The organism is Pseudarthrobacter sp. NIBRBAC000502770, assembly GCF_006517815.1.
In the GTDB taxonomy this organism is placed as follows: domain Bacteria; phylum Actinomycetota; class Actinomycetes; order Actinomycetales; family Micrococcaceae; genus Arthrobacter; species Arthrobacter niigatensis.
The window spans coordinates 1,763,915-1,818,892 of sequence record NZ_CP041198.1 but is presented as its reverse complement, the minus strand read 5'-3'; the positions used below and the strand labels follow the sequence as shown (position 1 = coordinate 1,818,892).

The 54,978-nt window shown below is 66.6% G+C and carries 55 protein-coding genes, 2 pseudogenes and 1 riboswitch (2 of these 58 only partly in view); of the genes and pseudogenes, 35 read left to right on the top strand and 22 right to left on the bottom strand.

Going from position 1 to position 54,978, the window contains the following annotated elements:
• A protein-coding gene (locus NIBR502770_RS08740) for a cation-transporting P-type ATPase (RefSeq protein WP_141181687.1) crosses the window boundary here: on the top strand, positions 1 to 705 show its final stretch. It extends 1,866 nt beyond the left edge of the window; the window shows 705 of its 2,571 coding nt (coding positions 1,867-2,571); the start codon falls outside the window, past its left edge; its stop codon occupies positions 703 to 705.
• 33 nt (positions 706 to 738) lie between these two features.
• On the top strand, positions 739 to 3,156 hold the full coding sequence (gene ppsA, locus NIBR502770_RS08735; RefSeq protein WP_141160282.1) for a phosphoenolpyruvate synthase: 2,418 nt from the start codon (positions 739 to 741) through the stop codon (positions 3,154 to 3,156).
• 50 nt (positions 3,157 to 3,206) lie between these two features.
• Here the strand turns inward: ppsA and NIBR502770_RS08730 are convergent, their stop codons facing one another.
• The 4 genes from NIBR502770_RS08730 to NIBR502770_RS08715 form a co-directional block, all read right to left on the bottom strand.
• Positions 3,207 to 3,629 (bottom strand): Hsp20/alpha crystallin family protein, encoded by a 423-nt coding sequence (locus NIBR502770_RS08730; RefSeq protein WP_141160283.1) that lies wholly within the window; start codon positions 3,627 to 3,629, stop codon positions 3,207 to 3,209.
• 13 nt (positions 3,630 to 3,642) lie between these two features.
• Complete coding sequence (locus NIBR502770_RS08725) at positions 3,643 to 6,117, bottom strand: HAD-IC family P-type ATPase (RefSeq protein ID WP_141160284.1); 2,475 nt, start codon at positions 6,115 to 6,117, stop codon at positions 3,643 to 3,645.
• Between the two features lie 69 nt (positions 6,118 to 6,186).
• On the bottom strand, positions 6,187 to 7,050 hold the full coding sequence (locus tag NIBR502770_RS08720; RefSeq protein ID WP_141160285.1) for a universal stress protein: 864 nt from the start codon (positions 7,048 to 7,050) through the stop codon (positions 6,187 to 6,189).
• 54 nt (positions 7,051 to 7,104) lie between these two features.
• A complete protein-coding gene (locus NIBR502770_RS08715) occupies positions 7,105 to 7,563 on the bottom strand; it encodes a pyridoxamine 5'-phosphate oxidase family protein (protein ID WP_141160286.1) in 459 nt (152 codons plus the stop codon).
• 242 nt (positions 7,564 to 7,805) lie between these two features.
• Here NIBR502770_RS08715 and NIBR502770_RS08710 point away from each other — a divergent pair, with 242 nt between their 5' ends.
• A complete protein-coding gene (locus NIBR502770_RS08710; protein WP_141181686.1) occupies positions 7,806 to 9,488 on the top strand; it encodes a GAF domain-containing sensor histidine kinase in 1,683 nt (560 codons plus the stop codon).
• Positions 9,489 to 9,503: 15 nt separating this feature from the next.
• Here the strand turns inward: NIBR502770_RS08710 and NIBR502770_RS08705 are convergent, their stop codons facing one another.
• Positions 9,504 to 10,178 carry a response regulator transcription factor gene (locus NIBR502770_RS08705; protein ID WP_168223144.1) on the bottom strand — a complete coding sequence of 225 codons (675 nt, stop codon included), beginning with the start codon at positions 10,176 to 10,178 and terminating at the stop codon, positions 9,504 to 9,506.
• Positions 10,179 to 10,423: 245 nt separating this feature from the next.
• On the opposite strand from NIBR502770_RS08705, the gene NIBR502770_RS08700 reads away from it, so the two are divergent.
• Entirely contained in the window at positions 10,424 to 10,924 is a 501-nt protein-coding gene (locus tag NIBR502770_RS08700; protein ID WP_246839673.1) for a universal stress protein, read from the top strand.
• 3 nt (positions 10,925 to 10,927) lie between these two features.
• On the opposite strand, the gene NIBR502770_RS08695 is transcribed toward NIBR502770_RS08700, so the two are convergent.
• The 7 genes from NIBR502770_RS08695 to NIBR502770_RS08665 all read right to left on the bottom strand — a co-directional run bounded on the left by NIBR502770_RS08695 (position 10,928) and on the right by NIBR502770_RS08665 (position 16,870).
• Entirely contained in the window at positions 10,928 to 11,245 is a 318-nt protein-coding gene (locus tag NIBR502770_RS08695; protein ID WP_141160287.1) for a DUF3040 domain-containing protein, read from the bottom strand.
• Positions 11,246 to 11,286: 41 nt separating this feature from the next.
• Positions 11,287 to 11,634 (bottom strand): SHOCT domain-containing protein, encoded by a 348-nt coding sequence (locus tag NIBR502770_RS08690; protein WP_246839674.1) that lies wholly within the window; start codon positions 11,632 to 11,634, stop codon positions 11,287 to 11,289.
• Positions 11,635 to 11,655: 21 nt separating this feature from the next.
• The gene (locus tag NIBR502770_RS08685; RefSeq protein WP_141160288.1) at positions 11,656 to 12,639 is read right to left on the bottom strand and encodes a polysaccharide deacetylase family protein; all 984 of its coding nucleotides are present in this window, start codon (positions 12,637 to 12,639) and stop codon (positions 11,656 to 11,658) included.
• A 43-nt stretch (positions 12,640 to 12,682) separates the two neighbouring features.
• Positions 12,683 to 13,150 (bottom strand): universal stress protein, encoded by a 468-nt coding sequence (locus NIBR502770_RS08680; protein ID WP_141181685.1) that lies wholly within the window; start codon positions 13,148 to 13,150, stop codon positions 12,683 to 12,685.
• Positions 13,151 to 13,224: 74 nt separating this feature from the next.
• Positions 13,225 to 14,667, bottom strand: coding sequence for a DUF4389 domain-containing protein (locus NIBR502770_RS08675; protein WP_141181684.1), 1,443 nt, complete (start codon positions 14,665 to 14,667; stop codon positions 13,225 to 13,227).
• A 42-nt stretch (positions 14,668 to 14,709) separates the two neighbouring features.
• Positions 14,710 to 15,576 carry a universal stress protein gene (locus NIBR502770_RS08670; protein ID WP_141181683.1) on the bottom strand — a complete coding sequence of 289 codons (867 nt, stop codon included), beginning with the start codon at positions 15,574 to 15,576 and terminating at the stop codon, positions 14,710 to 14,712.
• A gap of 94 nt (positions 15,577 to 15,670) precedes the next feature.
• Positions 15,671 to 16,870: an AI-2E family transporter gene (locus tag NIBR502770_RS08665; RefSeq protein WP_246857449.1), complete on the bottom strand. Its 1,200-nt coding sequence runs from the start codon at positions 16,868 to 16,870 to the stop codon at positions 15,671 to 15,673.
• A 57-nt stretch (positions 16,871 to 16,927) separates the two neighbouring features.
• Between NIBR502770_RS08665 and NIBR502770_RS08660 the strand changes: the two genes are divergently transcribed.
• The 4 genes from NIBR502770_RS08660 to NIBR502770_RS08645 are packed head-to-tail and all read left to right on the top strand — an operon-like array spanning position 16,928 to position 20,317.
• Positions 16,928 to 17,359: a hypothetical protein gene (locus tag NIBR502770_RS08660; RefSeq protein ID WP_141181682.1), complete on the top strand. Its 432-nt coding sequence runs from the start codon at positions 16,928 to 16,930 to the stop codon at positions 17,357 to 17,359.
• Between the two features lie 46 nt (positions 17,360 to 17,405).
• On the top strand, positions 17,406 to 17,930 hold the full coding sequence (locus tag NIBR502770_RS08655) for a DUF664 domain-containing protein (protein WP_141181681.1): 525 nt from the start codon (positions 17,406 to 17,408) through the stop codon (positions 17,928 to 17,930).
• Entirely contained in the window at positions 17,923 to 18,870 is a 948-nt protein-coding gene (locus NIBR502770_RS08650) for a ribonuclease Z (RefSeq protein ID WP_141181680.1), read from the top strand. The genes NIBR502770_RS08655 and NIBR502770_RS08650 overlap by 8 nt, the downstream gene beginning before the upstream one ends.
• On the top strand, positions 18,854 to 20,317 hold the full coding sequence (locus NIBR502770_RS08645) for a YdiU family protein (RefSeq protein ID WP_141181679.1): 1,464 nt from the start codon (positions 18,854 to 18,856) through the stop codon (positions 20,315 to 20,317). Before NIBR502770_RS08650 ends, NIBR502770_RS08645 begins: the two co-directional genes overlap by 17 nt.
• 107 nt (positions 20,318 to 20,424) lie before the next feature.
• Here NIBR502770_RS08645 and NIBR502770_RS08640 read toward each other — a convergent pair whose 3' ends face one another.
• Positions 20,425 to 21,264 (bottom strand): LysM peptidoglycan-binding domain-containing protein, encoded by an 840-nt coding sequence (locus tag NIBR502770_RS08640; RefSeq protein ID WP_141160296.1) that lies wholly within the window; start codon positions 21,262 to 21,264, stop codon positions 20,425 to 20,427.
• 3 nt (positions 21,265 to 21,267) lie between these two features.
• Positions 21,268 to 21,468: riboswitch (cyclic di-AMP (ydaO/yuaA leader) on the bottom strand.
• Between the two features lie 221 nt (positions 21,469 to 21,689).
• Here NIBR502770_RS08640 and NIBR502770_RS08635 point away from each other — a divergent pair.
• The 4 genes and pseudogenes from NIBR502770_RS08635 to NIBR502770_RS08620 all read left to right on the top strand — a co-directional run bounded on the left by NIBR502770_RS08635 (position 21,690) and on the right by NIBR502770_RS08620 (position 24,413).
• Positions 21,690 to 23,039: a lytic transglycosylase domain-containing protein gene (locus tag NIBR502770_RS08635; protein WP_141181678.1), complete on the top strand. Its 1,350-nt coding sequence runs from the start codon at positions 21,690 to 21,692 to the stop codon at positions 23,037 to 23,039.
• Between the two features lie 21 nt (positions 23,040 to 23,060).
• Positions 23,061 to 23,420: a TraR/DksA C4-type zinc finger protein gene (locus tag NIBR502770_RS08630; protein WP_141181677.1), complete on the top strand. Its 360-nt coding sequence runs from the start codon at positions 23,061 to 23,063 to the stop codon at positions 23,418 to 23,420.
• Positions 23,417 to 23,947: a DNA alkylation repair protein gene (locus NIBR502770_RS08625; RefSeq protein ID WP_141181676.1), complete on the top strand. Its 531-nt coding sequence runs from the start codon at positions 23,417 to 23,419 to the stop codon at positions 23,945 to 23,947. Before NIBR502770_RS08630 ends, NIBR502770_RS08625 begins: the two co-directional genes overlap by 4 nt.
• 20 nt (positions 23,948 to 23,967) lie before the next feature.
• Positions 23,968 to 24,413: pseudogene (locus tag NIBR502770_RS08620) on the top strand (DUF1810 domain-containing protein).
• Between the two features lie 56 nt (positions 24,414 to 24,469).
• Here NIBR502770_RS08620 and NIBR502770_RS08615 read toward each other — a convergent pair.
• A complete protein-coding gene (locus tag NIBR502770_RS08615) occupies positions 24,470 to 25,363 on the bottom strand; it encodes a glucose 1-dehydrogenase (RefSeq protein WP_141181675.1) in 894 nt (297 codons plus the stop codon).
• A 149-nt stretch (positions 25,364 to 25,512) separates the two neighbouring features.
• Positions 25,513 to 26,019, bottom strand: a complete 507-nt coding sequence (locus NIBR502770_RS08610) for a metallophosphoesterase (RefSeq protein WP_141160301.1) — start codon at positions 26,017 to 26,019, stop codon at positions 25,513 to 25,515.
• A gap of 74 nt (positions 26,020 to 26,093) precedes the next feature.
• On the opposite strand from NIBR502770_RS08610, the gene NIBR502770_RS08605 reads away from it, so the two are divergent.
• Together NIBR502770_RS08605 and NIBR502770_RS08600 are read left to right on the top strand one after the other, a co-directional pair.
• Entirely contained in the window at positions 26,094 to 26,285 is a 192-nt protein-coding gene (locus NIBR502770_RS08605; protein WP_141161570.1) for a DUF1918 domain-containing protein, read from the top strand.
• 32 nt (positions 26,286 to 26,317) lie between these two features.
• Complete coding sequence (locus tag NIBR502770_RS08600) at positions 26,318 to 26,848, top strand: NUDIX domain-containing protein (protein ID WP_141160302.1); 531 nt, start codon at positions 26,318 to 26,320, stop codon at positions 26,846 to 26,848.
• A gap of 29 nt (positions 26,849 to 26,877) precedes the next feature.
• Here the strand turns inward: NIBR502770_RS08600 and NIBR502770_RS08595 are convergent, their stop codons facing one another.
• Entirely contained in the window at positions 26,878 to 27,555 is a 678-nt protein-coding gene (locus NIBR502770_RS08595) for an endonuclease/exonuclease/phosphatase family protein (protein ID WP_141160303.1), read from the bottom strand.
• A 161-nt stretch (positions 27,556 to 27,716) separates the two neighbouring features.
• On the opposite strand from NIBR502770_RS08595, the pseudogene NIBR502770_RS08590 reads away from it, so the two are divergent.
• From NIBR502770_RS08590 to NIBR502770_RS08575, 4 genes and pseudogenes are all read left to right on the top strand, one after another.
• A pseudogene (locus NIBR502770_RS08590) lies at positions 27,717 to 28,519 on the top strand (thioesterase family protein).
• 76 nt (positions 28,520 to 28,595) lie between these two features.
• On the top strand, positions 28,596 to 29,135 hold the full coding sequence (locus NIBR502770_RS08585; RefSeq protein WP_141181674.1) for a PadR family transcriptional regulator: 540 nt from the start codon (positions 28,596 to 28,598) through the stop codon (positions 29,133 to 29,135).
• A gap of 5 nt (positions 29,136 to 29,140) precedes the next feature.
• Positions 29,141 to 30,853: an AarF/ABC1/UbiB kinase family protein gene (locus NIBR502770_RS08580; protein WP_141181673.1), complete on the top strand. Its 1,713-nt coding sequence runs from the start codon at positions 29,141 to 29,143 to the stop codon at positions 30,851 to 30,853.
• Between the two features lie 107 nt (positions 30,854 to 30,960).
• Complete coding sequence (locus tag NIBR502770_RS08575; protein WP_141181672.1) at positions 30,961 to 31,710, top strand: lipoate--protein ligase family protein; 750 nt, start codon at positions 30,961 to 30,963, stop codon at positions 31,708 to 31,710.
• Between the two features lie 25 nt (positions 31,711 to 31,735).
• On the opposite strand, the gene NIBR502770_RS08570 is transcribed toward NIBR502770_RS08575, so the two are convergent.
• Complete coding sequence (locus NIBR502770_RS08570; protein ID WP_043454512.1) at positions 31,736 to 31,993, bottom strand: mycoredoxin; 258 nt, start codon at positions 31,991 to 31,993, stop codon at positions 31,736 to 31,738.
• 134 nt (positions 31,994 to 32,127) lie between these two features.
• Here NIBR502770_RS08570 and NIBR502770_RS08565 point away from each other — a divergent pair, with 134 nt between their 5' ends.
• Positions 32,128 to 32,889 (top strand): SOS response-associated peptidase, encoded by a 762-nt coding sequence (locus NIBR502770_RS08565; protein ID WP_141160308.1) that lies wholly within the window; start codon positions 32,128 to 32,130, stop codon positions 32,887 to 32,889.
• A gap of 25 nt (positions 32,890 to 32,914) precedes the next feature.
• Here the strand turns inward: NIBR502770_RS08565 and NIBR502770_RS08560 are convergent, their stop codons facing one another.
• Entirely contained in the window at positions 32,915 to 33,337 is a 423-nt protein-coding gene (locus tag NIBR502770_RS08560) for a VOC family protein (RefSeq protein ID WP_141181671.1), read from the bottom strand.
• Between the two features lie 19 nt (positions 33,338 to 33,356).
• On the opposite strand from NIBR502770_RS08560, the gene NIBR502770_RS08555 reads away from it, so the two are divergent.
• Positions 33,357 to 33,677: a chorismate mutase gene (locus tag NIBR502770_RS08555; protein WP_168223142.1), complete on the top strand. Its 321-nt coding sequence runs from the start codon at positions 33,357 to 33,359 to the stop codon at positions 33,675 to 33,677.
• A gap of 6 nt (positions 33,678 to 33,683) precedes the next feature.
• On the opposite strand, the gene NIBR502770_RS08550 is transcribed toward NIBR502770_RS08555, so the two are convergent.
• Entirely contained in the window at positions 33,684 to 34,073 is a 390-nt protein-coding gene (locus tag NIBR502770_RS08550; protein WP_141181670.1) for a hypothetical protein, read from the bottom strand.
• A 131-nt stretch (positions 34,074 to 34,204) separates the two neighbouring features.
• Here NIBR502770_RS08550 and NIBR502770_RS08545 point away from each other — a divergent pair, with 131 nt between their 5' ends.
• The 6 genes from NIBR502770_RS08545 to pdxS all read left to right on the top strand — a co-directional run bounded on the left by NIBR502770_RS08545 (position 34,205) and on the right by pdxS (position 42,503).
• The gene (locus NIBR502770_RS08545; RefSeq protein ID WP_141160312.1) at positions 34,205 to 34,555 is read left to right on the top strand and encodes a DUF6504 family protein; all 351 of its coding nucleotides are present in this window, start codon (positions 34,205 to 34,207) and stop codon (positions 34,553 to 34,555) included.
• Positions 34,556 to 34,566: 11 nt separating this feature from the next.
• Positions 34,567 to 38,082, top strand: a complete 3,516-nt coding sequence (locus NIBR502770_RS08540) for a DNA polymerase III subunit alpha (protein ID WP_141181669.1) — start codon at positions 34,567 to 34,569, stop codon at positions 38,080 to 38,082.
• Between the two features lie 128 nt (positions 38,083 to 38,210).
• On the top strand, positions 38,211 to 40,220 hold the full coding sequence (gene thrS, locus NIBR502770_RS08535) for a threonine--tRNA ligase (protein ID WP_141181668.1): 2,010 nt from the start codon (positions 38,211 to 38,213) through the stop codon (positions 40,218 to 40,220).
• Positions 40,221 to 40,238: 18 nt separating this feature from the next.
• A complete protein-coding gene (locus NIBR502770_RS08530; RefSeq protein ID WP_141181667.1) occupies positions 40,239 to 40,826 on the top strand; it encodes an HIT domain-containing protein in 588 nt (195 codons plus the stop codon).
• On the top strand, positions 40,816 to 41,439 hold the full coding sequence (gene pgsA / locus NIBR502770_RS08525) for a phosphatidylinositol phosphate synthase (protein WP_141160316.1): 624 nt from the start codon (positions 40,816 to 40,818) through the stop codon (positions 41,437 to 41,439). The genes NIBR502770_RS08530 and pgsA overlap by 11 nt, the downstream gene beginning before the upstream one ends.
• A 137-nt stretch (positions 41,440 to 41,576) precedes the next feature.
• Positions 41,577 to 42,503 carry a pyridoxal 5'-phosphate synthase lyase subunit PdxS gene (gene pdxS / locus NIBR502770_RS08520; RefSeq protein ID WP_141181666.1) on the top strand — a complete coding sequence of 309 codons (927 nt, stop codon included), beginning with the start codon at positions 41,577 to 41,579 and terminating at the stop codon, positions 42,501 to 42,503.
• An 83-nt stretch (positions 42,504 to 42,586) separates the two neighbouring features.
• On the opposite strand, the gene NIBR502770_RS08515 is transcribed toward pdxS, so the two are convergent.
• Entirely contained in the window at positions 42,587 to 44,599 is a 2,013-nt protein-coding gene (locus NIBR502770_RS08515) for a M3 family metallopeptidase (RefSeq protein ID WP_141181665.1), read from the bottom strand.
• A 166-nt stretch (positions 44,600 to 44,765) separates the two neighbouring features.
• Here NIBR502770_RS08515 and NIBR502770_RS08510 point away from each other — a divergent pair, with 166 nt between their 5' ends.
• A complete protein-coding gene (locus tag NIBR502770_RS08510; protein WP_141181664.1) occupies positions 44,766 to 46,136 on the top strand; it encodes a hypothetical protein in 1,371 nt (456 codons plus the stop codon).
• A 16-nt stretch (positions 46,137 to 46,152) separates the two neighbouring features.
• Here NIBR502770_RS08510 and NIBR502770_RS08505 read toward each other — a convergent pair whose 3' ends face one another.
• Both NIBR502770_RS08505 and NIBR502770_RS08500 read right to left on the bottom strand, forming a co-directional pair.
• Positions 46,153 to 46,908 (bottom strand): type 1 glutamine amidotransferase, encoded by a 756-nt coding sequence (locus NIBR502770_RS08505; protein ID WP_141160320.1) that lies wholly within the window; start codon positions 46,906 to 46,908, stop codon positions 46,153 to 46,155.
• The gene (locus NIBR502770_RS08500) at positions 46,905 to 48,197 is read right to left on the bottom strand and encodes a Mur ligase family protein (protein WP_210411226.1); all 1,293 of its coding nucleotides are present in this window, start codon (positions 48,195 to 48,197) and stop codon (positions 46,905 to 46,907) included. Before NIBR502770_RS08500 ends, NIBR502770_RS08505 begins: the two co-directional genes overlap by 4 nt.
• Before the next feature lie 90 nt (positions 48,198 to 48,287).
• Here NIBR502770_RS08500 and pdxT point away from each other — a divergent pair, with 90 nt between their 5' ends.
• The 8 genes from pdxT to secF all read left to right on the top strand — a co-directional run.
• Entirely contained in the window at positions 48,288 to 48,998 is a 711-nt protein-coding gene (gene pdxT, locus NIBR502770_RS08495) for a pyridoxal 5'-phosphate synthase glutaminase subunit PdxT (RefSeq protein ID WP_141181663.1), read from the top strand.
• Positions 48,999 to 49,002: 4 nt separating this feature from the next.
• A complete protein-coding gene (locus NIBR502770_RS08490) occupies positions 49,003 to 49,758 on the top strand; it encodes a YebC/PmpR family DNA-binding transcriptional regulator (protein ID WP_141181662.1) in 756 nt (251 codons plus the stop codon).
• Positions 49,759 to 49,826: 68 nt separating this feature from the next.
• Positions 49,827 to 50,405, top strand: a complete 579-nt coding sequence (ruvC, locus tag NIBR502770_RS08485; protein WP_141181661.1) for a crossover junction endodeoxyribonuclease RuvC — start codon at positions 49,827 to 49,829, stop codon at positions 50,403 to 50,405.
• Positions 50,406 to 50,495: 90 nt separating this feature from the next.
• Complete coding sequence (gene ruvA / locus NIBR502770_RS08480) at positions 50,496 to 51,140, top strand: Holliday junction branch migration protein RuvA (protein ID WP_141181660.1); 645 nt, start codon at positions 50,496 to 50,498, stop codon at positions 51,138 to 51,140.
• A complete protein-coding gene (gene ruvB, locus NIBR502770_RS08475; protein WP_141160326.1) occupies positions 51,133 to 52,218 on the top strand; it encodes a Holliday junction branch migration DNA helicase RuvB in 1,086 nt (361 codons plus the stop codon). Before ruvA ends, ruvB begins: the two co-directional genes overlap by 8 nt.
• Positions 52,219 to 52,427: 209 nt before the next feature.
• Entirely contained in the window at positions 52,428 to 52,835 is a 408-nt protein-coding gene (gene yajC / locus NIBR502770_RS08470) for a preprotein translocase subunit YajC (RefSeq protein ID WP_141181659.1), read from the top strand.
• A gap of 99 nt (positions 52,836 to 52,934) precedes the next feature.
• Positions 52,935 to 54,689, top strand: a complete 1,755-nt coding sequence (secD, locus tag NIBR502770_RS08465) for a protein translocase subunit SecD (protein ID WP_141160328.1) — start codon at positions 52,935 to 52,937, stop codon at positions 54,687 to 54,689.
• Positions 54,689 to 54,978, top strand: partial view of a protein translocase subunit SecF gene (secF, locus tag NIBR502770_RS08460; RefSeq protein ID WP_141181658.1) — the 5' portion only. It continues 727 nt past the right edge of the window; 290 of the gene's 1,017 nt are visible here — the first part of the coding sequence; its start codon is at positions 54,689 to 54,691; its stop codon lies beyond the right edge, outside the window. Before secD ends, secF begins: the two co-directional genes overlap by 1 nt.

Sequence of the window (54,978 nt, the reverse complement as noted above, 5' to 3'; positions counted from 1 at the left end):
GCCATCGAACAAGGCCGGGCAACGTACGCCAACATCCACCGTTTCCTCACCTACCACCTCACCGACAACGTGGCCGAACTGACCCCCTTCGTCATCTGGGCGCTCTCCGGCGGCCACTTTCCGCTGGCCCTGGGTGTCCTCCAGATCCTCGCCCTGGACATCGGCACCGACCTGCTGCCGGCGCTCGCCCTGGGTGCCGAGCCGCCGGGGAGGCGCGTGCTGACCCGACCGCCCGAACGCCGGCACCTCATGGACCGGCGCCTGATCATCCGCGTGTTCTGCATCCTGGGCCCGGTGGAAGCGGCAGTCGAAATGGCCGTGTTCTCCGCTGTCCTGGCAGGCGGCGGCTGGACCCGGGGGCGGGACCCGCAGGTGCCCTTGCTGATGGCCGCTTCCGGGGCCGCCTTCACCGCCGTCGTCCTGGGACAACTCGCCAACGCCTTTGCCTGCCGGAGCGCAACGGTGCCCCCATGGAAACTGGGCTGGGGAACGAACCGGCTCCTGGTCTGGGCCGTGCTCGCAGAAGCTGCCATCCTGGGGGCGTGCCTGTACCTGCCGTCGCTCGCTGCGCTGCTGGGCCAGTCCCCGCCGCCCCCCGAAGGGCTCCTCCTCGCCCTCCTGGCAGCCCCCGCTGTCCTGCTGGCGGACTGGATGCACAAATCCGTCCGGGGGCGCCTGCGCCGCACCAAGGACCAAAGCCTCTGACTGCCCCCTGCTGCCCCCGGCAAGAATCGAGCCATGAGTGCCGCCGCAGAATCCTCCGTTACAGTCGCGAACGTCGTATGGATCGAGGACACCGGAATCGCGGACATCCCCTCCGTGGGAGGAAAGAACGCCTCCCTCGGGGAGCTCAGCCGGGCCCTCCAATCCGCAGGAGTCAGGGTTCCCGAAGGGTTCGCTACCACGGCGGCCGCCTACCGGGCATTCCTTGCTGCCAATAACCTGGAGCCCCGGATCAAGATGCACATGGAGGAACAGCGCGCCGGGACCCTCACGCTGCGCCAGGCGGGGGCCGCGATCCGTGAACTCTTCCTGCAGGCAACCTTCCCGGAAAGCATCGCCGCAGACATCCAGGAGCACTACCGGAACCTCTGCCAACGGGTCGGGCAGCCCGCGGTTTCCGTTGCGGTCCGCAGCAGCGCCACAGCGGAAGACCTGCCGGATGCCAGCTTTGCCGGGCAGCAGGAAACCTTCCTTAACGTGGCCGGCGAGCGCGGGGTGCTCGACGCGTGCCGGCGCTGCTACGCCTCGCTGTTTACGGACCGGGCCATCAGCTACCGCGAAATGAAGGGCTACGGCCACATGGACGTTGCCCTGTCCGTCGGCGTGCAACACATGGTCCGTTCGGACGTTGGCGCATCCGGCGTGATGTTCTCGCTCGATACCGAATCCGGATTCCCCGGCGTGGTGGTTATCAGTGCGGCCTGGGGACTGGGGGAGACAGTGGTGCAGGGGACCATCAACCCGGACAAGTACCAGGTCTTCAAGGGGCTCCTCGCAGACCAGCGCTTCAGCCCGGTCATCGAGAGGGAGATCGGGGCCAAAGAACGCAAGATGGTCTACAGCCAGGGCGGGGATGCCCGGACCCGGATGGTCGATACTACGGAGCGGGAGCAGCGCTCGCTGGTGCTGAATGACACGGAAGTGGTCCTGCTGGCCCGGTGGGCAGTGGCCGTAGAAGACCACTACGGCCGTGCGATGGATATGGAGTGGGCCAAGGACGGCGTGACCGGCGAACTCTTCATGGTGCAGGCCCGGCCGGAAACGGTGCAGGCGCGCCGGAGCACGTCCAGCTTCCGCACGTACCACCTGGCAAAGCCCGGCCGGGTCCTCGTCACAGGAGCAGCAATCGGCGACTCCATCGCCAAAGGCCGGGCATGCGTGGTCCAGGATGCAAAGGACATCGAGTCCTTTGTTGATGGCTCCGTGCTGGTCACCCGGATGACTGACCCGGACTGGGTGCCCATCATGAAGCGGGCCGCGGGCATCATCACCGACCACGGCGGTCCAACCAGCCACGCAGCGATCGTCAGCCGCGAATTGGGGGTGCCCGCCGTCGTGGGGTCCCGCAACGCCACCGAGGTGCTTTCCGACGGCGTCGAGGTCACCTTGTCCTGCGCGGAAGGCGAGGAGGGCCGCGTCTACGAGGGGCTGTTGGAGTTCTCCGTGGAAGACGTGGACATGCATGCACTGCCAGCCACCCGCACGGCCGTGATGATCAACATTGCGAGCCCGGCGGCAGCCTTCAAGTGGTGGCGTTTACCCGCCGCCGGCGTGGGCCTGGCCCGCATGGAGTTCATCATCAACAACCTGGTCCGCATCCACCCGATGGCACTGGTCCATCCCGAAAAAGTTGCGGATCCGGAAGAGGCCGCCCTGATACGGCAGCTCACCAGCGGCTACCCGGATCCGCAGGAGTACTTTATCGACGTGCTGGCAACCGGAATAGCCAAGATCGCGGCGCCCTTCCACCCCAAGCCGGTGATCGTCCGGCTCAGCGACTTCAAGAGCAACGAATACAGCCACCTCATTGGCGGCAGTGCTTTCGAGCGTGCAGAGGAAAATCCCATGCTGGGGTTCCGCGGCGCCTCACGCTACTACAGCAGCCACTACCGTGAAGGGTTCGCACTCGAGTGCAGGGCCCTCAAACGCGTGCGGGAACGGGCTGGATTCGGCAACGTCATTGTCATGGTTCCGTTCTGCCGCACCGTGCGCGAGGCGGACCAGGTCATCGAGGCGATGGAGGAGCAAGGGCTGGTCCGCGGCCAGGAAGGGCTCCAGCTCTACATGATGTGCGAAATCCCGTCCAACGTGGTCCTGGCCGGGGAATTCGCCAAGCGTTTTGACGGCTTCTCCATCGGGTCCAACGATCTCACCCAGCTGGTGCTGGGTGTGGACCGCGACTCCGAGGAGCTTGCTGGATTGTTCGATGAGCGGGACCCGGCAGTGATGTCCATGATTGCCCAGGCGATCAGCAAGGCCCACGCCGCCGGCATCAAAATCGGAATCTGCGGACAGGGGCCCAGCAACCATCCGGACCTGGCGGAGTTCCTGGTCAGGGAGGGAATCGACTCGGTGTCCCTGAATCCTGATACCTACGTCAGGACGCTGCCCGTCATTGCGGCAGCGGAGGCAGCCCTGGCCAAGGGGCAATAAACTGCCTGGCCCTCACAGGGCCAGGCACCGGCGTCGTAACCTGGCTGTTCCTAACCCCGGCTAATGGGGATCTTCGACGCCGCGGCTGCCTGTCCCTGGTCCGGCATTGGCGCCCGGACTTCAAGGACTCCATCCTTGTACGATGCCGTTATGTCGCCCTGCTGAACTCCACTTGGGAGGGGAATCCGCCGGACAAACGAACCGTAGCGGAACTCGGAACGGTAGCTGTCCTTGTCCTTGTGTTCCTTCTTTTCCTGCCGTTCGCCTTTGATCGTCAGGACGCCGTCGGTGACCGTCACGTCCACGTCCTTCTCCGGATCGACGCCGGGCAGTTCGGCGCGCACCACCAGCGTATTGCCGTCCACCATCTCTTCAACCCGGATGGCGGACGTCCCCACATCGCCTTCAAAAAGGCGTTCGATGACGTCCATGGGGGAGCGGCGGTTGTCGAACCATTTCATCAGGTCATTCATTGTTGTCTCCTGCTCAGGTGGATGCCGGTCCATCGCGTTGCCCGGCAGTTCCACCATCCCCTTCCCGGGAATCCGGTTCCAGAGCCAAAGGTCCCAGCCCTGTTCCGCGGGCAGGCGTGGACGGCCGGCGGGTGAAACGGCCAACAATTTCGATGGCCAGGCACCCGGCAACCGCAACCGCAACGGACACGGCAAGGAGTCCGGAGGGCGGCCACTCCACCCGGAAGAAGTCCTGCGTCAATGGGAGGCTGAACAACAGGACCAGTCCCGCGTACATCCCGGCGAGGATCAGCACCTTGGTCCAGTTGAGGGGGCGCGATGCCATCACCAGGATCCACGCCGCCACCAGTCCCAGGGTTATGGTGGCCGCAGACTGCGCGGACGCAAGGCTGTGTCCGCCCCATAACTGCCCATATGCGCTGACCGCCAGGACGCACAGGGCCGTGCAGGTTCCTGCCGGGACCGCGAAGGTCAGGGAACGCCGCAGGAACCCGGCGGCGTAGCGCTGGCCGCCTGGCTGCAGGGCCAGGAAGAACGCCGGCAGGCCGATGGTCAGGCCGTCCAGGGCGGAAAGCTGGCGCGGCAGGAACGGAAAGGCCAGTAACAGGATGCCGGTGACCACGGAGATGACCGTTGCGTAGACGGTCTTGCTCAGGAAGACCAGGGAGACGCGTTCGATGTTGCTGATGGCGCGGCGTCCCTCGTCCACTACAGCGGGCAGCCTTTCGAAACGCCCGTCGAGGAGGACCATACGTGCCACGGCCTTGGTCGCAGGCGACGCCGAGTCCATGGCGATTCCCAGGTCCGCCTCCTTGAGGGCCAGGACGTCGTTCACTCCGTCCCCGGTCATTGCCACGGTATGTCCCCGTCGCTTCAGGGCCTGGACCAGGTCCCGCTTCTGGGATGGCGTCACACTTCCGAAGAGGTCTTGGGACTCGACGACTTCCTCCAGCAGGAGCGGATCGCCGGGAAGCGTCCGTGCGTCGTAGGCAGTCCCGGTTCCAAAGCCCACCCCGCGGGCCAGCGCTGCCACCGTCCGGGGATCGTCACCGGAGATGATCTTGACGGTAACCCCCTGCCGGCGGAAGTAATCCAGCGTTGCCGCGGCGTCGGCACGAATGCTCTCACGGAAGGTGAGCAGCAGGACCGGCACCAGCTCCGGCGGCAGGTCAGTCCCTGCGGCATCCGGCGGCAGCGGTCCCGGGAGATGTGCCAGTGCCAGCGTCCTCAGCCCGGTGGATGCGAGGGCCACCGCCATGCCGTGCACCTTGCCGCAGCCAGGGGAGCCGAGCACCGAGTCGGGGGCTCCGAGGACCCACGTTCCGGGAGCGGCGGATTCCGGCGCGAACGTCACCGAACTCCACTTCCGGGCGGAGGAGAACGGGACTGAATCCTGCTCCGTGAGCGGAATCTCGGCAGGAAAGGCTGCCCCGATCGCCGCAGCGGTACTGCTCGCGTCCGGGCTTGCGCCAAACCATTCCACCGCCCGCCGCCACCCGGGTGGGCAGACGTCCCCGGTGTGGTGGACGGCATCGAAGACCATGGAGCCGGAGGACAGTGTGCCCGTTTTATCCAGGCAGAGGACGTCCACCCGTGCCAGTACTTCCACGGCGGCGAGTTCCTGGATCAGGACTTTCTGGCGGGCAAGCCGAAGCCCGCCCACGGCAAACGCCACGCTGGTCATCAGGAGGAGCCCCAGGGGAATCATGGCCATGATGCCGGCGACGGCTCCCACGACCGCCGGTACCCACCGTCCCGATCCCATCGCTCCGCCCCAACCGCCCTGGTCCTGCATCTGCGCATTAGTGAGCAGCAAGGCAACGGGCAGGAGCAGCCAGGTGATGACGGTGAAGACCTTCTCCAGGCTCCTGCGGATCTCCGACGTGACCAGGGAGAACCGCCGTGCCTCGGCGGCCAGCCGGTAAGCGGACGTTTCAGGTCCAACCCGGAGCACGGTGGCTTGCCCGTTTCCCGCGAGGATCAGTGAACCGGACAGCAGGACGGCCCCGTCCTGTTTGGGGACGGGCTCGGATTCGCCGGTCAGCAGGGACTCGTCAACTTCGAGCGGGCTGTTGCCGATGAGCAACAGGTCTGCCGTGACCTGGTCTCCGGCATTGAGCAAAACGAGGTCATCAGGAACCAGATCTTCCGAGGAGATGACTTCCCGGGCACCGTTCCGGACCACCATGTTCCTGGCTGCCTGCAATATGGCCAGCTGGTCGAGGGACCGCTTGGCCCGGTACTCCTGGATAATGCCGATCAGTGAGTTGCTGACTGCTGACAGGCCGAAGAGCGCGTCCCGCCACTGGCCCAAAACCAGCAGCAGGATGAAACACCCTCCCACCACCGCATTGAAGAGGGTGAACACATTCGCCTGGATGATCTCGCCGGCACTCCTGCTGGTTGCCGTCGGCACACTGTTGACGCGCCCGGCAGCGGTCCGCTCACCTACTTCGGCGGTGGAGAGCCCGTCCCGGGAACGGCGCATGTCCACTCCCGGGCGCGGTGGGCTGGGGTCCGCAGGTATCGGCATCGTGCGGCCAGGCGGCAGGCCCGGTCAGCCGTCGTGTTGCTTGTGCATCCGGGTGATCACGGTGGGGCACGGTGGTTGGGTGAGCACGGCATGCGCCGTGGACCCCAGGACGAACCTCCCGAAGGCACCTTTTCCGCGGCTTCCCAGGACCAGCAGCCGGGCGCCGGCGGCAGCGCGCAGCAGGGCGTCCGCCGGTTCCAGCACGGTTTCCATGACGGTGTGTACCGCGAGGTCCGGATAGTCCTGCCGGAGGCCGGCTTCTGTTTCGGACAGCACGATCCGTTCCTCCTCGACCACATGGGTGGCGAAGCTGCTCTGCGGGAGTCCTGCAGCGATCCACCGGTTGGGGCCGGTGAAAGCGTAGAGAATGGTCAGCTCCTCGCCCAGCGCGTCAGCTTCGGCGGCCGCAAACGCTACTGCCTGGGTTGCCTCCCGTGACCCGTCCACGCCGACCAGGATGCCGCGGCCCTCCGACTGGCCGTCGCCGATGACGGCCACGGGGCACTCGGCCGTTGCAGCCGCCTGGAGCGCCCGGTCCGTCAGGGCGCCGCGGTTGTGCCCGCTGGTCCCGATGACAAGCATGGAGGCATTCTTGGAATAATCACCCAGTGCAGCCCCCACGCCGCCTTCGAGGAGCTGCAGCGAGACCTCCAGGCCCGGTTGGGCGGCGGTGGCCTTTTCGCCGGCCTCCTTCAGCAGCCCAAGGCCGGATTCACGCAGGACTTCCAGGTACGGCAGGACTTCTGCTGCCATCCAACGGTCGTCAACAACGTTCACGACGGCGAGCGGGCAGTGGAGCCGGTTGGCCCGGGCAGCTGCCCACATCAGGGCAGCATTGGCCGCGGAAGTTTCTGAGATGCCGACGGCGATTGGCTTGGCAGGTGCCATGGGGACCATCCTTTGCTGGTTCTTCGTGAGTGGTGAGGGGTGGGGCTGCATGGCCTAGTCTGCGGCGGGCTCCCGGGGCGGCCACCAATGGGTTGGGGCGGAGATGACGAACCGGCGGCCGTTGATGTCCTCCGGCGTGATCCGGACCAGGACGTTTTTCCGGCCCGGCTGCCACGGGGACAGGCCCGCCTCCATGGCGTCCCTGATTTCCTCGTCGTCGGACACCACCATGGCATGGCCCTTCAGGATGACGCTCCAGGCGATGGTGCCGTACTGGTTCATTCCGTCCGCTTCGACGGCCACCGCCTTCCGGTCCGGAAGGGAGGCCAGCTTTGTTCCTTCGCCGGTACGGATGAGCAGCGTGCCGTTAGTGGGGACAAAGTTCACGGGGTAGTTTTCCACCCCGCCCCCGTCGGTGAAGGCGATCCTGCAAAGGGACGTGGATCGGAGGTACCGCCAGCAGTCGTGGACGCCGAGTTCCTTGATTTCCGGTTCTGTCGCTGCGCTGTTCATGGCCGTAGCCTAGGGCGGTGGGGCCGCCGCGGCTAGGGAAGAAGGTCCCGCCCAACGGGCCGGGGGCCGATACCAAGACTACTGAGGGTATTTTTCGCCCTGCTCTCCTACCATTGGAGGAGAAGCGTCTTCATGCTCATGTGAAGGCGGAATTGGGGGCGGAGGCCGGCACTTCCGTTTCGGACACTTAGACCGCGCCAGGGATCCGCAGCGCCGCAGGTTCCTTCCGCAGGAGGTGGGACGTGGGCACTGAGCAACCGTGGCGCTCCCCGACGCGGGACACGGTGGAGGACCTGCTCCGGGACTTCGCTGTCCGGGGAGACGAACCGCCGGACAACCAGGAGCGGATCAACGGACTGTTGGCGGCCGTGGTTGCGCTCGCCCAGGACCTTAGCCTGGAGGCCGTTTTGGACCGCCTTGTCCGTTCGGCCTGTGCCTTGGTTGGGGCGGGGTACGGCGCGCTGGGTGTCATCGGCGAGGACCGCAGGCTGAGCCACTTCATAACCGTGGGCATCGATGAGCAAGGTATCCGTGCCATTGGCGAGCTGCCCACCGGCCATGGCGTCCTGGGCCTGCTCATCCGCGAACCGAAGCCCCTGCGCCTCCACGACCTGGGCCGGCACCCCATCACCTCCGGGTTTCCGCCGAACCACCCGCCCATGAAGACCTTCCTTGGCGTCCCTGTCCGCGTACGCGACGAAGTGTTCGGAAACCTCTACCTGACCGAGAAGCAGGGGGGCCAGGATTTCACCGCGGAGGATGAGGATCTCGCCGTTGCCTTGGCGGCCGCGGCCGGAGTGGCAATCCAGAATGCCCGCCTCTTTGAAAACAGCAGCCGGCGGCAGCGATGGCTGGAAGCAGGCATGGAACTGAGCAGCCGCCTGATCATGGCCTCCCAACCGGGGGACCCGGATAACCTCGACCTCGTTGCGGGCACCGCATTGAAGGTCTCCGACTCGGTGCTTGCGGTGATCGCCGTTCCTGCCGGTGACGGAGCCCTGAGGTGCCGGTCATGCCTTGGTGTCCAAGGCCTCCAGTCGGGCCAGGAACTGATGGCCTCCAGTGCCGTGTCCAACGTTATCCAGAACGGCGGCTCATTCGTGGCGCGGGACCCGCGGCTGGTTTTCGACGGCGAGGTGGCGGAGAAGCTCGGCTCCGTCCTGGTGTGCCCGCTGGGGCACAGTTCCGCTAACAACGGGGTGCTCCTCCTGGCCCGCGCCCACGGGGCCCCCGTGTTCACGCAGGCGGAAGCGGAGTCCAGTGCCGTTTTTGGAAGCCGCATAGGCCTGGCGCTGGACCTGGCCCGCGTGAACGCACTGCGTGAACAGAACCTCCTTTTCACCGACCGTGAACGGATTGCCCGGGACCTGCATGACCTGGTGATCCAGCGCCTGTTCGCAGCCGGACTCAGTATCCAGAGCCTGCGCCGCTACACCCTTGACCCGGTAGCGCACGAACGGATTGCCGCCGTGACCACCGAACTCGATGACACCATCCGCAAGCTGCGGGACACCATCTACTCGCTCAGGACCGCTGACGAGGAACGCGAACCGTTGACCGGCCGGATCCTGCGCGTGGTCAGGGAAAGCTCCCGCAGCTACGCGGTGACGCCCAAGGTATCCCTGGACGGGCCGGTGGATTCGGTGGGGGAAGACGTGGCCGTCCACCTGCTGTCCGTGGCGTCGGAGGGACTCAGCAATGCCCTGCGGCACTCGGGGGCGGAAGACATCCAGGTGTCGGTGGCCGTGGGCCGGGACCAGGTGCAGCTCCTCATCAGCGACAACGGCCGGGGCTTCACCGAACCGGGCCACGAAAGCGGCCTGGCGAACATGCGCCAACGCGCAGGCCAACTGAAGGGCAGTTGCACCATTGACAGTGCACCCGGCATGGGCACATGCCTGAAATGGTCGGTCCCGCTGGCGTAGCCCCAGGCGGCGGCGTCAGGCAGGGTCCGTGGAACTCCTGGTGACGAAGACTGCTGCCTGCGTCCGGCGCTCGAAGCCCAGTTTGGCCAGGATGGACGAAACGTAGTTCTTGACGGTTTTTTCGGCCAGGAACAGGTCATCGCCGATTTGGCGGTTGGTCAGCCCCTGGCCGATCAGGGCCAGGACCTTCTTCTCCTGCGCGCTCAAGCCGTCCAGCCGGGGGTCGGTAGGCGCCGTGGACAGGCCCGCAATGATCTGCTGCTCAACTCCCGGATCAAAGAGTGACTCACCGGCAGCAGCCCTCCGGATTCCGGCCAGGAGGTCATCACTCCTGATCTGCTTCAGGATGTACCCGGATGCGCCGGCCAGGACCGCTCCCCGGAGGGCCTGTTCGTCGTCGTAGCTGGTGAGGATCAGGCAGCGCAGGCGGGGATCAAGCGAGCGCACATCCCGGCAGACCTCGATCCCGGTGCCGTCCGGAAGCCGGCCGTCGAGGATGGCGATGTCCGGGTGCAGCGCGGGGATGCGCCGCGTGGCTTCTGCTGCGGACCCGCTCTCGCCCACCACGAGGAACCCTTCGCCCTCCAACAGGTCCTTCAGCCCCTGCCGGACGAGTTCGTGGTCATCAAGGATGAACACACGGACCTGCCCGGGAGATCCCGCCGCTTCATCAGCCCCAGTCTCATGCATCTGCACCGAACGCTCCCACAATCTCCACGATTCAACCCGCCTGCGCGGGGCGGCCCCCGGGAAGGGCCTGGTCCCATTGTTCCCTGCGCAGCGGTGCGCGGGAAGGGACCAAAGTCCGGCCGGCCCCGCAGGTCGCCGCCGCGGCTGCGGCCGGCACCACAGCAGCGTTCCGCCGTGATGACCTTTGGCCCTGTTCTCCGCACCCCTTCCGGTCCACGCTGGGGTGGGAGAAAACAGGAGGCAACGTGGCAGAACATGGGAACGGGGCGGCGGTGCCCGGCTCCGGCCAGCGTCCCAGGATCATTGTGGGAGTGGACGGATCCGAGGCATCCGTCGCAGCGCTGCGGGTGGCCCGGGCCATGGCGGAGCCCCTCTCAGCACCGGTGGAAGCCTGGGCATGCTGGGACGTTCCAGCGGGCTACGGGGTGTACCTCGCCGTGGGGATCGAGGGCTTCAAGTATGCCGCCGACCAGGTACTCCAACAGACGCTGGCGGACGCTTTCGGTGAGGTGCCGTCCTTCGTGCACCCCCGCCTGGTGCGCGGCAGGCCCGGCCCCGCACTGATCGATGCGAGCCGAAACGCCTCACTGCTGATTGTCGGGAGGCGGGGGCACGGAAACTTCGTGCCCGGCTCGGTCAGTTCAGCCTGCGTGAGCCATGCCTACTGCCCGGTGCTGGTGGTGCACGCCCCGGAAGCCGGAGCCAAGGCTGACGCCGGCGCGGCCCATTCCACTGCCGCGCCCTGACGCTTATTCGCTGTTGCCTTCCAGTTGGGTGGCATGGCGGTTGGTGGTGCGCAGGGACCAGCGGAGGTCCTTGATGGCCCAGTAGGCTGCCCCGTTCATGACCGCGAACCCCGCGATACCCAGCAGCGGGACCCGGACCACCAGCCCCAGGATCAGGACGGCCGCGCCCGCGGCAACCAGGGCCAGTCCGCGCCGGAAGCGGGTACGCAGCGAAACGGCAAAGGCATCCTTGTTGAGCAGGGCAGCCAGCCTGGGGTCTTCCGACTCCAAGGCATTGCTGATCAGGTCGAGTTCGCGTTTCTCGAATTCAGAGAGTGGCATGGCTGCAGCCCACTGTCCTTTTGCCTGCGGGAACGACGGTCTCAGGGACCCGGGTGGCCGCGCAGGACGGCCAACCTGTTTTGGTATTCCGCGGCGTCGATCTCCCCGCGGGCGAAGCGCTCGGCCAGTACGTCCTCGGCCGTCCGAGGGGGCTGTGGATGGGCGCCGTAGGGGGAGGGTGCCCGCAGGGAACGGGCCAGCAGCACGATGCCGGTAATGATCGCACCCCAGACCACCACCATGCTGATGCTCATCAGGACATAGCCCCACAGGCCCATGCCATCGTTCCAGCCGTACACTTCCGCGACCTCCGGTCCCATGAAGGCGGACGCCAGCCGCCCGCTTTCCGTTCCAGTATCTGGCCCCACAGGGGTGCGGGGGAGAGCCATTGGTCCTGTTCCGGCCCGGGGTCAGTGGCCCAGCAGGGCGTCGAGCGTGGCGAAACCATACCCCGCGGCCGTGACGCGGTCGATGACACCGGGGAGGGCGTCGGCATCGAGCGTGGTCCCGTCGTCGGGGTTGGACCCGATGTGCATCAGGACGATTTCGCCGGGCCGCAGTCCCGCCTGGACGCGGTCTGCCACCGTTTGGACGTCCACGCCGCCGCTGGTCCCCTTCCAGCCCAGGGTGTCCACGGTCCACCTCACGGCCGCATAGCCCAGTGCGTTGACCGCCGCGATGGTGCGGGCGTCGCGTTCGCCGTAGGGGAAGCGGAACAGCGGCCTGGGGTCGGCACCGGCCGCCAGGATGGCCTGCTCTGCACCGCGCACCTGCTGGACGATCTGGTCATCGCCCAGTCCGGTGAACACCGGATGGGTCATTGAATGGTTGGCCACCCGGTGCCCGGCGGCCGCGATCTGCGCCACGGCCTGCGGGTTGTTCGCCGCCCAGTTCCCGGTCAGGAAGAAGGTCCCGGGCACGCCGCGGGCGGCAAGGGCGGACAGGATTTTTGCCAGCCCTGCCGCGTTGGCTCCCGCGTCGAAGGTGAGGGCCACTACGCGGCCGGCGCCGGGGATTACCGTCAGGTCCTGGCCCCGGAGGGACTCCGGAAGCGGCACCGGCCGGGGCGGTTCCGGAGGCTGGTCCGGAGCTTCGGGTGGCCCTGGTTCGGGAACCGGCGGCTCGGTCACGGGTGGCTGGACCGGAGCCTGGCCTGCCTCGGGGGTGTCGGTTTCCTGCAGCTCCTGCGCCGGCGCGGAACCGCCCGGAGCCGGCGGATTGGGTGATCCCGGCGGCGCCGGCGGAAGCGCCACTGATGGGGACGGAGCGGCCGACGGCGGTCCGGCCGTGGGTGCCGGAAGCAACAGGGCCAGGATGATGGCGAGGACCGCCAGGGCGGCGGCCAGCGCCATCGCGGCCGCCCGTCGTCGTACCTCACCGGCCGGCACCACCATCACCTGCCTTGGATGTCAGCCGTCCTTGCCGCCGATGTTCCGTTCAGGAACCTTTGGGGCCGCCGGGTCCGGTCTCCGGAGTGTGGACTACCAGCACCGGGCAATGCGCGTGCGCCACGATGGCGGAGCTGACCGAGCCCAGGAGCAGGCCGCCGAACCCGCCGTGCCCCCGCCGGCCCACCACGACCATGTCGGCCTCGCGGCTGGCGTCGATCAGCGCTTCGCGGGGATGGCTGCGGACCAGGGTCGACGTGACGTTGGCCGGTGTCTCGCCTCCGAAGGCTTGTTCCACTGCGTCGTCGAGGACCTTCCTGGCACCCTCCTCGAAGCCCTCGACGCCCATCATCACGTAGCCGCTGTACATTTGCGGGTATTCCCAGCAGGCGAGGGCCTGGACCTTGGCGCCGAGGGGCATGGCCATCCTCTGGGCCTGCCGAAGTGCCTCCACGGACGCTTCCGACCCGTCGACGCCCACAACGATCCTGGCTATTGGTGCCCCGGCAATGCTCATGTCTGCTCCCTCATCGGACCCGCGTTGTCCCGCCCATCATGCCTGCGGATACGTGCTGGGGCTAGGGCCGAAGGTCATGGCGCAACGGGCGGCGGCGGCACGGCCGGGGGAAGGGGCGGGGCGGGCCAGCCGGGTTCGGCGGCGCCCTGGTCCAGCCGGAAGGGCGGATATTCGTCCCGCATCAGCGCGGTGTACACCAGGACACGGTAGATCCAGCGGTCGATGCCGAGGATGAAATCGAAGAGCGGGCGCTGGTACCGGCCGGTGAACAGCAGGATCACTGCCGCGACCAGCACCAGCAGGCCCAGCAGGGACAGGCCGGAACCCCGTTCGTAGGTGCTGCCGAAGACGTTGTCGTCGGCCTGCCACCGCCAGACAGCTCCCGTGGTCCCCGCGAAGGCGCCCACCAGGAGCAGGTGGGGGACGGCCAGGAGCCACCACTTCACCAGGACCAGTCCGCGCGAGAGCCGTTGTGGGTAGTCCACCTCGAAGTCGGCGGGGTAGTTGGCCCGTTTGAGCGTGAACGGCGGGTAAAGGTCAGTCCCCACGGCGGCGTAAGCGTAGAAGGCCACACGCCAGTTCCACCGCAGGACGCCTACGTTGAAGTCGAAGAGTGCCCGCGGGTAGCGGCCGGTGAACAGGATGGCGAACCCCGCCACGATGGTGGTGATGGCGAATGCGAACCAGAGGAAGAAGAGCAGGATGAAGTGCGGTATCGCCAGGAACCACTTGACCAGCCACATCCACCGGGTAAGGGCCGGATCAATCTCGCCGTAGAGCCGGGCCGGGTAGCCGGGGAGCCCTCCGGCCGCGGCTGTTCCTACAGGGGATGGCGCTGGGGGAACTGTATGCCGGCCCAGCCCGGCGGCCCCAATAATAAGGAGGGGAACACCGATCAGCAGGGCGATGATGCCGCCCACCAGCAGTCCCATGGCGGCCGGCCGGATCAGGTCGGAACGGAAGCCGGCCTGCGCCTGCACATCGATCCCGGCGGAGGCGTCCGCGTTCATTACCACCACTTCCCAGGTGCCGGGCGTGATGTTCCAGGTGAGCTCCTGCGCTCCCGTTCCTGACGCGGAGGCGGTCCAGATGCGCTGGTCCGCGGGCGGTGAAGCCGGGTTGCCGCCCGGTACGTCGCGGTATTCGGCGCGGAACGGCCGTTGGCGGATGTTGAGCAGTTCCGAGTGGTGAACCCCGGAGAGGTACTGTTCGGCGTCGGCCTGCGGGGCAATGCCGATGAAGACCGGTTTGTCCGCGGCCACCGGTTCAACGCGCAGCCGCAGGGTGCCGACGTCGAAGGGCAGCCTGCCCGGAACATCGTCTCCGATGGCGTCGGCGCGCCGGGAGGTCAGGGCGTAGGAACTGACGGAGAAACGGGACGTGCCGGACGTGAGGTAGCCATCTCCCTGGATGGTTCCCACGGCTGACGCCACGGCCCCGCCTGCCAGCGCGCCCAGGCCCGGGAGGGTCAGCAGGATCCCGAGGATGAGCATGATGATGGCCGCGGTCTTCTTCATGGCATTGGACCTTCCGCGTTGCGGGGCGGCCGGCGCTGCGGCCTAGATGGCGTTCTTGGCGGCCTGCGTCCGGGTGATGATGGTGGGGCAGGGCAGGTGCTTGAGGACACCGTGGGCCGTGGAACCGAGCAGCAGACGCTTGAAGGCGCCGCGGCCCCGGCTGCCGACGACCAGGAGCCGGGCTCCGGCCGCCGTGCCGACAAGCGCGTCCACCGGGCCCCTGTCGTTTTCCAGCCGCTGGTGCACGGTCAGGTCGGGGTAGTCTTCCTTCAGCCCGGCGACGGTTTCCGAGAGGACCACCCTGTCCTCATCCACAATGAGGTCCGCGAGCGTGGCCGGGGTCAGGCCCGCGTCGACAATGGGGTCGGGGACGCTCACCGCATAAACCACCGTGAGTTCGTCTCCCTCCCGGTCCGCCTCGGCGGCAGCGAAGGCCACGGCCTGGGTGGACTCCGGCGATCCGTCAACGCCCACCACCACCCCTGACCTGCCCTCGAGGTCCTGGGTTCCGACGACGGCGACAGGGACCTTGGCGGCGGTGGCGACCTGGAGTGCGCGGTCGGCCAGGGATCCGCCGAAGTGCCCGCTGCCGGAACCGATCACCATCATCGAGGTCTTCTTGGAGTACTTGGCCAGTGACCCGCCCACGCTTCCGGTGAGCAGTTCAGTTGCGGGGGTGATGGGAACGGCTCCTTCGAGGCGTCCCACGGCGGTCTTGAGGAGTTCCTCTCCCGCCTGCTGGAGCGTCCCGAACCATGGATAGGGCTCGGCAACCCAGCGGTCGTCCACCACGTGGAGGACCACCAGCGGCAGCCCCGCACGGTGGGCGCGGCGGGCTGCCCACAGGACGGCGGCCTGGCTCTGGGCTGAGTCGTTGGTGCCCACAGCGATGGGTTTCTGGGATGTCATGGCCGCACTTCCTGCTCCTCGTAATCCGGGTCTGCCTGTCAAGACTGTCCCCGGTGCGCCCGGGGCTGTAGGGCCAAAGGTCACGAAGCGCGGGTCAGGACCCCGCAGGCCCGGATCCGTCAGGGGCAACGGGCTCCGGGCCGGGCGCATCGCCTTCCGCCAGGGTCTTGTACACGGTCCAGCCGACGGCGGTGAGCGGGACCGCCAGCAGGGCACCGATGACACCTGCCAGGGTGGCTCCTGCCGCCAGGGCCAGGATGATCACCAATCCGTGGATCCGCAGTACCCGGCCCATGAAGAGGGGCTGCAGGATGTGGTGCTCAAACTGGTTGGCAGCCACCAGGAGCACCAGGACGATGAGTGCGGGAACAGGCCCATTTTCGACCAGGGCGACCAGCACGGCCAGGCTGCCTGCGGTGGTTGCGCCAATAATGGGGATGAAGCCACCCAGGAAAACCACCGCCGCCAGGGGGACTGCCAGCGGAACCCTCAGCACCAGGAGCCCGATCAGGACGATGACGGCGTCAATGGCAGCAATGACAAGGGTTCCCCGCACATATCCGCCGAGCACCACGATGCTGCGGTCGGCAGCGAGATGGGCCTTCCCTTGGCGCCTTCCGGGAAGGAACCCGATCAGGAAGGCCCGGATCTTCTCCCCGTCTTTGAGGAAGAAGAACAGGATGACGGCCGTCAGGACCGTACCTGCTGCAATCTCACCCGCAGTCCTCAACCCGGTCAGCGCGTCGGCGCCCAGGGTGCCGCCGGCCAGGAACTTCTGGAACTCGGCGCGGGCGGCCCCGATCTGGTCGTTTGTCAGGGCGACGGGGCCGGTGGTGACGAACTGCTGCAACTGGCCGATTCCTGCTTCTGCCCGGGCCGCCAGCACGGAGGCTTCCTGGCGGACCAGGGCGATGATTCCGCCCACCACGCCTGCGGCAATGGCCAGGATCAGCAGGAAGGACGACAGGACGGCCAGGGCGCGGGGCCAACCACGCGCCGCGAGCCAACGGACCGCGGGAGCCATCGCCGAGGCCAGGATCAGCGCCACCAGGACCGGGATGGTGACCAGCGGAACCCGGACAGCCGCCGTCACCACCGTCCAGGCGAGCGCCAGCACGGCGAGCGTCTGGACGGCCCGTATGCTTGCCCGGCCCAGGGCATCGGTCCAAAGCACCGACATCCTGCCGGTGAAGGACTGCGGACGGGACGGGCCTGCCGCGTCCCCGTTGGGGGGATCAATCCGTTCCATGGCCTTCTCCTTGCCTGCCGTGTGCACCCGAGGTTCCATCAGCATTTGGTGGTCAGTATGCTTACTATTGTCTGCCCAACAGTCAACCAGAAAGGCATCACCATGGCTGAACAAAACGTCCCCGACGATGAACTGGAAGTTGTGGAGGAAGACGACGTCCTTCTGGATGGAAGCCCGGGCGCGGCGTCGTCCCTTGAACTGGACCCTGTGGCGGGGGAGCCGGACAACTACCCCGGCGCTGCCGAAAACAACCCGGACCGCTGGCAGGAAGACCCGTTGCTGCAGGACGAGGCCCGCACGGGCGGGGAGGAAGACTTCCTGAGCGACCAGGCACTGCGGGATGAAAGCGCCCAGGCGCGGTACCGCTCCGGTGATGAGCAGGTGCCGCCGGACGCTCCCACCCTCGGCGAAGCCGCCGCGGATGTCGATTTTGGGGAAGTCCCCACCGGCCTTGAGGCCGACGCCAGCGATGACGAGGAAAACTTTGGCGGCTCGCCCCTGAGCGAGTTCGAGCCTGACGACCTGGAACGCTAGCAACCCGGGCGGGTATCAGGCCCGGCCCGAAGTGGGGAGGAGAACCATGCAATCCAAGGAACTGCTGCAGGAGGCCTTCGGCCGGCTCCCTGGCCTGGTCCGGCAGGCACTCGACGGCATGGAGGCAGCGCAGTTGCAGGACCGCCCAGGCGGCCAGGGCAATTCAATTGCCTGGCTGATCTGGCACACGGGCCGGGTTGAAGATGCGCAGGTGGCCTCCGCCGCGGGACTGGGGCAGGTCTGGGTGGCGGAAGGATTCGTAGACCGCTTTGGCCTTCCTCTCGGGGAGCGTGACACAGGTTATGGGCACTCCAGTCAGCAGGTGGATGCCGTCACGGCGCCCCGGGAACTGCTCCAGGAGTACTACGATGCCGTGCACCGGCAGACCGCCAGAGTCCTCGGCGGCCTCGTCGATTCCGACCTGGACCGTGTGGTTGACCGGCACTGGGACCCGCCGGTGACCCTCGGGGTGCGGCTGGTCAGTATCCTGGGGGACTGCCTCCAGCACGTCGGCCAGGCGGCATACGCGCGGGGCCTGCACCCAGGGACGGCAGACGCCCGCGGTGCGTGAACTGGTGGTATTGGGCACCGCTTCCCAGGTCCCAACCCGGACCCGGAACCACAACGGTTGCTTTCTTCGCTGGGACGGCGCGGGCCTGCTCTTCGACCCCGGCGAGGGCACCCAGCGCCAGATGATCCATGCGGGTGTGGCGGCCAGCCACATCACCAGGATCTGCCTCACCCACGTGCACGGAGACCACTGCTACGGCCTCCCCGGGGTGCTGTCCCGAATGGCACTGGACCGCGTGCCGCACCCTGTCCATTTGCACTACCCGGCCTCCGGCGACCCGGTGGTCCGGGCGCTGGTGTCAGTCAGTTCACCCGGCATCGACCTTCGGCTCCATCCGCATTCGGGCCCCGGGCCCGTGGCGGAAGGCCTGGAGGTCCGGCCCCTGAAGCACCGCATCGAGACCTACGGCTACCTGCTCCGGGAAGCTGACGGACGAACCCTGTTGCCGGAGCGGCTCCAGGGGGCAGGCATTTCCGGCCCGGACGTGGGCCGGCTCCAGCGCGATGGCGCACTGGGGGCAGTCAGGCTGGAAGAGATGAGCAGTCCGAGGCCGGGCCAGCGCTTCGCCTTCATCATGGATACGGCGCCGTGCCCCGGCGCAGAAGAGCTGGCGGACGGGGCAGACCTGCTGGTCACCGAGTCAACGTTCAGTGACGACGACGGTACCCTGGCTCAGCAGTACCTCCACCTCACTGCGGGGCAAGCGGGAGAGCTGGCAGCGTCCGCCCGGGCGCGCACCCTGGTGCTCACCCACTTCTCCGCACGGTACGGTGACGACGCCTCCCTGCTTGCAGGACAAGCGCAGGCGCGGGCCCCGCGGGTTACTGTGATCGCGGCCAAGGACCTTGACCGCATCCCCGTTCCGCGGCGGCGGCAGCCGGCACGGGAGGGTGCCGGTCCAACTGCGGGGATAGGGTTAAACCATGACGGCAGCAGCTGAATCCACGGTCACGTTCGATGGCCGATTCGCCCGGGAACTGGCGGAACTCGCCGTGCCCTGGCGGGCCGAGGAAGCGCCCAGCCCGGAGCTCCTCGTCCTGAACGACCAACTGGCAGCGGACCTGGGCCTTGACCCGCAGTACCTGCGCAGCCCCGAGGGGGTGCGGCTCTTGGTGGGAAACCACGTTCCAGCAGGTGCCACACCTGTGGCACAGGCGTATGCCGGACACCAGTTCGGCGGGTACTCGCCCCTGCTCGGTGACGGACGGGCGCTGTTGCTGGGCGAGGTCATTGACCGGAGCGGCCGCCTCGTGGACGTCCACCTCAAAGGCTCGGGGCGGACGCCATTCGCCCGCGCCGGGGATGGCCGCGCCGTCGTCGGGCCCATGCTGCGTGAATACATTGTCAGTGAGGCCATGCACGCACTGCACATTCCCACCACCCGTTCGCTCGCCGTTGTTGCCACCGGGCGGCAGGTTCGGCGCGATGACATGCTGCCCGGCGCCGTCCTGGCACGGGTTGCGGGCAGCCACCTGCGCGTTGGCAGCTTCCAGTACGCGCGCGCAACCGAAAATATGGACCTCCTGAAGCGGCTGGCGGACCACGCCATCGGCAGGCACTACCCGCAGGCGGCCGATGCCGCAAACCCCTACCTTGCGCTGTTCGCGGCAGTCGTCTCCGCCCACGCAGAGCTCGTCGCCCGGTGGATGCTCGTTGGCTTCGTGCACGGGGTCATGAACACGGACAACATGACCATCTCGGGCGAGACCATCGACTACGGGCCCTGCGCGTTCATGGACGCCTTCAACCCAGCCGCCGTCTACAGCTCCATCGACGTCGGTGGACGCTACGCCTACGCCAACCAGCCGGTCCTGGCCGAATGGAACCTGGCCCGGCTCGCCGAGGCCATGCTCCCGCTGATTGACCAGGACCAGGAGAAAGCCGTGGCCCCGGCGGTGGAGGTCCTGGGCGGTTTCCGGGGCCAGTACAGCAAGGCATGGACCCGCGGGATGGCGGCCAAGCTGGGTCTGGACGGCGTCGATGAAAGCGGCGCCGCCGGGGCCTTGGTGGATGATGTCCTCGACATCCTGAAGGACGGACCCGTGGACTACACCCTGTTCTTCCGCAACCTGGGTAAAGCCGCCCGAGGGGACCGCCGCCCCGTGCGCGGCATGGTCCTTGACCTTGCCGCCCTTGATTCCTGGGTGGTGCGGTGGCAGGATCTCCAGCCGGACGCTCAGCTGATGGACAGCGTGAATCCTGCGTACATTCCCCGGAACCACCTTGTGGAGGAGGCGCTGTCCGCAGCCACCGGAGGGGACCGGGCTCCGCTGCAGCAGCTGCTGGCAGCTGTCAGCCACCCCTTCACTGAACGGCCCGGCCTGGAACGCTATATGCAGGGACCGCCGGAGGACTTCGGCAGCTACATGACGTTCTGCGGGACCTGACCGCGGCGGCGCGGCGGGTGCGTTAACGACAGGAGGGTGGCAGCCGGTTTCCTGGCTGCCACCCTCCTTCACAGTCGGCACCGCCATGCGGGCCCGACCGGCAGGGACTAGGCTACGCGCACTGCGGAGTACCCGCCGAGCCAGCTGATGGAGTGCACCTGCGTGTCGAAGCCGTTGACGCCGCCGCTGACAACCTGGCCGTTGCCTGCGTAAACGCCCACGTGGCCGGAGGTGATGATCAGGTCACCGGGGGCGGGAGAGCCCACCACCGTGCCGTACTGGAAGAACTGGGTGGGGGCCAGGTCGCCTACGGACTTGCCGACGGAGCGCAGTGCCTTCTCAACCATCGCGGTGCAGTCCTGCTGGACACCCAGCTGGCTGTAGGCCGAGGCGAGGATCGCCGCGCCGGTGCCGGTGCCCGTAGTGGAAGCCACAGGCGTTGCCGAGGCGTAGGACATGTTCATGCCGGTGTTGGCCGGTGCGGTGGCGGCTGCCGCCTGCACGGGTGCTGCAGCCGGGGCCGGTGCCGGCGCTGCGGTGTAGCCGGCGCCGGGAATCTGGATCTGGTCGCCCGGGTAAATGACCGAGGACAGGCCCAGGCCGTTGGCGGACAGGACGTCATTGAGGTTGACGCCGTACGCCGCGGCGATGGCGCCGAGGGTGTCGCCGGAAACCACGGTGTGGACGTTCCCTGCTGCTGCGGCAGGGGCTGCAGCAGGTGCTGCGGCGGTGGCCTGCACACTGGTCTGCTCAGTAGTGTCCGGTGCGGTTACGCCAGCGTGGGCCGGAGCGCCCACGCCGAACGCAATGCCGGACGCTGCTGCCACAGCGAGCGCCGGGCGGCCCAGGGAGCGGGCCTGCGACTTGGCTGTTACGGCGAGGCCCTCGAGCACAATGGAGCGGGCCGGAGTCGCGCGGTGGCGGGCTGAAATGGAATTTTTTGACACGGTTGATCGCCTCTCCCATGCCTGCGGGGTGAGCTGTCGGGTTCGGGCTGGAGATACCCGGCCGGGAGCGGCCCCGCGATGGAGGGAGGCGCTGCCGACTTAACCCCTAGGCCACATGTGGCCGTGGAAACTTGGTTCCCCCGTCCCTGCCAACTGGAGCGGTTGGATCCCATGGTCAGCGGCAGGGCTCGGCATACTGACGGGAATGTCCCGTCTGAGAGGGACACCTGACGACCCTAACCCATGGGCACGGCGATTGTCACATTTAGGTAACATACGAGGCTGCCCTCTCGAATTGCGCAAACGTGTGGACGATAAGCCTGCTTCCCGCCTGACCTCGACTGATGGCGGTGGCTGCCGTCCAAGTAACAATGTGGAGACGGCTTCCTGCGTGCCCCTCCAATCCGCCGGTAAGCTTCGGGACTATGCCCCTGTTCGTGACCACCGCCAGGTTCCCCGTACTGGGGGGCCTGGCGGCTGTTGCCCTGGCCGCCACCGTTGTCCTTCCGGCCACTGCCGACGACCCGCCCCCAACCGGCGGGTATCCTTCGTGGGCAGACGTGCAGGCGGCCCAGTCCTCGGAAGCTTCGAAGGCGGGGGAGATCACCATCATCAACGGACTGCTGTCCCGCCTCGAAGCCGAGTCTGAGGCGGCAGGGGAAGCCGCCGTGCGCTCGGCGGCAGGGTACGCTGCCGCCGACGCCGGGCTCCAGGCAGCTTCTTCCCGCCTCGAGACCCTTTCCGCCCGGTCCGCCCACGCCAACCAGGAGTTGGCACGTTACCGGAAAGACCTCGGCGCCCTGGCTGTCGAGTCCTACAAAACCGGCGGAACCAACACGGGGTTCTTCGTGGCGCTGGATGCCCTGGGAACCAACAGCGTCCAGGGGCTCAACCTGGTCAAGCTCGTGGGGGACAAGACTGCGGCCCTGGTCACCAAGGCGGCGGCCGCTGAACAGGCAGCCGCCGCCCTTGCCGACCAGGAGAAGGTTGCCAGGAGCGAGCGGGAGCGGCTTGCCGCGGAGGCGAAGGCAACGCTGGAGTCCGCCCGCGCGGCCCAGGATTCGCTGGCCCGGCAGGTGGCGGAGGAACAGCGGCATGGCGGCGAGCTGACAGCCCAGCTCGCAGCCCTGAAAGGCACGACGGCGGCCCTTGAGGGTGAGTACCGCCAGGGCCAGGCGGCGCAGGCTGCCTACGAGGCGGCCCAGGCGGCCAAGCGCGCCGCCGCGCAGGAGCAGGCCCGGCAGCAGGCGGAGGCCGAGGCCAGGGCCTCCGCCGCGGCGGCGCAGCAGCCGAAGGCACCCGCGCCCGCGGCAAACCCGGCCCCGGCAGGTCCCGTCCAGCCCGGCGGTGTCCAACCCGTTCCGGCCCCTCCTCCCGCTGTCGATCCCGGGCCGGCCGCCCCGGAGGCGCCGGCCCCGCCGGCTCAGCCCGCCGTCGTCGTTCCTTCCGTTCCCGGCGGTGCGGTGAACGATCCGGCCGGAGCGAAAAGCTATGCATCGGGGCGCCTGGCCGCCTACGGGTGGGGCCAGGACCAGTTCCTGTGCCTTGCCCAGCTGTGGACCAAGGAGTCCAGCTGGCTGACCACGGCCACCAACGCCTACTCCGGTGCCTATGGAATAGCCCAGGCGCTGCCGCCGGGCAAGTACGCCAGTGCCGGCAGCGACTGGCTCACCAGCTACCGCACGCAGGTCGACTGGGGCCTTGGCTACATCAAGGACCGGTATGGTTCCCCGTGCGCGGCATGGAACCACTCCGTCGCCCTGAACTGGTACTGATTGACGCGTTAGGCTGTCCCCATGCCTGATTTCGAACGGTTCCGCGCGCTGCTCGAAGAGGAGCGGGCCCGGCGCGTGGCACTGCTGCCGGCGCTGCGGGCGGATATCGAGGCCGCAAATTCGGCGCGCCAGGACTCCAATGTGGATGACGAGCACGATCCCGAAGGTGCCACCATTGCCTTCGAACTCTCGCAGGCTTCAGCGCTCCTGAAACAAAGCTCGGCCGGCCTTGGGCAGATCGAAGCGGCCCTTGACCGACTGGCCGCGGGAACCTACGGAACCTGCGCGGTGTGCGGGGAGCCTATTGCCGAGGGCCGCCTGGAAGCCCGGCCATGGACGCCGTTCTGCATCCTGCACGCCTCGTCCGGCCGCGGGCGATGACGGAGGCCCCGGAGGTGGTGTCGGCGGCTGCGGAGTTCGTCGACCGGACGCTGCAGAATGAGGGCTCCTGGTACCGGGCCGACGACGTCGGGAGCCGGCTGGGCGGGCAGCTGGCCTCGTATGGATCGTCGGTGGGGGCCGTCCGGGGGACGGTCCGTGACGCGCTGCGGAAATTCAAGGACCTGGACCATGACGGCACGGTCATGCTGGCCTCCGCATTGTGGGGACAGCCGCGGCCCGGTTCGCGGCCGGTGTTCGAGCGCCGCCTGGCCGCCGTGGTGCTGCTGCAGTCGCGGGTGCGGCTGCTCCGGCATTCCGACCTGACCCGGCTGGAAGGGTTCCTCCGTTCCGCCCGGGCAGGGGACCTGGCGGCGCCCCTGCTCTCCGATGTCCTGGTCCCGCTGCTTGCGGGGCTGGGCGGGCGTGAACGGCAGCGGGCCGGCGTTGTCCTGGCGCGGTGGCGGGAAGATCCGGACCCCGGGCTCCGGGCGGCAGCCGCCGCCCTTGAAAAATACTTGTCCATGTGAAACGTACCAAGGAGATCCATATGAATGAACCGTTTGACCTTGAGCGTTTTGTTGCCGCCCAAAACACCGGCGGAACCTATGAGCAGGCGCTGGGCGAGCTGCAGGTGGGCCGGAAGTCGGGGCACTGGATGTGGTTTGTATTCCCCCAGCTTGCCGGGCTGGGACAGAGCGCCACATCCCGCAGGTACGCCATTTCGTCCCTTGCTGAGGCTCGAGCGTACCTGGACCACGAGCTGCTGGGTCCACGGCTCCTGGAGTGTTCACTGGTCCTGGCAAACCACGCCGACCAGTCCGCCGAAGACATTTTCGGTGGCGTCGATGCCAAAAAGCTCCGCGCCTGCATGACGCTGTTCCTCCGGGCGGCCCCTGGAGAAACTGTGTTCAAGAGCGTCCTGGCCAGTTCTTCAATGGCGAACCGGACCCGGCCACCGACGAACTCCTGGCCGGCCTGGACGCGGCGGACTGATCACGGAGGAGGCGGTGCGGCAGCCTGTGCGCCGCACCGCCCAGGCGGCCGGGTCGCTACGGCGTCGGGCTGCCGCCGTTGACGTTGAGCGTTTCGCCCACCACATAGCTGGATTCGGGCGAGGCAAGGAACACGTAGGCGGGGGCAAGTTCAGCAGGCTGGCCCGCCCGGCCCAGGGGAGTGGACTGGCCGAATTCCGGGAGTTCCTCCTTGGGCTGGCCGCTGCTGACCTGCAGTGGGGTCCAGATCGGGCCCGGCGCCACGGCGTTCACCCGGATGCCCTTGGGGGCCAGCTGCTGGGCCAGGCCCTTGGTGAAGTTGTTGATGCTGGCCTTCGTGGTGGCGTAGTCCACAAGGGTAGGCGAGGGGTTGTAGGCCTGGATGGACGTAGTGTTGATGATCGTTGAGCCCGCCGGCATATGCGGTACCGCGGCCTTGGTCACCCAGAACATGGCATAGACGTTGGTTTTCAGGGTGTGGTCGAATTGCTCGTCGCTGATGTCTTCCAGGTCCTCCTGCGCAACCTGCTTTCCGGCGTTGTTGACCAGGATGTCAACCCCGCCCAGCACGGCCACCGCCGTGTCCACCAGTTCCCGGCAGGCGGCCGAGTCCTTGAGGTCCCCCGGTACCTTGACGGCCTTGCGGCCGGCAGCCTCAATGATTCCGGCAATGCGCGCGGCGTCCTCCTCTTCCTGCGGCAGGTAGGAAAGGACGACGTCGGCACCCTCCCCGGCAAAGGCGATTGCCGTTGCTGCCCCGATGCCTGAGTCCGCGCCGGTCACGATGGCCCGGCGGCCGTCGAGGCGGCCGGTGCCCCGGTAGGTTTCTTCGCCGAGGTCGGCCTTGGGCGCCAGTTCCGCATCAAGTCCCGGCTCCGGCTGGTGCTGCTTGGGCGGGGAGATCTTTTCGTAGGCAGTCACGGGATTACGGAAGGTGTACTGGTCGGTCATGGTGGTACTCCTGTTCGTGCGGGACACGGGCTGGTTCGTCGCCCGGGATCATGAAGCAGCAATGCTGCGCAGGGCAGCAGCGAGAAGCTAAGCATGCTTACGGTTCCCAGCCTAGGCAAAAGCTCCCGCCCTGCCAAGCGGCGCCGCGGTCAGCCGCGCTGGACCTCCACCAGCCTGACCTCCGCCAGGCGGCCGCCGTCCACCACGGCCTCCATGTAGGTGCAGGCCGGCTGGCGGCGCCGATCCGTGGGCGAGCCGGGATTCAGCAGCCGGAGCCCCCCGGGCGAGACCGTATCCCACGGAATGTGGCTGTGCCCGAACACCAGGACGTCCGTGTCCGGATACAGTGCCTCGCACCGCAGTTCGCGGCCCTTTGCCTGGCCGGTCTCGTGGACCATCGCAAAACGCACCCCGTCCAGGACTGCGGTGGTGCGCCCGGGCAACCGGCGGCGAAGGTCGGGGCCGTCATTGTTGCCGTAAACACCCAAGAGGCGCCTGCTCCGTTGCTCGAACTCGTCGAGCAACTCCGCCTCCACCCAGTCGCCCGCGTGGAACACCACGTCGGCATTTTCGACGGCGGCCCATACCTGTTCCGGCAGGTCTTTGGCGCGTTTTGGCACATGGGTGTCAGCGAGCAGGACGAGGTTCAGTGGCATACCGGAAATCCTGCCATGCGGCCCTGTTCCGGTGCGCCTGCGGGTCGTACCCTTGGGCCGTGGAGGTGATTGCCATGGAGGCAGCCCAAGGCGACCGGATCGTCGTGCGTGGCAGGAATGTGGGATCCGCGGACCGGCACGGTGTGATCCTCGAGGTGCGTGGCGAGGGCGGGCACCCGCCGTACCTCGTCCGCTTCGACGACGGCCACGAAACAGTCATGTATCCCGGCGGTGATTTCGCCGTCGACCACGGGCAGGGCACCTGACGTCCCGCCGCTTCACCTGTCAAACTGGGGCAATGGATCATTTCCCGCCCTCCAGCCTGTCCGCCACTCCGCCGCCGCGGACCGGCCCCCGTGACCCGGGCGATGCCTGGGTGGAAGGGGACCGCGGCCGGTTCTGGGGCAGGTTCGGAGCGGCCGGGGTCCTGGCCTGGGATCCCGGCAGGGGAGTCCTGCTGCAGCACCGCGCGGTTTGGAGCCACAACGGCGGAACCTGGGGCCTGCCCGGCGGGGCCCTGCACCAGGGCGAAGAGCCGGTTGACGGTGCCCTCCGGGAGGCCTACGAGGAAGCTGCCGTCCCGTCGGAGAGCGTGGAGGTGCTGTTCACTTCCGTGCTGGACCATGGTTACTGGTCCTACACCACGGTGGTGGTGCGGGTGCGGGAATCCTTTGAACCGGTGATCAGCGACCCCGAAAGCATCGCGCTGCTCTGGATCCCGGTGGCGGAGGTGGGGGCACTGGACCTGCACCCCGGTTTCGCCGCGGCGTGGCCGGAGCTGCTGGCGCGGCTGGACGCCGACGAACCCTGGGCAGGCGGACGCTGGTAGGCCGGCGCGGCCCGTGCCTGGAGCCGGGGCTAGTACCCCTCGCCGTACTCCGCGGTGACCAGGATGGGCAGGTGGTCGGAATTTCCGCGCGGCAGCGTCTCCACGCTGGCGATGTCCAGGCCCAGCGACGTAGCGAAGTCAAAATGGCCCTTGAACACCTTGTACCGGGTGTAGGTCCGCCGGTTGCTCAGGGAGAGGGCGTAGCCGGAGTTCTTCATGTGCATGTCCAGGTTCTTGGTGAAAAACGGGTAGTTGAAGTCGCCCACCATCAGGGTCATCAGGCCCCTTCCCATGCTCAGGAGTTCCGCATGGGCGGCGTGGATCTGCTTCCGCCGCAATGAGTTCGACGCCGTCAACGGGGCAGCATGAAAGGAGCCGATCACCAGTTCATGCTGTGTTTCGGTGTCCATCACCCGGGTGCCGATCAGCCGCTCGTGTGCCGGCGCCAGCACCCTGTCATGCATCGATTTCTTCAACGCGAAGGACTGCGTGTCCAGGGCGGTGAAGCGGCTGGTGCGGTAGTAGATGGCCAGCCCCAGCCGGTTGCCTTTCGTGGCATCCGCGAGGTGCAGGGGCCCAAGGGTTTCCGGGAGGTCGCTGGCATCCACTTCCTGGAGGCACAGCGCATCGATGTCATGGTTCCGGGCCAGGGCGAGGAGCTCGCCGCTGGCCTTGTGCTTGCGGAGGTTGTAGCTGATGACGCGCATGAAACACCTCTTTTGAGGGTTGCTGACAGGACCAGTTCCTTACTCTAGTCCGATTGCTCCCTGCACCCTCCAACATTTCGCCGCCTGCGCCGCCGTGCCGCGCCATGTCCCCGGGAGATAGAGTTAGTGGCAATTCACTGAATTTCCGTAAGGGGCCAGCCTTGACCGCAGACCTGCCTGAACTCGCCGAAGGCAATTTCTACTACCAGGACCTGGGCGGCGCCCGCTTCCGGTCCACCATCCACGCCCAGGGCGCCTGGAACGCCCACGAACAGCACATGGCCCCGGCATCGGGCCTCATGGCGGACGTGCTTGAACGGCACCAACCGCGGGACGACATGCGGATGGCCCGCATCAGCTACGAGATCCTCGGGCTGATTCCCGGCGGGGAGTTCCGGATCGACACCACCACGCTGCGTCCCGGCAAAACCATCGAACTGGTCCAGGCGGAACTGGTGGCCGGCGGGCGCACCGCCATCCGCGCCACGGGGTGGCGCATGCTGACCAGTGATACCGCCGGCGTTGCGGCCGTCGAGGACGCCGCCATCCCCGGCCCGGACGAATGCAAGCCGTACGACGGCGCGGCCGTCTGGCCCGGTGGCTACATCCGCTCCCTCGAAATGAGGGTGGCCGAGGGACACCGCCCCGGAGCCGGCAAAGTGTGGCTCCGCACCGACCACCCGCTGACCAGCGCCGCCGACAGCGGCGACCTTGCCCGGCTCACGGGCCTGGTCGATACAGCCAACGGCATTGCCGCCCGGGTTCCGCCGGGAAAGGGCAGTTACGCGTTCCCCAACCTGGACCTGCAGATCCACATGTACCGCCGCCCCCAGGGGAATGGCTGGGACTGGACAACGCCGTTTCCTTCGGCAGTGACGGGATCGGGCTGACATCCACCGTGCTCCACGACCTGCAGGGCCCGTTCGGCCGGGCCGAACAGATCCTGACACTGCGCAAATCCTGACCCCTCCCGGCTATGGCGCGGCCATATATCGCTGAGTATCGTTGTATATCGTTCGCGATTGGCAAAGGAGTTCATCATGCGTGCTTCACACCCTGCAGGCGGATTTGGCGGGAACAACCTCGACGGCATGTGGCAGGCCGTCGAGGAGCTGCGTTCCCGGTTTGAGAAGCGGGCCGGTACCCGGGCCGGAAAAGGCGAAGTGCGGGCGGCGGTCCTGGCACTGCTCGCCGAGCAGCCCATGCACGGTTACCAGATCATCCGGGAGATCGAGGAGCGCAGCGGCGGCAGCTGGAAGCCGAGCGCAGGTTCGGTCTACCCGACGCTGCAGCTGCTGGCGGACGAAGGTTCGATCAGTGCCGAGGAATCGAACGGCCGCAAAATCTATTCGCTGACCGAAGCGGGCCGGGAGGAAGCGGCGGCCCACCATGGCTCGGCGCCCTGGGATCCGGCCGGCCCCGTGTCCGGCGGCGTTGCTTCCCTCCCCAAGGCCGGGATCGAACTGGCCCAGGCCGCGGCGCAGGTGGGCCGTACGGGATCCCAGGACCAGGTGCACCAGGCCGTTGCGGTGCTGGATGAGGCCCGCCGCCGCCTGTACGCCATCCTCGCCCAGGACTGAACCGGGTGGCGTCCACGGTCCGGGCGGGGGCCAACCCTCCGCCACCCCTGCGGGAGCACCGCGGGCGCTACCGGAGGATCCTGCGCTTCGCAGCGTGGAACCTTGCCTCCACCTGGTGGTTCGAGCTGTTCCTGCCGCGGGTGGGGCTCGGCTGGATGGCTGCGCGGAGCCGTTCACGGCGGATGCGGCGCTTCGCCCAGCGGTTCCACGACCTGGCCGTGGAACTTGGGGGACTCATGATCAAGGTGGGCCAGTTCCTGTCCTCCCGGCTTGATGTCCTGCCGCCGGAAATCACTAAGGAGCTGGAGGGGCTGCAGGACGAGGTTCCCCCGGTGGCCTTCCCGGCCATCTCGGCCCTCGCAGCCCAGGAACTGGGGACGCCGCTGGAGAGGGTCTTCGCGTCCGTCGATCCCGCCCCCATCGCGGCTGCCTCCCTGGGCCAGGCGCACCGGGCACGCCTGGATACCCTCGATGCCGGGGACACCGGCCTCGATGCCGTGGTCCTGAAGGTGCAGCGGCCGGGCATCGGCGCGATCGTCGACGTCGACCTCGCCGCCCTGCGCAGGGTCGCCGGTTGGCTCAGCCACATCCGGCTCGTTTCCCGCCGGGCGGACATGCCGGCGCTGGTGGAGGAGTTCGCCCAGACCAGCCTGCTGGAAATCGACTACCTGCACGAAGCCGTCAATGCCGAGCGCTTTGCCGCGGACTTCGCCGGTGATGGCCGGGTGGAGGTTCCGGGCGTGGTCTGGGAGCGGACCACCCGCCGGGTGCTTACCCTGGAAGACGTCACGGCCATCAAGATCACGGACGTCCAGTCCCTCCGTGCCGCAGGGATCGATCCAGCAACCGTGGCGCCGGTGTTCGCGTCCATCATGTTCGACCAGCTGTTCACCAACGGCTTCTTCCACGCCGACCCGCATCCCGGGAACATCTTTGTCACCCCGGTCCCGCCAGGGGACGGGGAACTGCCCTGGAAGCTGACGTTCATCGACTTCGGCATGATGGGAGAGGTGACCCCTTCCACGCGCAGCGGGCTCCGGAAGCTGCTGATCGCGGCCGCAGCCCGGGACGGGAAGGGCCTGGTGGGGGCCATCAATGATGTGGGCGTCCTGATGCCGTCCGCGGACAGCGTTGGACTGGAGCGCGCCATGACGCAGCTCTTTGCCCGTTTCGGCGGCATGGGCTTCGCCGAACTCCGGGAAGTGGACCCGCGCGAGTTCCGTGACTTTGCGGTGGAGTTCGGTGACGTGGTCCGCTCGTTGCCGTTCCAGCTGCCGGAAAACTTCCTCCTCATCATCCGGGCCATGTCCCTCACCTCCGGAGTGTGCAGTGCGTTGGACGAGCGTTTCAACCTCTGGGACTCGGTGGAGCCGTACGCCGCCCGGCTGCTGCGGAACGAGCGGGGCAACCTGGTGCAGGACGCGGCCCGGCAGGCCATCGACGCCGCCGCTGTTGCCTTCCGCCTCCCCGGCCGGCTGGACGCGCTGGCAGGACGGCTGGAGGAGGGATCGCTGCAGGTAGCCGTACCACGTCTGGAACGCCAGGCTGCCCGGCTGGACAGGGCCGTGCGCCGCGCGGCGTCCGCCCTGGTCTTCGGAGCCCTGCTGCTCGCCGGGGCAGTCGTCCGGCCCGACGACCTTGCCCTGGGCAATGTGCTGATGACCGCATCGGCCGTTCCGCTGCTTCACGCCCTGTGGGTGGGGCGCCGGGGGCGTTAAGGCCGCCGCCGCCGTCGGGCGTAACCTAAGGGTGGCCTGCCCATTGGCAGGCGTTGAACCCGTCGCCACCGTAGCTGTCGACGCTGAATGCCTGGGAGCCCCGCACTATGCACCACACCGGTACCGGATCCAGCGCGCTTACCGTGGTGCGGCAGGATGTGTCGCTCGGCGCTGGCCGTGACCTCGAATTCGGGCTGGAGCTGCTGGCGAGGGCACGAAGCGGCGGATTGGGGCCCACCCTGCGGCTGTACCGGCCCGCGCCCACGGTGGCGTTCGGGCAGCGGGACACCCGGCTGCCGGGATTCGGGGCCGCCGCCCAGGCCTGCCGCGATCATGGGTTCGAACCCCTGGTCCGGAGGGCCGGCGGACGCGCGGCCGCCTACCACCGGGGCACCCTGGTGGTGGACCACATTGAGCCGGACGCGGACGCCGTCGCCGGATCCAAGGCCCGGTTCGGGTACTTCGGAGGGCTGTTTGCGGAGGCGCTGCAGAACGTAGGCGTGCAGGCGGCGGTGGGGGAGATCCCCGGCGAGTACTGTCCCGGCGAGTTCAGCGTCCACGGAACCGATGCCATGGACAGTTCCCGCAGGATAAAACTGGTGGGCACCGCCCAACGGGTGGTCTCCGGTGCATGGCTCTTCAGCTCGGTGATCGTGGTGGAGGACTCCGCCCCGATCCGCAAGGTCCTTACCGACAGCTACGCGGCGCTGGGCCTGGACTGGGATCCTGCCACCGCCGGCGCCGCCAATGACCTGGTGCCGGGTTTGGACGTGGCCGCCGTTGAGCTGGCCCTCCTGGAAACGTATGCGGGCCATGCCACCCTGGAAACTGCTTCCTTCAGCAGCCTGGGGGCATGACCCGCATCAATTGGTGCGCGGCCGGTCAGGCGGCCAGGCGGCTCTTGACCTCGGCGGCGGACGGGTTGGTGGCCGCGCTGCCGTCCGGGAAGAGGACCGTGGGGACGGTGCGGTTGCCGCCGTTCAGCTGCTCCACGAGTTCGGCAGTGCCGTCCACCTCTTCGATGTTGATTTCGGTGTAGCCGATTCCCTGGGCGTCCAGCTGCTTCTTGAGCCGGTTGCAGTAGCCGCACCACGTGGTGGAAAACATGGTGATGGTGCCGGATTCGGGAGTGAAGTCCACAGGGATCTCCTTAGTGTCGCTTGAAAAGGTTTCCTTACTGTCAACCGTAGCGCGGCGGCCGGTATTCCCGGGTGTCGAGCGGCTGCTGCCGTTCCCGGATGACAGTTTGTGGCGCGCGGTGGCAAGCTGGTGCCATGTGTGGACGCTACGTAATGGCACGCGCCGTGGGGGACCTCCTGGCCGAGTTCGACGCCGAACTCGAGGACGAGGTGAGCATCCCGCCGTCGTGGAATGTTGCACCCACCGATGCCGTCCCGATCGTGCTGGAGCGGCTGGTGGATGACAGTGCCGCGCCGCGCCAGGTGCGCCAGCTGCATGTGGCGCGATGGGGCCTGGTTCCGTCCTGGGCCAAGGATCCGGGCATCGGCTCGCGCATGATCAACGCCAGGAGTGAATCGGTGCTGGAGAAGCCTGCCTTCCGCAAGGCTGTGCAGTCCCGCCGCTGTGCCGTCCCGGCAGATGGCTACTACGAATGGAAGCAAGGCCCGGGGAAGTCGAAGCAGCCGTACTACGTGCATCCCGGTGGGGACCGTGGCTTGGCCTTCGCGGGCCTGTATGAGTGGTGGAAGGACCCGTCCGTACCGGAGGGGGAGCCGGGCCGCTGGCTGCTGTCCACCTCGATCCTGACGGCGGACACCCCTCCGCCCGGGGCGGAATCCACCATTTTCGGGAAGCTGACCGAACTCCACGACAGAGTGCCGCTGCCCATGGATAAGTCCACCATGGAAGCGTGGCTGGACCCGCAGGCGGATGATGCCGCCGCGCTGGTTGACTTGGTGCGGTCAGGGGTTAAGGACGCCGCTGCGGACTGGCGCGTGGAATCCGTAGGCAAGGACGTGGGCAACGTCCGCAACAACGGCCCGGAACTCATCCGCCCGGTGGAAGCTCTGTTCTAGCAGCCCGGCGCAGGGTGTACTGCCCTCAAACGGTGACCGTACCGGCGTCGTCCACCGTCCAGGTGGGGTTGTATGCCACTTCCCAGCGAAAACCGTCGGGATCGGCAAAGTACCCGGTATAGCCGCCCCAGGCCTTGGTGACGGGCTCGGCAATAATGGCGGCCCCAGCGGCCGCGGCCTGTTCCATGGCGCTGTCCACCTCTTCGGGGCTTCCCAGGTTGTGGCTCAGGGTAATGCAGGGGATCCCGTCCGGGCGGCCGGTCACGGCTTCGGCCTGCATCTGGCGGGCATCCCAGAGCGAAAGCACCAGCCCGTGGTTCACCTGGATGAACACCACTTCCCCGGCGACTTCGCGGTGGACCGGCCAGCCGAGGCCGTCAACGTAGAAAGCACGGGACTCCTCGACGCTGCGAACACCGAGGGAAATAAAGTCGACTCTGGGCTCCATGCTTCGATAGTGTCAGATGATGGCGACAATTCAAGGAAACGACCGGGATGCCCGCGCCGACAGGGAACAGCTTGCTGCGGTCCGGGTTGCCGTTGACGAAGTCGATGACCAGATCGTTACCCTGATCGCCCGCCGCGAGCGGCTGATCAGGATCGCCGGCACGCTGAAGGGCGATGACGCGGAAGTGCGTGCCCCCGGCCGCGTAGAGCGGATTATTGAACATGTGCGGTCCGCTGCGGAGAAAAAGGACATCGACCCGGACATCGTTGAAGCAACCTACCGGGCCATGATCTCCGCATTCATTGAACTTGAACTGCGGATCCACAAAGAAAACAGCTGAGGAAGGCTAAAGCGCTTCCTCCACCGGCACCCCGTGCTGGAACTCCCGCCCGTCCGCCTCGCTGAAGGCTGACAGGACATGTCCCTTTCCGAGGCCATTCAAGGCCGTCATGGGAAAGCTTCCGGTGATGCTGTTCTCCGAATGGGACACTCGGGAAAGGTCGAAATCCTCCTCGATTCCCTGGTCCCGGTTGAACGAGTAGCAGGCTATGGCCTCCCCGTTCATGAACTCAATGCACAGCCGGCGCTGCGCTGAAAAATCGGGCGAGGCTCCCATCAAACCCACCACGTAGGCGCCCGAGCCCGGAATGGTGCCGTCGATATCGAACGTGGCAACCAGGGTGGAGTCCTGTGTCTTGATGCTGGCCTGCTTCAGGAGTGCGTCATCGGTACTCATGCCAACATCCTGCTCCCTGCCGCACGCCCCGTCCACCCCCGCCTATGTTTTGGTGAGAACCCGGCGTAGACTGAATTTATTCGAATACATGTTCGAATCACGTTGTGATGGGTTAGGTCCGGGAGGTGCGCATGGGCATGTTCAGCGAATCTGTTGACGTGGCGTGTGCCCCCACAGGTGAGCCGGAATCATTGGTATGGGCAGGTGTGTCCTATACCGTCTGCGCAGAACCCGTCCGCTGGTACGAACGCCGGCAGTGGTGGGCTGAGGACAGCAGGGCTCCCCTGGGCAGCGGGCCCGGAGTGGTGGACCACGAAATCTGGCGGGTCCAGGTGCTGCCCGCCCGGGGTGCCGCCCGTTCCGCCGCGGCACAGGAACCGCCCGGGGCAGAAGTCCTGACCCTTGACCTTTCCCGCCATCTCCGCAGCAACCGGTGGCGGCTGGTGCGGATCCATGACGCCCTTCACCCCAAGACTGCCTGACCCGGAACACCATGAGCTTTACCCACCTGCACGTTTCCACGGCATTCAGCGCCCATTACGGAGTTTCCTGGCCGGAGGAACTGGCCATGGCTGCCGCTGCCGATGGCGCCACGGCCCTCGCCTGCACCGACCGGGACGGCCTGTACGGCACCATCAAGCACCTCAAAGCCTGTATGGCGGCGGGCATCGACCCCATCGTAGGCGTGGACCTGGCGGTATTTGACGACGACGGCGATCACCGCACCCAGGTAGCAGGCAGGGTGGTGGTGCTGGCCAGGGGGCAGAACAACGGTGCCGGGTACCGCGCCTTGTGCCGGCTGGTTTCCGATGCGCACGCGAGGACCTCCGGGAAAGCCGGGGGAGCGGTACCCACCGCGGTGACCCGTGCCGAGCTGGCCTCCCGCACCCTCGACCCCCACACCCTCAAACCGGTGCTGACGGTGCTGATCGGCCCGGACTCGGACGTCGGCCGGGCCATGGGAGGCCGGCGCTACCTGCGTCCCAGGACCCTGTTCAAGCAATGGCTCGACGCAATGCCCGCCGGAACTGTGGTGGCGGAGATCGTCTCCCAACTCAGTGCGCCGGGCAGTCCTTTCAGCACGGCGCACGCTGTGCGCATGCTACGGCTCGCGGAGGAACACCATGTTCCGGCAGTCCTCACCAACGCCGTCCGGTATTGCGCAGCCGATGGTGCACCGACCGCGGATGTCCTTGACTCCGCGCGGACTTTGAAGTCCCTCCCCGAACTGGCAGGGGAGCCACTCCTGCAACCCACGGGCCAGGGATGGCTGAAATCAGCGGATCAAATGCTGGGCCTTGGTAAGGAAATCATCTCCGCCGCCGGTTATGGAGCCGCAGACCTCAAGCAGTTGTTGGCGCAGACCGAGGCGCTCGCCGACCTCTGCCGGATCGACCCCGCCACTGATATGGGATGGAAACAGCCAGTGGTGCCGGAAGCTGCCGTCATCGGCATCAACCAGGATCCCCACACGGAGCTCCTCCAGCGCTGCCATGCCGGAATCGGCAGGCGGTTCCCGGGCATCGGCGGTACGGCGGAGCGGGACATGATGGCCCGTTTGGACCATGAACTGGGGATCATCCAGAACCTGGGCTTCTCCTCCTATTTCCTCACTGTTGCGGAGGTCTCCAGGATGATCCAGGACATGGGAGTCCGGGCGGCTGCCAGGGGATCGGGGGCATCAAGCCTGGTCAACTACCTGATAGACGTCAGCCATGTGAACCCCCTCCAGCATGACCTGATCTTTGAACGCTTCCTCTCCAACGACCGCGCCACCCTCCCGGACATTGACATCGACGTCGAAAGTGCAGAGCGCCACAACGTCTACCACAGGATCTTCGAGCGCTTCGGCTCCGAACGCGTAACCCTCATGAGCATGCAGAACGGATACCGGGCCCGTGGTGCAGTCCGCGACGCCGGGCTGGCGCTGGGCATGGACGATGGCGAGGTGGGGGAGATTGCCAAGCAGCTGTGGCGGTTCTCAGCGCGGAAATTCCGTGAAGCCCTGCAGGAAAAACCCGAACTGCGGGAATTTGCCGGAAGGGTGGAGCAGTCCGATGCGCAGGGAAACCAGCAACTTGACCTGCTGGTAGACCTGACCGAACGCCTTGACCGGCTGCCCCGCCACATATCCATGCACCCATGTGGGGTGATCCTGGGCGATGCCACGCTGCTGGACCGCACACCGGTCCAGCCAAGCGGGCTTGGCCTGCCCATGAGCCAGTTCGACAAACATGACATGGACCCCATGGGCATGCTCAAACTCGATGTCCTGGGTGTCCGTATGCAAAGCGCCATGGCATTTGCCGTCCGGGAAATCATCAGGATCCACCCCTCAAAGGAAGAAGTGGTGGAGGCTGGGAACCACCCCATTGGACCTTTTGGTTCGGGGCCGGATTACATTGCCGCCAACGGCCGGATCGACCTGAACGCCGTCCCCCTCGACGACGAAGCCACCTATGAGCTGATCAGGAGCACGCACACCCTTGGCTGCTTCCAGATCGAATCCCCCGGACAGCGTGAATTGATCGGCAAGATGGCGCCACGGGAGTTCAACGACCTCATCATCGACATTTCCCTGTTCCGCCCGGGGCCCATGAAATCGGACATGGTGCGGCCCTTCCTGGAACACCGGCACGGGTTCGCCCCCGAGGTTTACCCGCACCCGGATCTCAAACCAGTGCTGCAGGAGACGCACGGGGTCACGGTTTTCCACGAGCAGATCCTGAAGACCCTGGATGTCATGACCGGGTGCGGGCTGGCCAAAGCCGATGAATTCCGCAGGGCGTTGAGCAACGAGGCCGGTGAAGCCAGGGTGGAAGAGTACTTCCGGCGCCATGCCAAAGCCAAGGGGTATGCCCCTGAAGTGGTGGACAAGGTGTGGGGGACATTGAAGTCTTTTGCCAGTTTCGGTTTTTGCAAGGCCCACGGTGCTGCCTTCGCCGTCCCCACCTACCAGTCCGCCTGGCTGAAGACACACCACCCCGAAGCTTTCCTCGCAGGCTTATGGGAGCACGACCCCGGCATGTATCCCAAACGGCTGCTGGTGGCCGAAGCCCGCCGGCTGGGTATTCCCATCCTTCCCCTGGACATCAACCGAAGCAAAGCCGAATACCGCGTGGAGCGGATCGCGTCAGGCACGGATGCCGGCCGGCTCGGAATCCGGCTCAGCCTGAACGGAATCTACGGTCTGTCTGCTGCAGAACTGAAACGGATCGTCGCCGGCCAGCCTTACGACTCACTGGCGGACCTTCGGGCGCGCTCGCGGCTGAGCAAGCCCAGCATCAGGCGACTTGCGCAACTGGGGGCTTTTGATTCCCTGCACCGGGAAGCCGGAGGCCCTGCCAACCGCGCGGACCTGGTGCACCATCTGCAGCAGCTCCAAACAGCAAAGACAGGAAAGAAAGGCATTGAGGTCCTGGATGGGCAGCTGTCCCTTCCCCTGGGCGACATCGAGCTGCGGAATATCAAACCTGGGCTTCCAGCCCCCACCCTGGTCGAAAATGTCAGGGCGGAACTTGATCTCATGGCAGTGGATGTCAGTACCCACCTGATGGACAGCCACCGGACCCTGCTGGAGAAGCTGGGGGTCACCACGGCAGATAAGCTTCTCAGCCTGCGTAACGGCACCGAAGTGCTGGTGGCGGGGGTTCGGGTTGCCACCCAAACGCCGCCGATGCGCGGCGGAAGGCGGGTGGTGTTCATCAGCATCGACGACGGAACCGGCTGCGTGGATTCGGTGTTCTTCCACGAGGCACAGGAAAGCGCCGGACCGCTTTTGTTTGGTACCCGCCTGATGCTGATCCGTGGAACCACCCGAAGGACCGGTCCCAGGGGCATCAGCATCAGCGCGAGCATGGCGTGGGACCTGAGCCGTACGGAGAGCCTGCCCTTCCCGGAATCCGCCACAGAGCCCACTCCTGTGACCGGCCATGAGGCTGTCGAAGATGGGCCGCATCCGCTGGATGGCATCACCAGGACGCTGGCGATCACCGGGTTCAACGGGTGAGGGCTCTGTCCCAGCCCCCGTGTGCCGCGTTGGTCGCCCCATACCGGAACCGATAGCATTGACGGTGGCTGGCTGTGGTCCCCGTATGCCACAAGCTATGAAGCCTTAACTTTGAATAGGAGACACCCGTGTCAGATGCCCAGCAGATCACCCTTCTCGTCGATGGCGAAGAGACCAAGGTGACTTCCGGGACAACCGGTGCGGAACTCTTCTTTGAGCGCCGTGATGTTGTTGTGGCCCGCGTCAACGGCGAGCTGAAGGACCTTGACCAGGAACTGCCCGAAGGCGCCGAGGTGGAGGGCGTCACCATTGATTCGCCCGACGGCCTGAACGTCCTGCGCCACTCCACAGCCCACGTAATGGCGCAGGCAGTGCAGCAGCTGCGTCCCGACGCCAAGCTCGGCATCGGCCCTTATATCACCGACGGCTTCTACTTCGACTTCGACGTCGCCGAGCCTTTCACCCCCGAGGATCTCAAGACCCTCGAAAAGATGATGCTGAAAATCGTCAACCAGAACCAGAAGTTCGTCCGGCGCGTGGTCAGCGAGGAAGAGGCCCGCGAAGCCATGAAGAACGAGCCCTACAAGCTCGAACTCCTGGGCAAGAAGAACGAGGCCGCCGAAGCCGGGGAGGGCGTGAACGTCGAGGTCGGCGCCGGCGACATCACCATCTACGACAACGTCGAGCGCAAGGAAGGCACCACGGTGTGGTGCGACCTCTGCCGTGGCCCGCACCTGCCCAACACCAAGCTCATCTCAAACGCCTTTGCCCTGACCCGTTCGTCGTCTGCCTACTGGCTGGGCAACCAGAAGAACCAGCAGCTCCAGCGCATCTACGGCACCGCGTGGCCCACCAAGGACGCCCTGAAGGCGTACCAGGAGCGCATCGCAGAGGCGGAGCGCCGCGACCACCGCAAGCTCGGCTCCGAACTGGACCTGTTCTCCTTCCCTGACGAACTCGGATCCGGCCTTCCCGTCTTCCACCCCAAGGGCGGGATCATCCGCAAGGAGATGGAGGATTACTCGCGCCAGCGCCACGTCGAAGCCGGCTACGAGTTCGTCTACACCCCGCACATCACCAAGGGACACCTGTACGAGGTCTCGGGCCACCTGGACTGGTACAGGGACGGCATGTTCCCCCCGATGCACGTGGACCCTGAACTCAACGAGGACGGCACCGTCCGCAAGCCCGGGCAGGACTACTACCTGAAGCCGATGAACTGCCCCATGCACAACCTCATCTTCCGTTCCCGCGGCCGGTCCTACCGCGAACTGCCCCTGCGGCTGTTCGAATTCGGTTCGGTGTACCGGTACGAGAAGTCCGGCGTGGTGCACGGCCTCACCCGTGTCCGGGGCATGACACAGGACGACGCCCACATCTACTGCACCCGCGGGCAGATGAAGGACGAGCTCACCAAGACCCTGACCTTCGTCCTGGACCTGCTCAAGGACTACGGGCTTAACGACTTCTACCTGGAGCTGTCCACCAAGGACCCCGAGAAGTACGTCGGCGACGACGCCACCTGGGAGGAAGCCACCGCCACCCTCGCCGGAGTGGCCCAGGAGTCCGGGCTGGAGCTGGTGCCCGATCCGGGCGGAGCCGCCTTCTACGGTCCCAAGATTTCCGTGCAGGCCAAGGATGCCCTGGGCCGCACCTGGCAGATGTCCACCATCCAGCTGGACTTCAACCTGCCCGAGCGCTTCGAACTCGAGTACCAGGCCGCCGATGGCAGCCGCCAGCGCCCGGTGATGATCCACCGTGCACTTTTCGGATCGGTGGAACGCTTCATGGGCGTCCTCACCGAGCACTACGCCGGGGCCTTCCCCGCGTGGCTGGCCCCGGTCCAGGTCGTGGGCATCCCCGTGGCGGAGGCGTTCAACGACTACATGTTCGACGTCGTAGGCCAGCTCAAGGCGGCGGGTATCCGTGCCGAGGTGGACACCACCTCGGACCGCTTTCCCAAGAAGATCCGCACCGCCAGCAAGGACAAGATCCCGTTCGTTCTCATCGCCGGCGGGGACGACGCCGAGGCGGGCGCTGTGTCATTCCGCTTCCGCGACGGAAGCCAGGACAACGGTGTGCCCGTCGCGGAAGCGGTCAAGCGGATCACCGAAGCCGTCCGCAACCGGACCAGCTAGCCGAACGGAAGCAGCACAGTGCAGGAGAACACAGGCGCAGGATATCCGGGCGATGCCGGCGTTACCGACGACTTTGCCCTCGCCGGTGTCCCGGACGCCTTCCAGCGCCTGTGGACTCCGCACCGCATGGCCTACATTAAGGGCGGCCAGCACCAGTTCAAGAATGAGGACGACTGCCCGTTCTGTGTCGGCCCCGCCCGCACTGACGAGGAAGCGTTGATTGTCTACCGCGGCCGGACCTGCTACGTGGTGCTGAACCTGTTCCCCTATAACCCGGGCCACCTTCTGGTTTGCCCCTATCGGCACATCCCGGATTACACAGACCTCACGGTCGAGGAAACAGCTGAGTTCAGCGAACTCACCCAGACTGCCATGCGGGTCCTCCGAAAGGTCTCCAATCCCGGCGGCTTTAACCTTGGCATGAACCAGGGTGTGGTTGGGGGTGCGGGAATCTCCGCACACCTGCACCAGCACATTGTGCCGCGCTGGGGCGGGGACGGGAACTTCTTCCCCATCATTGCGCAGACCAAAGCCATTACCCAGACCCTTGACGAGGTCCGGCAGCAAGTGGCTGATGCCTGGCCCGGGGAGTCGGATGCTGAATAGGCATGCCCGCGGTTTCTTCACCGCGCTGTTCACCCCGCTGGCCCGCTGGCTCCTGAAAATCGGCGTGTCCCCGGACACGGTAACCATTCTCGGAACCGCAGGAGTTGCCGCCGGAGCCCTGGTTTTCTACCCGCTGGGCCAGCTTTTCTGGGGGACAGTCTTCATCACCGCCTTCATCTTTTCCGATGTCCTGGACGGCATCATGGCCAGGATGCAGGACGTCAAGAGCCGCTGGGGAAACTTCCTCGACTCCACCCTTGACCGCATCGCCGACGGCGCCCTCTTTGCCGGGGTGTCCGTCTGGTTCTTCACCGGTGGCAACAATGGGGCCATCGCCGTCTGCGCCCTGCTGTGCCTGGTGCTGGGCATGGTTGTCTCATACGCCCGTGCCAAGGCAGAGTCGCTGGGGTTCACCGCCAACGTCGGCATCGCAGAACGGGCCGAACGCCTGGTTTCGGTGCTGGTGGTTACCGGCCTTACCGGACTGGGCCTGCCGGCTGTGGTGCTCCTGGCTACCCTGGTCCTCCTGGCGGCAGCGAGCCTCGTCACCGTGGTGCAGCGCGTACTGTCGGTGCGCCGGCAGGCCCTGGCGGAGCCGACGCCCGCTGATTAAGCATGATTAAGCCTGCCGTGCGGCGGGGGACTAGTATATAAGTGCCCGGTCAAGCGACCCGGCAACCCGTGCGTGCACTTCCGGCAGCTGCCGCCGCATGCCCGGCGAAGATCATCTGTCTACCCATAGGGGTTTTTGTGTCTACACCTGATGTAAGCAACGAGGCCGGTTCGTCCGCGAGCAGCGTCACGGGCAGCAGCCGCGTGAAGCGTGGCATGGCCGAGATGCTCAAGGGCGGCGTCATCATGGACGTCGTCAACGTCGAGCAGGCCCGCATCGCCGAAGACGCCGGTGCCGTGGCAGTCATGGCGCTGGAGCGTGTTCCGGCCGATATCCGCGCCCAGGGCGGCGTGTCCCGCATGTCCGATCCCGACATGATCGACCAGATCATTGACGCCGTGTCCATCCCGGTGATGGCCAAGGCCCGCATCGGCCACTTCGTCGAGGCCCAGGTCCTGCAGTCCCTGGGTGTCGACTACATCGACGAGTCCGAGGTCCTGACCCCGGCCGACTACGTCAACCACATCGACAAGTGGAACTTCAAGGTTCCCTTCGTCTGCGGTGCCACCAACCTCGGTGAGGCCCTGCGCCGCATCAACGAGGGCGCGGCCATGATCCGCTCCAAGGGCGAAGCGGGCACCGGCGACGTCTCCAACGCCACCGGCCACATGCGCAAGATCCGCTCGGAGATCGCCCGGCTGTCCTCCCTGCCCGAGGACGAGCTGTACGTCGCCGCCAAGGAACTGCAGGCCCCGTACGAACTGGTCAAGGAAGTCGCCGCTGCCGGCAAGCTGCCCGTTGTCCTGTTCACCGCCGGCGGCATCGCCACCCCCGCTGACGCTGCCATGATGATGCAGCTCGGCGCCGACGGCGTGTTCGTCGGCTCCGGCATCTTCAAGTCCGGCAACCCCGCCCAGCGCGCCGCCGCCGTTGTGAAGGCCACTACCTTCTTCGACGACCCCGACGTCATCGCCAAGGCCTCCCGCGGGCTCGGCGAAGCCATGGTGGGCATCAACGTCGACGAAATCCCCCAGCCGCACCGCCTCGCAGAACGCGGCTGGTAATTCCCTCCTCGCCCAAGTAATGACGACGCCGGCTCCTCACCTCTTTTGGTGGGGGCCGGCGTCGTTCTTTTAAGCAGTAGTGGCTATTCCAGGCCGCGGCGCTTCAGCAGCGGGTCCAGGCGCGCTTCGCGGCCCCTCAGGATCCGGAAGGATTCCAGCGGGTCCCGGCTGTTGCCGCGGCTGAGCAGTTCCTGCCGGAAGCGTTCGCCGTTGGTTCTGGCCAGGCCGCCGTTTTCCGTGAACCAGTCAACCGTTTCGGCATCCAGCACCTCGCTCCAGATGTAGGAGTAGTAGCCCGCCGCGTATCCGGCGCCGGAGAAGATGTGCTGGAAGTAGCCCGTCCGGTAGCGGGGCGGGATCAGTGGGTGCGAGATCCCCGCCGCAGCCAGGGCCTTCGCCTCAAACTCCAGCGCATCATCCGGAACATTGCCTGGTTCCAGCGTGTGCCACGCCAGGTCCAGGAGGGCCGCGCCCAGGTACTCGGTGGTGGCAAACCCTTCGCCCCAAAGCCGGGATTCCTCCAGCCGGTCCACCACGTCCTGCGGCAGCGGTTCGCCGGTGACGTGGTGCCGGGCATAGTTGTACAACACCTCCGGCCACATGATCCACATTTCGTTGACCTGGGAGGGGTACTCCACGAAGTCCCGCGGCACGGAGGTGCCGGAGAACCGGGGGTAGGTGACGTTGGAAAACAGGCCATGCAGCGCATGGCCGAACTCGTGGAACAGGGTCCGCAGCTCATCCAGGGTGAGGAGTGTCGGTTCGCCTGCCGGCGGCTTGGAAATGTTGAGCGTATTGGTCACCACGGGCCGGGTGCCCAGCAGCCCCGACTGGTCCACGAGCGAGTTCATCCACGCTCCGCCGCGCTTGGATTCACGCGAGTAGTAGTCGCCGAGGAAGAGCCCCAGCCCGGTTCCGTCCCCATCCCGGACTTCCCAGATCCGGACATCCGGGTGGTAGGCCTTGAGGTCGGGCCGCTCGTGGAAAGTGATCCCGTACAGCGCGGTGGCGGCAAAGAACACTCCATCCGTGATGACCCGGTCCAGCTCGAAGTACGGACGCAGTGCCTGTTCATTAACGTCGTATTTTTCGCGCCGCACCTTTGCCGAATAGTAGGCCCAATCCCAGGCTTCCAGTGGATGCCCTGCGACGTCCGCAAGGGCCGCGGCCTCGGCGTCGGCATTGCGGACAGCCGCCGGCGCCATCCGGCCCAGCATCGTTTGCACTGCCTCGAAATCCGGCGCCGTCTGTCGGTCGGCCACAAGTTCGGCGTAGTTCGCGAAACCCAGCAGTTGGGCCTTTTCGGCCCGCAACCCGGCCATGTCCCTGGCGAGATCCAGGACATCCAGGTGTCCGCCTCCACTGCCCCTTCCCACGGATGCCTCGAACAGGCGACGGCGGACGTCCCGGTTCTCGAGCGAGGCCAGGGCAGGCTGGTTGCCGGGCTGGATCAGCGTGATCAAGTACTTGCCCCCGTGCCCGGCGGCGCGGGCTGCCTCAGCGGCACTGGCGACGTCGTCAGCCGGCAGGCCCGCGAGTTCGGCGGCATCCTCCACCAGCAGCGCCGCGGATTTCATCCCCTTCTTGACCCGCTGGCCGAACTCCGTGCCCAGCCGGGCCAAGTCCGCGTTGATGGCCCGCAGCCGCTCCTGGCCCGGTGCATCGAGCTGGATCCCGGATTGGCGGAACTCCTTGAGGTACTCCTCCACCAGCCGGGCCGACTCAGCCTCCAGGTTGACAGTATCGATGGCGGCGAAGCGCTCGTACAGCGCCCTATTGAGGTACACCTCGTCCTGGTGGGCCGAGAAGCGCGGCGAAAGCCCGGTCTCAAGTTCCCGGATCTCCGCAGAGGCGTCCGCTGACACCAGTGTAAAAAACGCTGCGGCTGCCCTGTTGAGGAGCTGCCCGGAGCGTTCCATGGCCAGGGCCGTATTGTCGAAGGTTGCCGGCTGGGAGTTGCCGGTGATGGCCAGGATCTCGGCCAGGTGTGCTGCCAATCCTTCTTCAATGGCGGCGCCGTACATGTCTGCGCTAAGGGCCTCGAAAGGAGGGAGGCCGTAGGGCAGGGGACTGGCGGCCAGGAGCGGGTTGGTCATGGGCTAAACCTTTCACAGCGGGACGCGCTTCTCAATCACATCCACGTGGGCGTGTGCTCCCAGCGGGCATACCTACAATGGCCGCTAGGGGTCCGGTCCGGACCGCATTCTGTGCGTCCTGCAGGCAGGCGCACGGGATTGGCAGTGATGAAGGGACCTTTGCTCAATGGGCAACCATGGAACGACGCCGGCAGCTGCCTTCCTGGGTATCCCACTCCGATGGATCGGTCCGGGCGCAATAACAGCCGTCGTGGCCGCTTACGCCATTTTCTGGTACCTGGCGCGGCCGGTGGCCGAGCCGCTGCCCAGGCATGTGGGCCAGCTCTTCGGCGGTGAATCCGTACTGCTGTATTCCGTCGCCCTGGTCCTGGTCAGTACCCTCCCGCACGTTGAGCCGGTGTTCGGCGGGATTGACCACGCTGCCATCTGGCACCGCCGGGCGGCCATGACGGCCACTGTCCTGTTGCTGCCGCACATAGAGCTCGCGTCCAACCCGGAGGCAACAAGCGTGGGAAAGACGCTGGCGGTGGTGGCCATTTCCGGCCTGGCCGCCCTGGTGGTGTGGGCGGTGCTGCCGCGTTGGCGGACCATGCTGCCCGCCCCGGCAAGGCGTCTGGTTGTAGCGGCGCTGCAGGCACAAGGTGTCCGCCTGGTGGTACGGCTGCTGGGGGGCTATGAACGCTGGCGCGGCTTCCACCGCCTCACAGGGCTGTTCGTTGCTGCCGGCTTCCTGCACGGATTGTTCGATGCCAGCGCGTTTGAGGCGGCGCCGGGCCTGCGGTGGAGTTACGTGGCAATCGGCGGAACCGGGTTGGCGTTCTACGTATACCGGGAGCTGCTGGCGAGGCGGTTCCTGCCCCATCATGACTACCAGGTTGCCGGTGTCCGCCCGGTTGCCGCGGACCTGGTGGAAGTGGCGCTCCGGCCATTGGGCCGCCCGCTGGAGTTCAAACCCGGGCAGTTCGCCATGGTCTACCTTGAAACGGCGGACGGCTGGCAGCGGCACCCTTTTTCAATCTCGGGTCCCGCACCGGAAGGTGGTATCAGCATCACGGTGAAAGCGCTGGGCGACCACACCTCGCGGCTTCCCGACGTTGTCCAGGCGGGAATGCCTGCTGTGGTGGGCGGCCCCTACGGCCGCTTTGACCGGCACAAGGGCACTGCCCACCAGGTCTGGATCGCCGGCGGCGTGGGGATCACGCCCTTCCTCAGCTGGGTCCGGTCGCTGGAAGCAGCGGGCGGGGACCTGCCTGAGGAGGTGCACTTCTTCGTCACGTCGGCCGGCCCTTCGCCGTTTGCCGAAGAGATCCTCGCCATCGCCAGGAACCACCCGAGGCTCCACATCCATGTGGTTGACACCGAAACGGACGGGCGGCTGACTCCGCAAGCGGTCATTGCGGCGGTGGACACGGAACCACGGATGCTGTCCGTCTTCATGGGAGGACCCGATGCCATGCTGCGGCAGTTCCGCAGGGCATTCCGGGCAGCGGGTGTCCGCCGGGCCAATATCCACCGGGAGTACTTCCAGTGGCGGTGATCCAGGTGGTCGCAGCCTAGCGGGGCCGGCGGCCGGCGTGCTCCCTCGCCAGGGCCGCATAGGTGTCGTCAGGGCTGCCGGGGGAGAAGCTGCCGAATTTGCGCTCCGCGGCGGTGCGGATGAGGAAGTCGGCGATGGCCGGGTTCTTGGGAAGCAGCGAACCGTGCAGGTAGCTGGCCACGATGTTGCGGTACCGCGCCCCTTCCTGGCCGTCGTTGCTGTTGTTCCCGGTCCCCTTGGCCACGGTTCCCAGCGGGCGCACGCCGCTGCCCAGCGTGGTCTGCCCGCTGTGGTTTTCGTAGCCGAGCACCTCGCCGAATTCGGTGGTTGAGACCTTGACGTTCCCGATCAGGCGCTCATCCGTGCCGTGCGTTTCCACGTCCAGGACGCTGATGCCCGGAATGACGGCGCCGGTGCGTGTCTTGAAGAACCTGCCAAAAAGCTGGTACAGGCCGCAGATGACCAGCATGGGTGTGCCGTCCTCGGCCAATTCCTTCAGCCGGCCGGCCCTGGCCTGCAGGTCGTCCTGGATGACCAGCTGCCCGCTGTCCTGCCCGCCGCCGCCGACGATGATGTCCACGTCCTCGGGGAAGGGGTCGCCCACGTTGTACTCGAGCAGTTCGGGCGTGTATCCGTGCCAGGCGATGCGGCGCTGGAGGACCAGGGCATTGCCCCAGTCCCCATAGATGTTCATGTCCCGCGGGTACAACTGGACCACGCGGAGGGTGCCCTTGGACAGGTTGCCGGTTTCCGCTGCTTCTGCCGTACTCATGAGACAACCTCCACGGTGGTGACTTTGGACAGCTCGCGGCGGATGGCGAGCATGGCGGTGTAGGTGCAGAAGATCCGCTTGGGTTTGCCCTGGCCTTCCCGGATGAAGGCGGCAAGGGCGGCTGGAATGTCGGTGTCCACGGCGCCCACCGGGACTTCGTCGTACTGCAGGCGCAGTGCCATGTCGTAGGCGCGCGACCCCGTCAGCAGGTCCACCCCGCCTTCGCGAAGCGAATCGAATTCCACATCCCACAGCCAGGACATGTCCCGGCCGTCGGCGTAGTTGTCGTTGATCGCGATCATGGTGGCGTAGCCGCTTGCGGGGAAGGACTTCAGCCCCAGCCGGAAGCCGCTGGGGTTCTTGACCAGTACCAGGTCCAGGGGCTGGCCGCCGACGGTGAGGCTTTCCCCGCGGCCGAAGGCGGGCGCCACCTGGGACAGCGCCTGCAGCAGGGTTTCGTGGTTCGCCGTGGCGGCGCCGCCGCCGCAAATGCTGCGGGCAAGGGTGAGGGCCGCGGCCGCATTGAAGATGTTGTACACGCCGCGCAGCTTCATCGCCGTGGTGACCGTACCGCCGTCGTACTCAAATTCGGCGCTGTCCGCGCCCACCCTGCGGAGCACGACGTCGGCCTGCGGCTTTGCGGGCAGGGCCGCCGGGGCGGGGCTGCCCGGAGCGGCGCGCATGTCATCGTCGTTGGGGAAGGTGCCCAGCAGGGAATCGTCAAGGCCGAAGTACTTGACGTCCTGGCCGGTCAGCGTATCCGCGATCCTGGCAACCCGCGGGTCCTCGCGGTTCAGGACCACCGTTCCCGTGGTCTTGGCGGCGATGTGCTGCAGGAGTTGTGCGGTCTTGTCGATCTCGCCAAAACGGTCCAGCTGGTCGCGAAGCACATTGAGCAGCAGGCAATAGCGGGGCGGGACACTGTTGACGAAATGCACGGCGTGGGCCTCGTCAAGTTCCAGGACCGCAATGTCTGCGTCCAGCCTGCCGCGCCAGTCGACCTCGCCGAGGAGGGCTGCGGCCACACCCCTGGTGAAGTTGCTGCCCGTCCGGTTGGTGAACACCTTCAGGCCCTGGCTTTCCAGCAGTTCAACCACCATTTTGGTGGTGGTGGTCTTGCCGTTGGTACCGCTGACCACTGCCACGCCGTGGGGCAGGGTGGTGAGTGTCCGGCGCATGAAGCCGGGGTCGATTTTCTCCACCACCAGGCCTGGAAGTGCGGAGCCGCCGCCGCGCAGCCGGGATACCCTGCGGACCAGCTTGCCGAGCGGAACAGTGAAGAAGACCATGTTCCGAATATATCCCAGCAGCGGCATGCAACCCTTTACGGCGGCCTCCTGCCGGCAGCAGCCGGAGTGCCGGGACCGTATGCTGGAAGGATGACAAACCCCCCTTCTGCTGATCCTGCGCGCGTGGGCTCGGGCCTGCGGATTGGCGTCCTGGCCCTCCAGGGAGACTTCCGCGAGCACCTGCGCGCCGCGGAAGCCACCGGCGCACAGGGCATCGCTGTCCGCCGGCCGGCTGAGCTGGATGGCCTGGACGGCCTCATCATTCCCGGCGGCGAATCCACCACCATCGACAAACTGGCGCGCGCCTTCGACCTCGCCGACCCCCTGCGCAAATACATTGCCGAGGGCCTTCCCGTCTATGGCTCCTGCGCGGGAATGATCCTGCTCGCGGCGGACATCGCCGATCCCGCCACGGACCTTTCCGGGGCCCCGCAGCAGACCTTTGGGGGCCTGGACATCACCGTCCGCCGCAACGCTTTTGGCCGGCAGCGGGAGTCCTTCGAAACGGATCTGGACTTTAAGGGACTGGACTTCAGCGCCACCGCATCGGGTGTGGAACCCGTGCACGCCGTCTTCATCCGCGGCCCCTGGGTGGAGCGGGCCGGGCCGGGCGTGGAGGTCCTGGCCCAGGTGGAACCGGCGGACCCCGGACAGGCGTCGCACGCCGTATCGCTGCCCGGGGCGGCTAGAATTGTCGCAGTGCGTTCCGGCCAGCTGCTGGCCACCTCCTTCCATCCGGAAGTGACCGGCGAAAAACGCGTACATGAACTTTTTATCCGAATGATCAGAGGAGAAGCGTAAAGCCATGTCAGGCCACTCCAAATGGGCAACGACCAAGCACAAAAAGGCGATCATTGACAGCCGCCGCGCCAAGTCGTTCGCCAAGCTGATCAAGAACATCGAAGTTGCCGCCCGCATGGGCGGACCGGACCTCGCCGGCAACCCCGGCCTGGAACTTGCCGTGACCAAGGCCAAGAAGACCTCGGTGCCCAACGACAACATTGACCGCGCCATCAAGCGCGGTGCCGGCCTGACCGGCGAAGTGGTGGACTACACCGAAATCATGTACGAGGCCCGGGGCCCCCAGGGCTCTGCCCTGCTGATTGAGTGCCTCACCGACAACAAGAACCGGGCGGCCTCCGAAGTCCGCCTGGCCATCTCCCGCAACGGCGGAACCATCGCCGACCCCGGCTCGGTCAGCTACCTCTTCACCCGCAAGGGCGTGGTGAACCTCCCCAAGAACGGCCTGAGCGAGGACGACGTCCTGATGGCCGTCCTGGATGCGGGCGCGGAGGAAGTCAAGGACAACGGCGAGACCTTCGAGATCCACTCGGAACCGGGTGACCTCCCGGCCATCCGTGAAGCGCTGGCGGAGGCCGGCATTGAATACGACACGGATGAAGTTGAGTTCGTTCCCTCCATGCAGGTGGAACTGGATGTCGACGGCGCCCGGAAGTTCCTGAAGCTGGCAGACGCGCTGGAGGAACTCGACGACGTGCAGAATGTCTACAGCAACGCCGACCTCAGCGACGAAGTCCAGGCCGCCCTGGAATCAGAGTGACGTCCGGCCTTGTCAGCTAGACCACCACGCGAGGCCCGCCCCGGTCTGCCGGCCGCGGCGGGCCGGAAGTGACGCTCCGCGTCCTTGGCGTTGACCCCGGACTCACCCGGTGCGGGATCGGCGTGGTGGATGTTGAACGCAACCGCCGGGCCAGCATGGTGGCGGTAGGCGTGGTGGGCACCTCCCCGGACGAAACCCTTGACCGGCGCCTGTTGGTGATTGCCACGGCCATCGACGAGTGGCTGGACCGTTACGAACCGGAGGTCCTCGCCGTCGAACGTGTCTTCTCGCAGCTCAACGTCAGCACGGTGATGGGTGTGGCCCAGGCGTCCGGGGTGGTGATCGCGGCGGCGGCCCGCCGGGGCATACCGGTGGCTCTGCATACGCCGTCCGAAGTCAAAGCGGCGGTGACCGGGAGCGGAACCTCGAACAAGGATGCCGTGACCAAGCTGGTGACCAAGATCCTCCGCCTTGACGCCCCGCCACGGCCGGCTGACGCTGCCGATGCGCTGGCACTGGCCATCACCCACGCGTGGCGGGCCGGGAGCGGGGCCGCGGTGGCCACTACCGGTCCCGGCAGTTCGGCCCTGACGCAGGCCCAGCGGGCTTGGGCGGAAGCAGAGGCAAAAGCGCGCCGTGCACGGTGATTGTCCCTGCCGCTTGCTAGGGTATTCGTAGATATGTTCGGATAGCCGGGTTCTCAGTTACGAGGCCGGCGGTACAACGGGAGCCCGGCTTTGATCAGTTTCCTCCGCGGAACCGTAGCGCACGTAGGCCTGTCCACGGCCGTGATAGACCTCAACGGTGCCGGGATGAGCGTCAACGCCACACCGCAGACGCTCAGCCGGCTGCGCGTGGGCGACGAGGGCCAGCTGTTCACGTCCTTGATTGTCCGGGAGGACTCGCTGACGCTCTTCGGCTTCTATTCCGACGACGAACGCGAAGTTTTCGACGTCCTGCTCAGTGTCAGCGGGGTGGGCCCCCGGCTGGCCCTCGCAGTGCTGGCCGTCCACGATCCCGAGGCAGTCCGGGTGGCGGCGCATACCGGGGACAGCAAGACCTTCACCAAGGTTCCCGGAATCGGACCCAAGGTGGCGGGGCGGATCGTGCTGGAGCTGGCCGGAAAGCTCGTCCCGCACGGAACCCCTGCAGCCGCGGGTGCGGCCACCCCGGCCGAAGCCTCCTGGAAGCCCCAGGTGGTGGCCGCCATGACCAGCCTGGGCTGGTCCGAAAAAGACGCCTCTGCAAGCATCGACAAGGCCCTCGCCGATGATCCTGAAGTATCGTTCCGCGGCAACGTGCCGGAAATCCTGCGGACCACGCTTCGGTGGCTGGGACAGGACGGGGCCCGGGCCGGCAACCGCGTAGGCACCCGTGGCTGAACCGTCACTGGTTGCGGCGGGGGAGGAGCCGGAGGAGCGGGCCATCGAGGCGGCCCTGCGGCCCAAGAACCTTGATGACTTCGTAGGCCAGCACCGGGTGCGGAAGCAACTCTCGCTGGTGCTGCAGGCTTCCCGGATGCGTGGACGTACCGCGGACCACGTCCTGTTTTCCGGTCCGCCGGGCCTGGGCAAGACCACACTCGCCATGATTGTGGCCGCGGAAATGAACGCTCCCTTGCGCCTCAGCAGCGGTCCGGCCATCCAGCATGCCGGAGACCTCGCCGCCATCCTGTCCTCGCTGTCAGAGGGCGAGGTCCTGTTCCTCGACGAGATCCACCGCATGTCGCGGCCCGCCGAGGAAATGCTGTACATGGCCATGGAGGACTTCCGCGTCGACATCGTGGTGGGCAAGGGCGCCGGTGCCACCGCCATCCCATTGGAGCTGCCGCCGTTCACCCTGGTGGGTGCCACCACCCGTGCCGGGCTGCTCCCGGGCCCGCTGCGCGACCGGTTCGGCTTCACCGGGCACCTCGAGTTCTACTCCGTAGCGGAGCTCGAACTGGTCCTCCGACGGTCTGCCGGGCTGCTGGACCTCAAGGTCAACTCCGCAGGATTCGCCGAGATCGCCGGCCGTTCCCGGGGCACCCCCCGCATCGCCAACCGTCTCCTGCGCCGGGTCCGCGACTGGGCGCTGGTGCACGGAGTCGAGCAAATCGACGCCAGGACCGCATCCGCCGCCCTCGACATGTATGAAGTGGACAAGAAGGGGCTGGACCGGCTGGACCGCGCCGTCCTCGACGCCCTGATCACCAAGTTCGGCGGCGGTCCCGTGGGACTGTCCACCCTTGCCATCGCGGTGGGTGAGGAAACCGAAACGGTGGAGACGGTGGCGGAGCCTTTCCTGGTCCGCGAAGGCCTGCTGGGACGTACGCCGCGGGGCAGGATTGCCATGGCGCCGGCGTGGACCCACCTGGGGTATGCCATCCCGTCCGGCGTCTTCGCGCAGGAGCAGCTGGACCTGTTCGAGCCCGGCGGGGACCCCGAAGCAGCCGGGGACTGGGCCCCGGAGAGCCAATAGCAGGCTCTGTTCAGCTTTTCCCTTTAGACTGGTATGACGCCCGGCACGCTCGGGTCTTTGTTTCGCGGGTGGCCCTGACGCCCCCGTCGCTTGGGGAAGGACACGTCAGGCGTTCTGCCTGCGGAGCCAACCACCCCGGCCGAAGCGAGGCCGACGTCGCTGGAAAACCAGCAGCACCACGCAAAAGAACGGAATTCCCCTTGGATCCAATGTCAATCCTCCTGTTCGTCATGCTCGGCGTGTTCATCTTCATGATGTTCCGCCGCAACAAGAAGACGCAGCAGCAGCAGGCAGAGCTCCAGTCGAAGTTTGGCCCGGGCGTGGAGGTCATGACCAGCTTTGGCCTTTTCGGCCGGATCGTGGACATCGACGACGCCGACAACAAGGTCACCCTTGAACTTTCCCCCGGCAACCTGGCCACCGTCCACCGCCAGGCGGTCACCAAGGTCGTCGAGCCTGCCGCGGAGGCCGCTGCCGAGGCCGCCGCTGCTTCGCCGGTAGTGCCGGACGACGCATCATCCCTGACCGCCCCGGATGCCGGGAGCACCTCCACAGGTACCGAGACCCCGGACGAAACCCTGAAGCGCCTCAACGACGAGGGCAAGAAGGACAGCTAGGCCCGCTGGCCGCTTCCTCCCTCTACCGCTGCGGATCGCCGCCGGCGCAGGTAACAACCCGCGCCGGCGGTTCTTCCGCGAATAAGAGAAAGATCGACAATGGCACGAACTGGCCGCAAGAAACCAGGGCTCCGCGTCCTGGTCTGGCTTGGCGTACTCCTGGCTGCGCTGACCGCCGTCCTGGCAGGCGGCACCGTCGCGGGGCAGGCCAGCTGGGCCCCCAAACTGGCGCTGGACCTCGAGGGCGGTACCCAGATGATCCTGGCGCCCAAGGTGGAGGGTGGTTCGGACATCAACGAACAGCAGCTCAACCAGGCCGTAGCGATCATCCGGCAGCGCGTTGACGGCTCCGGCGTGTCCGAAGCTGAGATCAGCACCCAGTCCGGGCGCAACGTGGTGGTCAGCCTTCCCGGAACGCCCTCTGCGGAAACCCGGAACCTGATCCAGGCGTCCGCGGACATGAATTTCCGTCCCGTCCTCCTCAACGGAGATGGCGCCGCGGTGCCGCCGGAGCAACAGACACCCGAGGACCAGCTGCCCAAGCCGACGGCCGCTCCGGCCAACAGCAGCGATACCAACTGGATCACTCCCGAGATCTACAAGCAGTTCGAAGCACTTGACTGCAACAGCGCCCCCGAGAAGTCCCAGCGCTCCGATCCCACCAAGCCGCTCGTGACCTGCGAGCCTGCTACTGACAAGTCTCCGGCGATCAAGTACATCCTTGGCCCGGTAGAGGTCAAGGGGACGAACATTGTGACCTCGTCCTTCCAGCTGCAGCAGGGTGCGCAGGGTGCCGTCACAAATGACTGGGCCGTCAACATCCAGTTCGACGCTGACGGCACGGCCAAGTTCAAGGACGTCACCCAGCGCCTGAACCAGTTCTACGTGGCCGCCGGCGGCGAGTCCGGCACCGACCCCAAGTCCCAGTTCGCCATTGTGCTGGACGACCAGGTCATTTCCGCCCCGCGATCGCTGGCTGTGATCACCGACGGGCGTCCGCAAATCACCGGCGGCTTCACCGAGCAGACGGCCAAGGCGCTGTCCGACCAGCTGAAGTTCGGTGCCCTTCCCATCAGCTTCGACATCCAGAGCGAACAGCAGATCTCCGCGACACTGGGTGGTGAACAGTTGCGCATGGGCCTGCTGGCCGGCCTCATCGGGCTCCTGCTCGTGGTGGTCTACTCGCTGTTCCAGTACCGCGCCCTGGGTTTCGTCACCATTGCCTCGCTGGTGGTGGCCGGCGCCCTGACGTACCTGGCCATCGCGATCCTGGGCTGGACGGAGAACTACCGGCTGTCCCTGGCAGGCGTTGCCGGCATCATCGTGGCCATCGGCCAGACGGCCGACTCCTTCATCGTCTACTTTGAGCGCATCCGCGATGAACTGCGCGAAGGGCGCGGCCTGGTGTCCGCCGTCGAAAACGGCTGGAAGCGCGCCAAACGGACGGTTCTTGCCTCCAAGGCCGTCAACCTCCTGGCCGCCCTGGTCCTGTACTTCGTGGCCGTGGGCAACGTCCGCGGCTTTGCGTTCACGCTGGGCCTGACGGCCATCGCCGACCTCATCGTGGTGTTCATGTTCACCCACCCCACGCTGCAGCTGCTGGCCCGAACCCGCTTCTTCGGTGAAGGCCACAAGTTCTCCGGCCTGGACCCCGAACGGCTGGGCGCCGTACCGCTGTACCGCGGCGCAGGGCGTGTCCGTACTCCCGAAGACAGGCCTGTGGTGGTCCGGACCAAGAACACCGGTGCGGCGGCCGAAGCCGAGCGCCGCATGACCATCGCCGAACGGCGCCTGGCTGAGAAGCAGGAACAGCTTGCCGGCTCCTCCAAGACGTCCGCGAAGGAGGACAAGTAATGTCAGGCTTCGCCACATTCGGCAACGAGCTCTACACCGGAAAGCGTTCCTACGACTTCGTAGGGGCCAAGAAGATCTGGTTCATCATCGCCCTGGTTGGAGTGGCGTTGTCCATCATTGTCCCGGTGGCCAAGGGTGGCTTCAACCTCGGTATCGAGTTCCGCGGAGGCTCGGAATTCACGGTATCGAACGTCAAGACCACGGACGCCACAATCGGCGAGAAAGCCGTGACCGATGTTGTGGCCGGCAGTGTTCCCCGCGTGGCCAACGTCGCCGGAAACACCATGCG

Excerpts from the sequence above, each read along its gene's own strand:
- NIBR502770_RS08645 (WP_141181679.1), top strand. The coding sequence starts at position 18,854 with ATGACGGCAGCAGCTGAATCCACGGTCACGTTCGATGGCCGATTCGCC.
- NIBR502770_RS08725 (WP_141160284.1), bottom strand. The coding sequence starts at position 6,117 with ATGCGCCGTTCCCGGGACGGGCTCTCCACCGCCGAAGTAGGTGAGCGG.
- NIBR502770_RS08490 (WP_141181662.1), top strand. The coding sequence starts at position 49,003 with ATGTCAGGCCACTCCAAATGGGCAACGACCAAGCACAAAAAGGCGATC.
- NIBR502770_RS08730 (WP_141160283.1), bottom strand. The coding sequence starts at position 3,629 with ATGAATGACCTGATGAAATGGTTCGACAACCGCCGCTCCCCCATGGAC.
- yajC (WP_141181659.1), top strand. The coding sequence starts at position 52,428 with ATGTCAATCCTCCTGTTCGTCATGCTCGGCGTGTTCATCTTCATGATG.
- NIBR502770_RS08575 (WP_141181672.1), top strand. The coding sequence starts at position 30,961 with ATGCACCACACCGGTACCGGATCCAGCGCGCTTACCGTGGTGCGGCAG.
- NIBR502770_RS08515 (WP_141181665.1), bottom strand. The coding sequence starts at position 44,599 with ATGACCAACCCGCTCCTGGCCGCCAGTCCCCTGCCCTACGGCCTCCCT.
- NIBR502770_RS08595 (WP_141160303.1), bottom strand. The coding sequence starts at position 27,555 with ATGCGCGTCATCAGCTACAACCTCCGCAAGCACAAGGCCAGCGGCGAG.
- NIBR502770_RS08675 (WP_141181684.1), bottom strand. The coding sequence starts at position 14,667 with ATGAAGAAGACCGCGGCCATCATCATGCTCATCCTCGGGATCCTGCTG.
- NIBR502770_RS08720 (WP_141160285.1), bottom strand. The coding sequence starts at position 7,050 with ATGGCACCTGCCAAGCCAATCGCCGTCGGCATCTCAGAAACTTCCGCG.
- NIBR502770_RS08615 (WP_141181675.1), bottom strand. The coding sequence starts at position 25,363 with ATGACCGACCAGTACACCTTCCGTAATCCCGTGACTGCCTACGAAAAG.
- NIBR502770_RS08555 (WP_168223142.1), top strand. The coding sequence starts at position 33,357 with ATGGCGACAATTCAAGGAAACGACCGGGATGCCCGCGCCGACAGGGAA.
- NIBR502770_RS08565 (WP_141160308.1), top strand. The coding sequence starts at position 32,128 with ATGTGTGGACGCTACGTAATGGCACGCGCCGTGGGGGACCTCCTGGCC.
- NIBR502770_RS08680 (WP_141181685.1), bottom strand. The coding sequence starts at position 13,150 with ATGAGCATTGCCGGGGCACCAATAGCCAGGATCGTTGTGGGCGTCGAC.
- NIBR502770_RS08695 (WP_141160287.1), bottom strand. The coding sequence starts at position 11,245 with ATGCCACTCTCTGAATTCGAGAAACGCGAACTCGACCTGATCAGCAAT.
- NIBR502770_RS08665 (WP_246857449.1), bottom strand. The coding sequence starts at position 16,870 with ATGCTGATGGAACCTCGGGTGCACACGGCAGGCAAGGAGAAGGCCATG.
- NIBR502770_RS08660 (WP_141181682.1), top strand. The coding sequence starts at position 16,928 with ATGGCTGAACAAAACGTCCCCGACGATGAACTGGAAGTTGTGGAGGAA.
- NIBR502770_RS08600 (WP_141160302.1), top strand. The coding sequence starts at position 26,318 with ATGGATCATTTCCCGCCCTCCAGCCTGTCCGCCACTCCGCCGCCGCGG.
- pgsA (WP_141160316.1), top strand. The coding sequence starts at position 40,816 with ATGCTGAATAGGCATGCCCGCGGTTTCTTCACCGCGCTGTTCACCCCG.
- NIBR502770_RS08655 (WP_141181681.1), top strand. The coding sequence starts at position 17,406 with ATGCAATCCAAGGAACTGCTGCAGGAGGCCTTCGGCCGGCTCCCTGGC.
- NIBR502770_RS08540 (WP_141181669.1), top strand. The coding sequence starts at position 34,567 with ATGAGCTTTACCCACCTGCACGTTTCCACGGCATTCAGCGCCCATTAC.
- NIBR502770_RS08715 (WP_141160286.1), bottom strand. The coding sequence starts at position 7,563 with ATGAACAGCGCAGCGACAGAACCGGAAATCAAGGAACTCGGCGTCCAC.
- NIBR502770_RS08605 (WP_141161570.1), top strand. The coding sequence starts at position 26,094 with ATGGAGGCAGCCCAAGGCGACCGGATCGTCGTGCGTGGCAGGAATGTG.
- NIBR502770_RS08685 (WP_141160288.1), bottom strand. The coding sequence starts at position 12,639 with ATGGTGGTGCCGGCCGGTGAGGTACGACGACGGGCGGCCGCGATGGCG.
- NIBR502770_RS08545 (WP_141160312.1), top strand. The coding sequence starts at position 34,205 with ATGGGCATGTTCAGCGAATCTGTTGACGTGGCGTGTGCCCCCACAGGT.
- NIBR502770_RS08510 (WP_141181664.1), top strand. The coding sequence starts at position 44,766 with ATGGGCAACCATGGAACGACGCCGGCAGCTGCCTTCCTGGGTATCCCA.
- NIBR502770_RS08585 (WP_141181674.1), top strand. The coding sequence starts at position 28,596 with ATGCGTGCTTCACACCCTGCAGGCGGATTTGGCGGGAACAACCTCGAC.
- NIBR502770_RS08625 (WP_141181676.1), top strand. The coding sequence starts at position 23,417 with ATGACGGAGGCCCCGGAGGTGGTGTCGGCGGCTGCGGAGTTCGTCGAC.
- secD (WP_141160328.1), top strand. The coding sequence starts at position 52,935 with ATGGCACGAACTGGCCGCAAGAAACCAGGGCTCCGCGTCCTGGTCTGG.
- NIBR502770_RS08635 (WP_141181678.1), top strand. The coding sequence starts at position 21,690 with ATGCCCCTGTTCGTGACCACCGCCAGGTTCCCCGTACTGGGGGGCCTG.
- NIBR502770_RS08630 (WP_141181677.1), top strand. The coding sequence starts at position 23,061 with ATGCCTGATTTCGAACGGTTCCGCGCGCTGCTCGAAGAGGAGCGGGCC.
- NIBR502770_RS08670 (WP_141181683.1), bottom strand. The coding sequence starts at position 15,576 with ATGACATCCCAGAAACCCATCGCTGTGGGCACCAACGACTCAGCCCAG.
- NIBR502770_RS08705 (WP_168223144.1), bottom strand. The coding sequence starts at position 10,178 with ATGCATGAGACTGGGGCTGATGAAGCGGCGGGATCTCCCGGGCAGGTC.
- pdxT (WP_141181663.1), top strand. The coding sequence starts at position 48,288 with ATGACAAACCCCCCTTCTGCTGATCCTGCGCGCGTGGGCTCGGGCCTG.
- NIBR502770_RS08560 (WP_141181671.1), bottom strand. The coding sequence starts at position 33,337 with ATGGAGCCCAGAGTCGACTTTATTTCCCTCGGTGTTCGCAGCGTCGAG.
- NIBR502770_RS08505 (WP_141160320.1), bottom strand. The coding sequence starts at position 46,908 with ATGAGTACGGCAGAAGCAGCGGAAACCGGCAACCTGTCCAAGGGCACC.
- ppsA (WP_141160282.1), top strand. The coding sequence starts at position 739 with ATGAGTGCCGCCGCAGAATCCTCCGTTACAGTCGCGAACGTCGTATGG.
- NIBR502770_RS08690 (WP_246839674.1), bottom strand. The coding sequence starts at position 11,634 with ATGGCTCTCCCCCGCACCCCTGTGGGGCCAGATACTGGAACGGAAAGC.
- NIBR502770_RS08550 (WP_141181670.1), bottom strand. The coding sequence starts at position 34,073 with ATGAGTACCGATGACGCACTCCTGAAGCAGGCCAGCATCAAGACACAG.
- NIBR502770_RS08500 (WP_210411226.1), bottom strand. The coding sequence starts at position 48,197 with ATGGTCTTCTTCACTGTTCCGCTCGGCAAGCTGGTCCGCAGGGTATCC.
- NIBR502770_RS08610 (WP_141160301.1), bottom strand. The coding sequence starts at position 26,019 with ATGCCACTGAACCTCGTCCTGCTCGCTGACACCCATGTGCCAAAACGC.